Source organism: Terribacillus sp. JSM ZJ617 (genome assembly GCF_044383785.1).
GTDB lineage: Bacteria > Bacillota > Bacilli > Bacillales > Amphibacillaceae > Terribacillus.
The window spans coordinates 980,416-1,038,086 of sequence record NZ_JBISEQ010000001.1; the positions used below are offsets into that span (position 1 = coordinate 980,416).

Genomic DNA, 57,671 nt, shown 5'->3' on the forward strand with positions numbered 1-57,671 from the left:
ACAGGATTGCTTGATCCGGAAATCGATATCCGTCCGATTGAGGGACAGATTGATGATATTATCAGTGAAATTTACAAACGTACCGAAAAGAATGAGCGAGTATTAATCACGACACTCACGAAGAAAATGTCTGAGGATTTAACCGACTATTTGAAGGATATCGGTATTAAAGTCGCTTATTTGCATTCAGAAATCAAAACGCTGGAACGGATTGAAGTCATCCGGGATTTGCGCGTTGGGAAGTATGATGTACTTATCGGAATCAACTTGCTTCGAGAGGGCTTGGATATTCCGGAAGTTTCCCTAGTGGCTATCCTTGATGCGGATAAGGAAGGATTCCTGCGATCAGAGCGTTCGTTAATTCAGACAATGGGCCGGGCAGCTCGTAATGAGAACGGGCATGTCATTATGTATGCAGATAAAATTACTGATAGCATGCAAAAAGCAATGGATGAGACGGCACGACGCCGTGAAATCCAAATCGCTTACAATAAAGAGCATGGCATCACACCGCGGACGATTCAGAAGGAAGTACGGGATGTCATCAAAGCTACAATTAGTTCCGAAGAGTCCGGAACAAATAAGAAAGATACACCGGATTTGACGAAGCTGACGAAGAAAGAAAAAGAACAAGTCATAGCCAAGATGGAAAAAGAAATGAAACAGGCTGCACGCGACCTCAATTTCGAACGCGCTGCCGAGCTTCGTGATCTTGTATTGGAACTTAAAGTGGAAGGGTGAAGAAAGTGGCGAAGAAAAATATTTCTGTCAGAGGCGCCCGCGCCAATAACTTAAAAAATATCGATGTTGATATACCAAAGGATAGTCTAGTCGTATTGACTGGACTGTCAGGTTCAGGAAAATCCTCGCTCGCTTTTGATACCATTTACGCAGAAGGACAGCGTCGTTATGTGGAATCTTTATCTGCATATGCCCGCCAGTTCCTTGGTCAGATGGACAAGCCCGATGTGGATTCAATCGAAGGCTTGTCGCCAGCTATCAGTATCGATCAGAAAACGACAAGTAAGAACCCGCGCTCTACAGTCGGGACCGTTACGGAAATCTATGATTACCTGCGTCTTCTGTATGCCAGAGTAGGACGTCCGACTTGCCCGAGGCATGGTATTGAAATCAGCTCTCAAACAGTGGAACAGATGGCCGATCGTATTTTGGAATTCCCAGAGCGTTCTCGATTGCAGGTACTTGCACCTGTAATTTCCGGCAAGAAAGGTGAGCATGTGAAGGTGCTCGAAAAGCTTAAAGCGGAAGGCTATATCCGTCTTCGTGTTGATGGAGAAATGATGGAGATTCATGATGACATCAAGCTGGAGAAAACAAAGAAACACTCTATTGAGGTTGTTGTCGATCGTATTGTCATAAAAGAAGGTGTTATTGGTCGTTTGACAGATTCCTTGGAAACGGCACTTGCACTAGGAGACGGAAAAGTCATCGTGGACGTGATGGATGTCGAGGAGCTGCTTTTCAGTGAGCATCATGCTTGCCCGATTTGCGGATTCTCTATAGGAGAACTGGAGCCTCGCATGTTTTCTTTCAACAATCCTTTTGGTGCGTGCTCGTCCTGCGACGGACTTGGTACGAAATTAGAGGTCGATCCCGATCTTGTCATCCCGAATAAGGATTTGACACTGCGCGAGGGAGCCATTGCTGCATGGGAACCGACTAGCTCCCAATACTATCCGAAGCTTCTGGAAGCTGCCTGCAGCCATTTTGGCATCGATATGGATGTACCAGTGAACAAACTGCCGGAGGGACAGCTTGATATCCTGATGAACGGTAAGAAAAAGGACAAGATCCACTTCCGCTATGAAAATGATTTTGGCCGTGTCAGAGAAAGCAATATCGAGTTCGAAGGTGTTCTGACTAATATTGCGCGGAGGTATCGGGAAACAACATCGGATTTCATCCGCGAACAGATGGAAAAGTATATGAACAACCGACCGTGTCCGAAATGTAAAGGTCACCGCCTGCGTGAGGAATCGCTTGCGGTTCTTATCAACGGACATCATATCAGCAATGTTACAGCCAAATCCGTCATTGAAGTGAAGCATTTCATGGAGGACCTTGAACTGAACGAGAAGGAAAGGCAGATTGCCTTCATGATCACCAAGGAGATAATAGACAGGATCACATTCCTGAATAATGTCGGCTTGGATTATTTGACGCTTTCCCGTTCGGCGGGCACATTGTCTGGCGGAGAAGCGCAGCGTATCCGTCTTGCTACACAGATTGGATCAGCTTTAACTGGTGTCTTGTATGTACTGGATGAACCTTCCATCGGACTGCATCAGCGTGATAACGACAGACTGATTGAAACGATGAAACGAATGCGTGATCTTGGCAATACGCTTGTCGTAGTTGAGCATGATGAGGACACGATGATGGAAGCGGACTGGCTAATTGATGTCGGACCTGGTGCTGGTGAACATGGCGGGCAAATCACGAGTCAGGGAACACCAGCAAAGGTGATGAAAGATAAAAAATCCCTTACTGGACAATATTTATCTGGGAAGAAATTCATTCCGCTGCCTTTTGAACGACGCAGTCCGGATATGGAGCGTTCCATTGAAATCATCGGAGCAGAAGAAAATAACTTGAAGAAAGCATCTGCCAAGATTCCGCTTGGTTTGTTCACAGCGGTGACAGGTGTTTCTGGATCCGGTAAAAGTACATTCGTCAATGAGATCCTGCACAAAACCCTGGCACAAAAGCTTAACCGGAGCAAAATAAAGCCTGGTAAACACAAAGAAATTAAAGGATTGGAGCATCTGGACAAGGTAATCGATATTGACCAGTCTCCAATCGGGCGGACTCCTCGCTCGAACCCGGCTACGTATACCGGTGCTTTCGACGATATCCGTGATGTGTATGCCAGCACGAATGCTGCAAAGGTTCGCGGCTATAAAAAAGGCCGTTTCAGCTTTAACGTGAAGGGCGGGCGGTGTGAAGCTTGCCGCGGTGATGGAATCATCAAGATTGAGATGCATTTCCTTCCAGATGTTTATGTGCCATGTGAGGTTTGTCACGGTAAACGATATAATCGTGAAACACTTGAAATCAAATATAAAGGTAAAAGTATTGCAGATGTACTGGATATGACGATTGAAGAGGGATTGGAGTTCTTTGCCAACATCCCGAAAATCAAGCGTAAATTACAGACGATATCTGATGTGGGTCTTGGCTATGTAAAACTGGGACAGCCTGCTACGACATTATCCGGCGGTGAGGCGCAGCGCGTGAAGCTTGCCAGTGAATTGCATAAACGCAGTAATGGGAAGACATTCTATATTCTGGATGAGCCGACAACCGGCTTGCATGTAGATGATATTTCCCGATTGCTGAAGGTGCTTGAGCGTATTGTGGAAAATGGGGATACCGTCCTTGTTATCGAACATAACCTCGATGTTATCAAAACAGCTGACTACCTTATCGACTTAGGTCCTGAAGGCGGGGATCGAGGCGGAGAGATTGTAGCGACTGGTACACCGGAAGAAGTGGCAGAGGTGCCTGCATCCTACACAGGGAAGTACTTGAAGCCGATTCTTGAGCGTGACCGCGAACGTACGACTAGCCAGATAGAGTATGCAACGCATGTTGCGGAACGCTAAAAAGATACAGCGTGGCTTTTGCCCGCTGTATCTTTTTACATAGGAAAACGTCAAGATGAGCATTACAGTGGAATTTGTAGTAAAATATTTGTTTAGATATAGCTTTGGAAGGAGCGACTTACGGTGAAGCCGATTGATTTGAATGAAGTGCAAGAACAAATAGATGCATTTGCTGGAAAAAAAGTGTTTATACATCTGGAAACGACAAATGGTGCATATGCTAATCATGTAAACGAAAAAGCGTACAATGTTGGTGCTTTTATCCGGAATGCACAGATGACTTATGAGCATGGCAAGATAAAAGGTGCTGGAACGGCCTATCGCGTTGGATTGAAAACAGACAATGGCTGGGTTTACGCAGAAGGACTGAATGCCTGGGAATTGGATGATAAGAATCGTCTGCTCATGGCTGGTCATGATCGGGAAGGCCGATTGATGGTTTCATTGGAAATAAGCGAGACAGCGTTCTAAGGAGGAGCAATAATCATGGAAAAACACGTAGTAGTCATCTTCCCGCATCCGGACGACGAAGCTTTCGGAGCTGCTGGTACAATTGCTAAGTTCAGACAGGAGGGTGTGCCGGTTACATACTTGTGCGGTACGCTGGGAGAAATGGGACGCAATATGGGTAATCCAACCTTTGCGACTCGTGAGTCTTTACCTGAGATTCGGAAGAAGGAATTGCAAGATGCTTGCAAGGTGATGGATGTGGAACTGCAGATGCTCGGTTACCGGGATAAAGTGCTGGAATTCGAGGATCTTTCGAAAGTCAGTGATCATTTGAAAGAGCTGCTTGAGAAAATCAAACCGACACTTGTAATCACGCATTATCCGGAGTATGCAGTTCACCCGGATCATAATGCACTTGGTGCAGCTGCAATCGATGCTGTGTCACGGATGGAGGAAAGCACCCGTCCGAAAGTTTGGGCGCAGGCGTTTATGCGCGGATACCAGGAGATCTTAGGAAAACCTGACGTCGTACAGGATATCCGTCCTTTTGTAAAAACGAAAGTGAAGACGATTCTTTGCCATAAATCCCAAGCGCAAGGTGTGCTTGGTAATGTTACTGGAGCAGAACTTACAGAAGAGAACATGGAAGCCATCGCACTGGAACATTTCAAAGAGGAAACATTCTATACTTGGAACTTCGAAAACATATAATCCGTATATGTGAAAAGGAGGCTATGTATGAGAACAGAGAGAAAGAGAATTCTGAAACAACTGGAAGAGGGGAAGCTCACAGCCGAGGAAGCAGAACTGCAGCTTGCGGCTCTGGATGAGCGGGCCTTTGGTGCTGTACAGGAGCAGGATACGAACGAAGAGAAGGAACTGGTAGTCCAAGAGCTTGTGACGGCAGGGGAAGAATCTAAAGCACAGCGCACTGGCGGCAAAACAGCTAAGAAAAAGAATGTTGGGCCGAAAGTGCTGCAATATGTGCAGCAGGCTTTCAGTAAGATAAAAAATGCAGACCTTGATCTGAATTTCGGTGATCATTATACAGTGGAGCATATTTTTCAGGCTGATGAGACATTCGCAAAATTGGAGCTGAAAATCTATAATGGCTCCATTACGGTCAAGAGCTGGAATGAGCCTTTGGCACGGCTGGAGACGAAAGCGAAGGTCTATCAGGAGGAAGATGAGCAAGCAGCAAGGAAACGGTTCACTGATAAAGCATATTTCGCTATTGCAGATGGCAAACTGCAGTTTTCCCTGCAGGATAAACGAATCAAACCTGAAATTACATTGTACGTTCCGGAAGCTGTATATGAGGAATGTATCGTAAAGACCTTCAATGGCACGATTCGTGTAGATTCCATTAGCAGCACGAACATATATTGCAAAACGACGAATGGAAGCATCGATCTGCAAGGAGGAGGCGGTTCAATCGTCAGTGCAGAAACCTCCAATGGCAGCATCAAGCTGAAGCAGGTGACAGCAAAGGATCTTCTATGTGAGTCCGTTAACGGCTCGCTTCGACTGGAAGGAAGCTTCCGCAAGCTCGATGCCCAAACGTTCAATGGCAGCATCCATTGCGAGTGGCATAATGAAGATCCTGACAGTGCCTTCTTCAAGGCTGCTAATGGGAGTATCCGCTTGAAATCTTTAGCGGCTATCCCGCTTAACGGAAGGATTACGACAAATATCGGATCCCTGCATTGTGATTTGGATGAATATATCGTCATTGATGAATCGAAGGAAGTTGTCAAAAAGGCTCTCAAATTCGAAACGCATCCAGCTGCAACGGAGAAGCTCCACCTGGAAGCGAACACGAAGACAGGTTCTGTCTGGGTCCTTCCGTAACATGGAGATAGCTTATGCTTAGATGGATTTTGACTCTATTGCTGAACAGCGTGTCACTGGTTATCGTCAGCTATATATTCGATTCTTTTTATCTAGAGGGATTTGGTACCGCCATCCTGGCAAGCTTCATTTTGTCGGTGCTTAATCTCCTAGTGCGGCCAGTGCTGATCGTGTTGACGCTGCCGTTGACTGCATTGACATTTGGATTGTTTTTGTTTGTTATCAATGCAGTAACCTTAATGATCACACAAGGTCTCATTGGAGAGACTTTCATAATCGAGGGATTTGGTACAGCGATCATTGCGGCAATCATTCTTGCATTGCTGAACCTTATCCTGAATTGGCTCATCCGTGATCGGATTACAAACTGAAGGAAGCTCTGCGGCAATAGCTGCAGGGCTTTTTTGTGCCTAGGTATCTATCTTTTCTGGAAGTATGCTAGAATAAACAAGAATTGTTAGGATGGAGGGTTCTTATGGCAAAAGTGGTCATTCAAGATTTATTGGATCGTTTCAATCTGGAATTGCTGACAGGGGATACAGGCGTACAGCGTGAGATTTTCATGAGTGATATTTCCCGTCCTGGTATAGAGTTGACTGGTTATTTTAAATATTATCCGAAGGATCGGCTGCAGCTGTTCGGGAAGACTGAGCTTTCTTTCCTGGAGGAACTGACAAGCGAGCAAAAGCGTGAGCGTTTCGAAAAGATATGCTCTGATGTGACGCCGGGTCTTATCATCACAAGAGGCCAGGAAGTACCGCCTGAAATGAAGGAAGCGGCAGAAGCTGCTGGTGTACCGATATTGCGTTCACCACATAAGACGACGCGCGTCATCAGCCGGATTACGAACTTCCTGGAGGCGAAATTTGCGCCGTTTACCGCAGTGCATGGCGTATTGGTGGATATTTACGGTATAGGTATTCTGATCACTGGACAGAGTGGTGTTGGTAAGAGTGAAACAGCATTGGAGCTTGTCAAACGCGGGCACCGTCTCGTTGCCGATGACAGTGTGGAAATCCGGCAGGAGGATTATGATACCCTTATCGGAAATTCTCCTTCTTTAATCGAGCATTTACTGGAAATTCGGGGGTTAGGCATCATCAACGTGATGACGCTATTTGGCGCGGGTGCAGTGCGCAGCCACAAGAAAATTTCCATCGTCATCAACTTGGAAACATGGGATCAGTCGAAACAATATGATCGAGTCGGTCTGGATGAAGACACGATGAAAATCATGGATGTAAATGTGCCGAAGATGACAGTACCAGTCCGCCCTGGACGCAACTTGGCAGTCATCATCGAAGTAGCTGCGATGAACTTCCGTCTGAAGCGTATGGGCGTGAATGCAGCTGAAGAATTTTCACAGCGTCTTACCAAAATGATTGAAACTGGAAAAGATAATGAGGGAGATATGACGGATGGAAATGTGTGAAGTACAACCGCTTAACCGGGTATTTCTGCAGCTCGGTTCAGTGTCGATTTATTGGTATGGCGTCATTATCGCAGTCGGTGCGGCGCTTGGACTATGGCTTGCTATCCGCGAATCCAAAAAACGCGGATTACATAAAGATACATTCGTCGACTTCCTTGTATTTGCGATACCAGCAGCCATTATTTCAGCACGTATCTATTACGTCGTTTTCGAATGGGAAAGCTATGCGGATGGTCCGTTTTGGAAGGTGTTTGCAATATGGGAAGGCGGCATCGCCATCCATGGTGCCTTGATCGGTTCCATCATCACAGCAATTATTTTCTGCCGTGTGAAAAAGATTTCCTTCTGGAAGTTGGCGGATATAGCGGCTCCTAGTTTAATTCTTGGACAGGCAATCGGACGCTGGGGCAACTTCATGAACCAGGAAGCGCACGGTGGACCTGTTTCAGCAGAAGCATATCAAAACTATATGCAGTATCTCCCGGATTTCATCAATAACCAAATGTGTATTGATGGCGTTCTTTATCACCCAACATTCCTTTATGAATCATTGTGGAATATACTTGGGTTCGTTATTTTGCTCGTCCTTCGCAGAGTGAATCTGAAACGCGGGGAAATGTTCTTGTTCTACCTTGCTTGGTATAGTCTTGGACGCTACTTTATCGAAGGAATGCGGACAGATAGTCTTGTAGCTGAGGGATTGCGTGCAGCGCAAATCGTCTCGATCGTGGCCATCGTCATTGCGATAATTATAGTTATTATCCGCCGGCGTCCTGGTGCGAATACACCTCGTTATAAAGATTAAGAAATAGGGAGGCGAGTGCGAATGGCAATCACGACATTGTTGTTTGACCTTGATGGAACGCTGATAGATTCTAATAGTCTGATTCTAGCTTCATATACTGCTACACTGGAGCAGTATACGGGGCGGACGTATGAGCGGGAAGAACTTCTTCCGTTCATAGGTCCTCCGCTGAAGGATGTGTTCGAAAATATCGATCCTGTAAGAGCGGAAGAAATGATTGCAGCATACCGGGAACACAATCTGAAGCATCATGATGCTTACGTTGAGGCTTACCCGTATGTGGCAGAAACATTGCAGCAGCTCAAGCAGGCTGGCTTCAAGCTAGGTATCGTTACGACGAAGATGCGCGATACTGCTAAGCGAGGGCTGCAGGTATGCGGGCTTGGCGGGTTGTTTGATGTGGTAATCGGGTATGATGATATCAAACAAGCAAAACCTCATCCAGAACCCGTTATGAAAGGTTTGGAGGCGCTCGACAGCTTGCCAGAGGAAGCGATCATGATCGGAGATAATTACCATGACATCGAATCTGGTAAAAATGCCGGCACTAAAACTGCGGGTGTGGCTTGGTCAATCAAAGGCAAGCAATCTTTGCTGGCTTATGGACCGGATTATATGCTTGAGGATATCCGTGACTTATTCGATATCGTAAAGGAAGAAGTACATGCGCAAAACGGAAAGCTATCCCGTTAAAGGGCCGAATTCGCTTTGGCAGCTTTACAAAACAGTTTCCTTTTGGAAGGTAGTAAAGAATTTCATCGTCATCCAAATTGGCCGCTATACGCCTTTTCTTGGTGTGAAAAATTGGCTGTATAAGACATTTCTTAAGATGAATATCGGCAAAGAAACAGCACTGGCTCTCATGGTCGTACCTGACTTCCTCTTTCCGGAGAGGATCAGGATTGGTAAGAATACGATTATCGGCTATAATACGACGATTCTGGCTCATGAGTATTTGACGACAGAATACCGTCTTGGTGACATCACTATCGGGGATAATGTGATGGTAGGAGCAAATACGACGATACTGCCAGGTGTCACAATAGGAGACGGAGCGGTTGTCTCCGCTGCCACGCTCGTCCATCGGGATGTGCCTCCTGGTGCGATGGTCGGCGGTAATCCGATGCAAGTGATTTATACAGCAGAACAACGCAAGAACAAGCAGACAACTTAGTGTGTCTGCTTGTTTTATAAGGAGGAATAGAATGGATTTAGGACAGCGCATTTTGCCTGCAGCTCGTAATGAAAGAGACTTCGACGAATTGCTTCAGCGGGAAGATATGCAGATGATGGTCCTGCTCGAAACAAGGATTGCACAGCTTCCTTCCCAGATCAAATATGCGAAGAAGGCTGGTAAGAAGGTGTTTCTGCATGTCGATTTGATACAGGGATTAAAAACGGATGATGCGGGTATGGACTTTGTCTGTCAGCGTCTGAAACCGGATGGTGTCATATCGACAAGGACGAATGTCATCCATGCAGCTAAAAAATATAAGATAACTGCAGTTCAGCGATTATTTCTAATTGATGGACATGCATTGGATCACAATCTTTCTTTAATCAAGAAAACACAGCCGGACTTTATCGAAGTGTTGCCGGGGTTAATTCCTCATATGATAAAAGAAGTATCCGAGCAAGTAGGCATCCCGGTCATCGCTGGAGGGCTCATTCGGACCCGTGAAGATGTGGATTCTGCATTGGAAGCAGGTGCGACAGCGGTTTCAACTTCTAAAAAAAGTTTGTGGTAAGTTGTTGACACCGCTTTCAAATAGGTGTAAAGTCTACCTATAAGTTAATATTTATGATCGGAGATACGGAGAATCCATTACCTTTTTAGTACACGCCAAAGGGCATACTATGTTATATTAGGTGATGGATTTTTCTTATCCAAAAGACAGCGCTTCCTTGTAATATTTTTAGGATGATCTTAGCTATTTTCTATGATTCTTCTGAAGCGCAGTTATTTTGGACGCTTAATGAAAGCGCTCTCCAAAAAAATCTATCAACAAAGGGGAAAATCGCAATGAGTATCTTCGCAGCCGAAACAATCGGCACAATGGTTCTAATACTCTTCGGGGGAGGAGTAGTAGCAGTAAGCAACTTGAGTAAGTCAAAAGGGGAAGGCACAGGCTGGATCACAATTACAATCGCTTGGGGTCTTGCAGTAGCTATGGGTGCCTATGCAGTAGGTGGCTTCTCGGGAGCTCACTTGAATCCGGCAGTGACACTTGGTTTGGCGATTAACGGAGATATAACTTGGGGTCAAGTACCAACATATCTAGCAGGTGAAATGCTAGGGGCATTCTTGGGTGCTGTACTCGTATTCCTAGTCTATTTGCCGCACTGGGCGAAAACGTCCGATCCGATGGCAAAGCTGTCTGTTTTCTCTACAGATCCTGCAATTGATAGTCCTGTTTCTAACATGCTGACAGAAATCATTGGCACATTCATCCTAATGCTTGGTATTCTATTCATTGGAGGCAACTCTTTAGCAGAAGGATTCAATCCATTATTAGTAGGTTTGCTCGTAGTTGTAATCGGGATGGCGCTTGGAGGTCCGACAGGATATGCTATCAACCCAGCCCGTGACTTAGGTCCGCGTATCGCTCATGCATTGCTGCCTATTCCAGGCAAAGGTTCTTCAAACTGGAAGTATGCGTGGGTTCCAGTTGTTGGTCCGCTGCTTGGTGGCGCATATGGTGCATATTTCTATAACGGATTTTTCAAGGAAGACTTGCAAGTAGGTTTCTGGATTTTATCTGCTGTCATTTTAGTTATCATTGTCGTTGCAGTCCGAGGGGAACTTGCAAAAGCTAATGCTGAAGCAGCAGCGACTAATGGTGTGAAAACAAGGGGGATTAAATAATGGAAAAATTTATCATGGCACTTGACCAAGGTACAACAAGCTCACGCGCAATCTTGTTCAACCACAATGGCGACATTGTGGAAACTGCACAAATGGAGTTCGAACAGTTCTTCCCGCAATCCGGCTGGGTAGAGCATGATGCGAACGAAATTTGGACATCTATCTCTGCATGTATGGCAGAAGTGCTTCGTAAAGCGGATATCGACGCGAAACAGGTTGCGGGTATCGGTATTACGAACCAGCGTGAAACAACGGTCGTATGGGACAAAAACACTGGCCGTCCGATCCACAAAGCAATTGTTTGGCAATCCCGTCAGACAGCGGACATCGTAAATGAATTGATTGAAAAAGGCCATAATGATTTATTCCGTGAGAAAACAGGTTTATTATTGGATGCTTACTTCTCCGGAACAAAAGTGAAATGGATCCTGGATAATGTGGAAGGCGCACGTGAAAAGGCTGAGAACGGCGACTTGCTGTTCGGTACAATCGATACATGGCTTGTTTACAAGCTGTCCGGCGGTAAAGCACATGTAACGGATTATTCCAATGCAGCTCGTACATTGATGTATAACATCCATGAATTGAAGTGGGATGACGAGCTGTTGGAAATCCTTGATGTACCGAAATCAATGCTTCCGGAAGTAAAGCCTTCCTCAGAAGTGTATGCCAACACAATCGATTATCACTTCTTCGGTGAAGAAGTACCTATCGCTGGTATCGCTGGTGACCAGCATGCTGCCCTATTCGGTCAAGCTTGCTATGAGCCAGGTATGGTTAAAAACACTTACGGCACAGGCTGCTTCGTCCTTATGCATACAGGTGAAGAAGCTGTAAAATCCGATCATGGTCTGTTGACAACAATTGCTTGGGGACTTGATGGAAAAGTGGAATATGCGCTGGAAGGAAGTATCTTCGTAGCAGGTTCAGCAGTTCAATGGCTGCGTGACGGCTTGAAGATCATCGAATCTTCTCCGGATAGTGAGCGTCTAGCTACTAGTGTTGCCGATAATGGCGGTGTTTATGTCGTTCCTGCTTTCGTAGGTCTCGGCACACCATATTGGGATAGTGATGCTCGGGGTGCAATGTTTGGTATCACGCGCGGCACAACTGGTGCGCATATCACACGTGCAACATTGGAATCACTTGCTTTCCAATCCAAAGATGTAGTTGACGCAATGATCGAGGATTCCGGTATCGATGTGAAGCAGCTTCGTGTTGATGGCGGTGTCGTGAAAAACGATTTCCTTATGCAGTTCCAAAGTGATATGCTTGATGTAGATGTAGAACGTCCAGTCATTCAGGAAACAACAGCCTTAGGTGCTGCCTACTTGGCTGGTTTAGCAGTCGGCTTCTGGGAAAGCCGCGAAGCGATCGCTAACAAATGGCAGATCGATCGTACGTTCAAACCGAATCGTTCCAAAGAAGAAAAAGATCAGCTCTACGCAGGCTGGAAAAAAGCTGTGGAAGCGACACGTACTTTCAAGTAATATAACTTTTCAAATCGGGAAGAGCATGTTATACTGAAATCACAAGTTAATGATTCGGCCCGAGACTTTGGAGAGACCGCGAATATCTATACATTGTATGGATTATTTGTGGTCTCTTTCTGCTTTCTATACATGACTTCTACACTAATGGGGTATAGAAATAATGGGAGCGCTGAATCTAAAAAGGAGTGTTCATGCATGACTGTTTTCTCTAGTAAAAAACGTAACGATATTTATGCAAATTTAACTGATAAACCTCTAGATGTTCTTGTAATCGGTGGTGGGATCACTGGTTCTGGTATTTCTCTAGATGCAAGAATGCGCGGAATGAACGTAGGTCTTGTTGAAATGCAGGACTTCGCAGCAGGAACTTCTTCTCGTTCAACAAAATTGGTTCACGGTGGTTTGCGCTACTTGAAGCAATTTGAAGTGAAAATGGTTGCTGAAGTTGGTAAAGAACGTGAAATCGTATACGAAAATGGTCCTCACGTAACAACACCAGAATGGATGCTGCTTCCTTTCCACAAAGGTGGAACATTCGGTCCGTTTACAACAAACATCGGATTACGCGTCTATGACTTTCTTGCAGGAGTAAAAAGAGCGGAACGTCGTACAATGTTGAAACGTGATGAAGTATTGGATAGAGAGCCACTAGTTAAATCAGAAGGTTTGCTGGGCGGCGGTCGTTATGTAGAATACAAAACAGACGATGCGCGTTTGACTCTTGAAGTTTTGAAAAAGGCCGTGGAAAAAGGTGTCCACGCAATCAATTACACAAAAGTGATTGAATTCATCTACGATGCTGGCGGTAAAGTGACAGGCGTTGTAGCAGAAGATCTTACAACTGGTGAAAAACACCGTATCTTCGCGAAGAAAATTGTAAATGCCGGCGGTCCATGGGTAGATACACTTCGTGAAAAAGACGGTTCTAAAAAAGGCAAAACGCTGCATCTTACAAAAGGTGTGCACTTGGTATTCGATGGCGAGCGTTTCCCATTGCGCCAAGCGGTATACTTCGATACACCAGATGGCCGTATGGTCTTCGCTATTCCGCGTGAAGGCAAGACGTATGTCGGTACTACAGATACAACTTATAAAGGTGACATCAAGCACCCAGTTATGACAGTTGAAGATCGTGACTATATCATCGATTCCATTAACTACATGTTCCCAACAGTGGAAATCACAAAAGATGATGTGGAATCCAGCTGGGCAGGTCTTCGTCCGCTTATCCAGGAAGAAGGCAAGAAGCCTGGTGAGATTTCCCGTAAGGATGAAATCTTCGTTTCTGACAGCGGTTTGATTTCCATGGCTGGCGGTAAGCTTACTGGCTACCGTAAAATGGCAATCGAAGCTGTTAATCTTGTGGCTGACCAGTTCAAGAAAGAGGAAGGCATCCTTTATTCCCAAGCGGATACGAAGAACCTTCCGATCTCTGGTGGAGAAGTCGGCGGATCCAAAGGCTTCGAACGCTTCAAAGAGCGTAAAGTGGATGAAGGAAAAGCAATTGGTCTTTCTGCTGAAGATGCACTTAAGATGGTAAGCCGTTACGGAGCAAACGTTGATAAAGTATTCGAGCGCTTCGAAACGCTGAAGGATGAAGCAAAAGCTGCTAACATCGATCCGCTTGTATTTGCACAGCTTCGTTATGCAATCGAAGAAGAGCTTGCATTCAAACCAGTCGATTTCTTTGTTCGACGTACAGGTGCTTTGCTATTCAACATCAACTTTGTTCATACAAACAAAGATGCGGTTATCGATTACATGGCTGAGACACTGGGCTATTCTGCAGAACAGAAAGCTGAGTATACTCGCGAGCTAGATGTATTGGCGAAAGAAGCAGTTGTGCCAGTTAAAGAAGACGACTTGCAAACTGTGTAAGCTTCCTCATCAAGAAGAGACTGTTTCCCTAAGGGGGAGCAGTCTTTTTTTCTTCAAGTGTAGGAGCAAATGTGGAAATATGGTATACTTCATGGGATATCTAAAAGCAGTAGGAGGAAACACATGCAAACGCTGGAACCAGCAGAGCAGCAGGCACGACCGTCAAATATCATCCCCTTCATTCCAGAAGGAGATTTCTATTATACAAAAGGCATTGAAGCCTATCGAAGCGGTAAGCTGGACAAAGCTATGAAATGGCTTAATAAAGCGATCGAAAAAGAACCGACGGAAGTGATCTATCACTGCCAGAAGTCGGTTATTTTTACGGAAATGGGATCATTCCATAAAGCAATCTATATACTGGATGACATCATTAAAGAGCATGGAGATGATTACGCGGAATGCTTTTATTTGCTTTCCCATAATTATTCCAAGCTTGGTTACATGCACGATGCAGAGAAGTACGCTAACTTGTACCTGGAAATGGATCCGGAGGGTGACTTCCGGGAACAGGCAGAAGAACTATTGACGTACGTGGAAGCCGAGGAAGAGGACGATGAGCTTTGGACAACAGAGGAAGAAGATGAGCTCATCATGTTCCAGGAGTCGGCGTTTTATTATTTAGAGCGGGAAGAATGGCAGTTTGCTTTGCCTATTCTGGAAGAGATGATGAGTATGTTTCCAGAACATATGCTTGCGAAGCACGAGTATGCTAAAGCACTTTTCTTTTCCGGTAATCAAAAGGAAGCAGTGCGAATGGAAGAAGAGCACTTGCTGAGTGAACAAGTCTCTGTTTACACTCATGTGAATCTTGCTATGTTCTATCATGACATGGATCAACTCGACCAAAGAGACGAACATCTTCGTCTGCTTCGCAATATCTTCCCCATCCATGAAGAGCAGCATTTACGTATCGCATGTGCCTTTTCCATGACAGGATACTATGAAGATGCCGTTGAACGCTTCCTTCATCTGGATAAAAGACGAGTGAAAGGACATGCTTCCTATTATAAGTGGTTCAGCTTGGCGGCGAAGAAGGCTGGTAACGGAGCTTATGCTGAAAAGCTATGGCAAGAAGGCAGCCGCAGATTCAGCCATCTGACAAAAGAAGATTTTTATTGGCTTTCTTAAAAGCTATAGGCAGAAAGATGGACGTTATGCGCAGAATCTTATATGCTAACGAGTAGATAAAACGACTGATAAAGAGGAAAGGGGTTAATTTACATGACTGAAGAAAGAATTTATGACGTGATCATTGCAGGTGCGGGACCGGCTGGTATGACTGCAGCAGTCTACACTTCCCGTGCGAATCTGGATACACTTATGTTAGAAAGAGGTATTCCGGGCGGTCAGATGGCAAATACGGAAGATGTAGAGAACTATCCTGGTTATGATTCCATCCTAGGACCTGATCTTTCCAACAAAATGTTCGAGCATGCGAAGAAATTCGGTGCGGAATATGCGTACGGAGATATTAAGGAAGTGAAGGACGGCAAGGAATATAAGACTATAATCGCCGGAAACAAAGAATATAAAACACGTTCCCTTATCATTACTACAGGTGCTAAGTGGAAAAAGCTTGGTGTACCAGGCGAGGATGAATTGAGCGGACGCGGTGTTTCTTATTGTGCCGTCTGTGATGGTGCGTTCTTTAAAAATCGTGAATTGATCGTAGTCGGCGGAGGAGACTCTGCTGTTGAGGAAGGTGTTTACCTGACTCGTTTTGCTGATAAGGTTACAATCGTTCACCGCCGTGACAAATTACGCGCACAGCCGATTCTGCAGCAGCGTGCTATCGCAAATGAAAAAGTTGAATTTATTTGGGATACAACTGTTGAGGAAATCAATGGTGAAAATAATAAAGTATCCAGCGTAACGCTTTTGAATCAGCGTACTGGAGAAAAATACGAAAAAACTGCTGATGGTGTATTCATCTATGTCGGAATGGTTCCATTGAGCGAACCGTTCCAATCTCTTGGCATCACAAATGATCTTGGCTATATTCATACGAATGAACGCATGGAAACATCTGTACCGGGTGTTTTCGCAGCTGGGGATATACGTGATAAAGAGCTTCGACAAATCGTGACAGCAACAGGAGACGGCAGTATCGCTGCCCAAGCTGCTCAAGGCTATGTGGAAACTCTGAAAGAAGAGCTGAATGCTATCGGCAAGTAATCAGCTAGGCCCTTCCTGTAAATGATTCTTAATGCTGCTGTAACATGGGCGACATAATCATTTGCTATACTGGTTTTAACTAATTGACCCCCTTTTAATAGATAAATTAGTTATTGGCATAGGTGTCTCGGCACCTATGCATTTTTTTTGTTCTTTTAGGGATTAACGGCGATTTTTGGTAAAGACTTAGGAAACATAATACTGTTTGAAGATAAACAGAAATAGTATAATATAGAGTGATGTGTAAAACGAACCGACATGTCCACTTACACAGAGAAAGAGGTGGAAGCATGCAACGTGTTGCAAACTGCATCTTGGCAGTTGATGACAAAGTTCTTTTATTGAAGAAACCGAGTAAGGGATGGTACTCAGCGCCTGGCGGAAAAATGGAACTAGGTGAGTCCGTCAAGGAAACTGCTGTCCGGGAGTTCTGGGAAGAAACAGGATTGACGATACATGAACCCGAGCTTCGAGGTACGTTTACTTTTGTTATAAAGAAAGGCGAGAAAGTTGTGCATGAATGGATGATGTTCACCTTCTTCGCTGAGGAATATACTGGTGATCTGCTTGAAGAAAGCCAGGAAGGCAAGCTGGAATGGATAGATAAAAAGAAAATCAAGGATTTGCCGATGGCAGAGGGAGATCGGGATATATTCGCCCATATGTTCAACACAGATGAGCCATTGTTCGGCACATTCGTCTACACGGAGGATCGCCAGCTGCTGCAGTCCAAGCTGGATCCGACGACACCAGAATAAAACGGGGGATACGCATGGAGAAACAGTTGAATGAAACCAAGCTCGTCATCATTACAGGTATGTCCGGAGCAGGCAAAACGGTTGCCGTTCAAAGCTTCGAGGACTTGGGTTACTATTGTGTGGATAATTTGCCCCCGGCTCTCCTGCCGACATTCCTTGATTTGATGCGTGATGCTGCCAATGATATTAAGAAGGTAGCACTTGTCATGGATTTGCGAGGCAGGGAATTCTTTGATTCTTTGTTTGAAGCATTGGACAAGCTGACACAGGAGAATTGGCTGGAGCCGCAAGTCTTATTCCTCGATTCAAAGGATGAAGTGCTCGTAACCAGATACAAAGAAACACGCAGGACGCATCCGCTTGCTCCGGAAGGTCTTCCTCTGGAAGGTATCCAGCAGGAACGTGCACTGCTTGATCAAATGCGTGGAAGAGCACAATTCATCGTGGATACTTCGACTTTGAAACCGAAGCAGCTCCGCGAGAAAATCATGAAACGCTTCAAGGATACCGATTATGAAGAGTTCACGGTTCAGATGCTGAGTTTTGGTTTCAAGTACGGGCTCCCAATTGATGCGGATCTTGTCTTTGATGTACGTTTCCTTCCGAATCCTTTCTATGTAGAGAATCTCAGACCGCAAACGGGCTTGGATGAACCTGTTTCGTCTTATGTATTCAAGTGGTCTGATACGCATACTTTCCTGCAGAAGCTTGAGGATATGCTCACCTTCATGCTGCCTCAGTACCGCAAGGAAGGCAAAAGTCAGCTTGTGATAGCCATTGGCTGTACTGGCGGGCAGCATCGTTCAGTAGCTATAGCTGAGTACCTAGCAAAAAGGTACAGCGATAATTATGCGACGCATGTCACGCACCGTGATGTAGAAAGGAAAAGCCACTGATGATAAGGAAAAAAATAGTTGCAATCGGGGGCGGAACAGGTATGCCTGTTCTGCTGCGCGGATTAAAACAGCTTCCGGTGGATCTTTCTGCAATTGTCACGGTAGCTGATGATGGCGGCAGCTCAGGTAAACTGCGAACCGAGCTTGCGATGCCGGCACCAGGGGATATCCGTAATGTCATCGCCGCATTGGCCGATGCAGAACCGATGCTGATCGATTTATTCCAGCATCGGTTCAAGGATGGCAATGGATTATCGGGGCATTCGATGGGGAATCTGCTGCTGGCGGCGATGACCTCTATATCCGGGGACTTTTATAATGGAATCAAAGAAATATCACGTGTACTTAAGGTGAAGGGCAATATTTATCCGATTGCCAATCAGAATGTCGTGCTGCATGCAGAGATGACGGATGGAGAGATTGTAACGGGAGAATCAAATATCCCGCTTGCGAATAAACAGATCAAACGAGTATTTGTCAGTCCGCTGCCGGTCAAGCCATTGCCGGATGCGATCGAAGCGATTAAGCAGGCGGATTTGATTGTCATCAGTCCAGGTAGTCTCTACACGAGTGTTATGCCGAACCTGATTGTACCTGAGATTGAGAATGCCTTACGAGACGCACCTGGCAAGGTTGTCTATGTATGTAATGTAATGACGCAATACGGCGAAACGACGGGTTATACAGCAGGAGATCATATTCAAGCAATACATGATCATATCGGAGTCGATATTGTCTCGACAATCGTCGTCAATAATAGTGCGATTGAGCAAGATATTCGTGAAAATTATGCAGAAGAGCATGCCGAACCGGTCGTATATGATATCAGTCGCTTAAAGTCTTTAGGTCTTGAAGTAATTGAAGCCGATATTATCGATCATCACCAGCGCAAGCTTCGGCATGATACACATAAAATAGCTAAGCTGCTTTACGCAATGCTGTAAAAGCGAGGCACGAGAAGGGGGGAGAGCTTCGTGAGCTTTGCATCAGAAATAAAGAAGGAATTGACGACAATTCCAATTGAAATGACGGATGTAAAAAGCGAGCTTGCAGCTTTGATCCGGATGAACGGCTCTGTCTCCTATTCGAGACAGGAATATATGCTGGATGTCCAAACGGAGAATGCGGCCATCGCAAGACGTATCTATACGCTGCTGAAGTCGATTTATCAGCATCCTATCGAATTGCTTGTACGAAAAAAGATGAAGCTGAAGAAAAACAATGTGTATATCGTGCGACTGAATAAGCAAGTGGATGACCTGCTGCGCAATCTGGAAATCCTCGAAGATCAATTCACTTTTGTCCGTACGATCAGCACATCTTTCACAGATACCGCTGAAAAGCGAAGAGCCTACTTGCGTGGCGCATTTTTGGCAGGAGGATCGGTAAATAACCCGGAAACATCCTCCTACCATCTGGAAATATTCAATACGCATAAAGAACATAGTGATGCGCTTTGCGAGCTGATGAACACATTTGATCTGCACGCCCGCAGTACAGAGCGCCGCAAGGGCTTTATTACTTATTTGAAGGAAGCGGAAAAGATCACGGAATTTCTCAATATCGCAGGTGCTCACAGTGCATTGTTTAAATTCGAGGATGTCCGGATTGTCCGGGATATGCGTAACTCAGTTAACAGGCTGGTCAACTGTGAAACAGCGAATCTCAACAAGACAATCGGAGCTGCCTTCCGCCAAGTCGAGAATATCAATTTCATCAAAAACACAGTTGGAATTGAGGCACTTCCTGATAAGCTGCAGGAAATCGCTGAACTTCGTGTCCAGCATCAGGATGTTTCACTCAAAGAACTCGGCGAGCTGGTTTCCACCGGAAAGATCAGTAAATCCGGAATCAACCACCGCCTTCGCAAAATAGATGAATTTGCGGATAGACTTCGTAATGGAACATCTATTAAAAAAGCGTAAGCAGGTATAAAGCCGATATAGCTTGTGGTATACTTAGAAGACACTCAATTGGGTGTTTTCTTTTTCATGATTTTGATAGCGCTTACTTGGAAGATGGGAGGAATCACATGTGATCCAAAAAACCTTGCGTGTCACCCTGGATACTGGTTTGCAAGCCAGACCTGCAGCAAGCTTCGTCCAGCAAGCCAATCGTTTCAGTGCCTCTGTGTTTGTGGAAAAAGGGAACAAATCGGTAAACGCCAAGAGCATCATGGGCTTAATGAGCCTGGCTATAGCCCAAGAAGAATTGATCACCTTGAAAATCGACGGTTCGGATGAGGCGGAAGCAATGGAGGAGCTGACAGCCTTCATTACCGCTCCCTCAGCAGCCAGCTGATTTTCCCGCAGAAAAGTCCTGAATAATTCAGGGCTTTTTTTTGCTAATATGTGGTAAGTGAGGCTATCCTAGTGTAGGCTATGTATTGTATGATTTTTATAAGAAAGAAAGGAGATTACATTTTGAACGCAAAACGTTGGATCGCCATCGGAATCGCAGCGGGCCTGCTCGCTATATCAGTCGGTTTTCAGACTTTGTTCGCTGTGATAAATACCAACTTCACAGACGCGATTGATACAGCAACAGGGAGCTCTTTTCTGAGTGAAGAAATTGTGGAAGATGGAGATATGATGAATCGGATTGCTGTATTGAAAGTGGAAGGCACGATTCAGGATACGGGAGAAGAAGCTTCGCTATTGGGAAGCGGTACATATAATCATGCAGCCTTTTTAGAGCAGTTAGAGCAGGCAGGCATGGATGATACTGTTGGTGGTGTCATCATTGAAGTGAACAGTCCTGGAGGCGGAGTTGTCGAAAGTGCTGAAATTCACGATAAGGTAGTGGAAATTCAAGAGGAATACGGAAAACCTGTCTATGTATCGATGGGGAACACGGCTGCTTCAGGTGGCTATTATTTAGCGGCAAGTGCGAATAAAATTGTTGCACACCCAGCTACACTTACAGGATCAATCGGTGTTATTATGTCTTCACTCAATTATGCGGAGCTTGCTGATAAGATCGGTATCAAAGAGGAAGTTATCAAGAGTGCGGAGCATAAGGACATTATGTCTGGAGCAAGAGACATGACGGATGAAGAGCGTGATATACTGCAGTCCATCATCGACGATATGTATGCTGACTTTGTCCAAGTCATCGTAGACGGACGCGGTATGCCGGAGGATAAAGTACGTGAACTTGGTGACGGACGTGTGTATTCTGGTAAACAAGCAATGGAAAATGGTCTCGTCGATGATTTAGGAGATCTGGAGGATACTATCGCTATGATGAAAGAAGAGCAAGGACTTGAAAACGCGGAAGTATTCGAATATACAGGAGATGGCTTTGGTATGGGCTCCTTCTGGGCAACAGCAGCCGAAGGTCTGTTTGTTTCCGATTCTGATCTGCTTGGTATCAAGCAGCTGATGGGTAAATCGAACTCACCTGAAGCAATGTATCTTTATACGGAATAGGGGGCGTTAGAAGATGGATAAAGAGAAACGTGAGCATCCAGAAGAACTGACGTCATCCGATCAGGATTATTCCAGAACAGATATACCTGAAACAACGGACACGGACGAATATACCGCGTCGGAAAAAGCAGCGGATGCCTATGAAAATACGTTTCAGGGGAAGCAAGCTGCTGAGATAAGGAATGACCAACAAGAAACAGAGATTTCTTTGACACCATTAGCAGATGAACGACGCTATGCAGGATTTTGGATGCGATTTTGGGCATATATCGTTGACCTAATTGTCGTATTCAGCTTGACGGGTCTGATCGTCAAACCATTCACGATGATTGATTCCTTCCGTGAAGCAACGCTTTGGATTTGGAGCGTCAGCGGTTTGCTTGGGGGTTTGGTATTTTTTGCTTACTTTCTTTTCATGACCAAATGGCGCGGGCAGACATTAGGCAAAATGATATTCGGCCTTCGAGTCATTCGGAAGGACGGAGAGAGGCTGTCATGGTCAGATACACTGATCCGGGAAGTAGTCGGCCGTTTCATTCATCGTCTTCTGTTTTTGTTTTTCCTATACGCAGTAGTAGCTTTTACACCAAAAAAGCAAGGCTTGCACGATTTGTTCGCTGACACACTTGTTATCCATGAAAAAAGCCATCCAGCATAAATGCTGGATGGCTTTTTCTTATGTCTTAAACTGGTTTTTTCTCCATTACTTTGTCGATCAAGCCGTAGTTCACTGCTTGTTCAGCTGTAAGGAAGTTATCACGGTCTGTATCGCGCTCGATTACTTCAAGAGGCTGACCGCTGCGTTCTGCCATGATTTCGTTCAGTTTCTTTCTCATTTCGATGATACGACGAGCATGGATTTCGATATCACTTGCTTGTCCTTGTGTACCACCCAGCGGCTGGTGAATCATGACTTCACTGTTTGGAAGTGCATAACGCATGCCTTTTTCACCAGCAGTCAATAGGAATGCACCCATGGATGCAGCCATACCGATGCAGATAGTGGATACTTTCGGCTGGATGAACTGCATTGTATCATAGATAGCCATACCTGCTGTGATGGATCCGCCTGGTGAGTTGATGTATAGGGAAATATCTTTTTCTGGATCCTCTGCTGCTAGGAATAACAGCTGGGAAACAATGCTGTTGGCAACATTATCATCGATCGCACTGCCAAGCATGATGATCCGGTCTTTTAGCAAACGGGAGTAGATATCGTAAGCGCGCTCTCCTCTGTTTGTCTGTTCGATAACTGTAGGGATTAGGTTCATGGTAGATCCTCCTTTGGATATGAGCTCATTATTCTAAGTAATGACTAACCTTATCTTACCTAAAAGGTCAATAAAGGTCAAACAAAATACTTACTTTCTTTCGCCTATTCCATGCTTCCCCACTTGGAAGGCATATAAACGCTTGAAATAGAGTCTCTCGTTAACTTTGACTTTTAAATGGTAAACTCCTGCAAGCTGGTTTATTTTTCATTTAAATTACATCATCAGGAAATGGTTTAGAAATTTTACCAGGTGGAATGTAATCAGCGGAAAGCAAAAAAACCTAGGAGGTAACAAGATGTTCCATCATCAGAAAGTACTTCAGTACCCAGCAAAACCAGACAAGCCAGATGCATTGTTTGCAAAACAGATGCAGGAAATACTCGGTGGTCAGTATGGCGAAATCAGCGTAGCCCTTCAGTATCTCTTCCAAGGTTGGAGCGCACGTGGGGAAGAAAAATATAAAGATTTGATCATGGATACAGCGACGGAGGAAATTGGTCACGTTGAAATGATCGCAACAATGATTGCTCGTCTTCTTGAAGGTGCCCCAGTAAATGAACAGGAGGAAGCAGCGAAAAACCCTGTTATCGGTGCCATTTTAGGCGGTATGAACCCACAGCATGCGATTGTTGCCGGCCTAGGGCCTCGTCCGACAGATAGCAACGGTGTGCCTTGGAATGCAGGTTATATTATCGCAAGCGGCAACATGCTAGCAGATATGCGTGCAAACATTAATGCGGAGTCTCAAGGCCGTTTGCAAGTTGCCCGTCTATATGAAATGACAGAAGATAAAGGTGTTCGCGACATGCTATCCTTCCTGCTTGCACGTGACTCCATGCACCAAAATCAATGGATTGCTGCTGCCCGTGAACTGGAAGAGAAAAACGGTATTATCGTACCTGGTTCCTTCCCGAAAGAACTTGAAGCAGATAACTTCTCTCACAGCCTGATCAACTTCTCAGAAGGTGAAGAGTCCAAAGAAGGTAGCTGGGCTAATGGTACAGCTCCTGATGGTGGTCAATTCAACTATGAAGAAGCTCCAACAGCACACGGTGAAAAGCAAGAGCTAAATCCAGCTCCAGACTTTATGTATCCTAAATAAGCAGAAGCCCCTGTGTGGGGCTTCTTTTCTATTTAAAAATATCTTGCTTATAACTGCTGTTTAAAGTATAATAATCGTTGTCACATTAATTACATATGCGCTCGTAGCTCAGTTGGATAGAGCGGTGGTTTCCGGTACCACGTCTGCCGGGGGTTCGAATCCCTCCGAGCGCGCTTATACATAGAAAAACAGCAAGAGTTTGGCTTTATGCCGCTCTTGCTGTTTTTTTGTTTATAAGCACTTCGCAAACATATTGCAAAACTTCGGGTTTCGAAATAAATTTAATCTCTTTTTTTATTGAAAAGCTGACTCAACATATCAGCAGCTGCTGATTGCATACCTGGAATTAAATGAGAGTAGGTATCTATGGTTATTAGTATGCTGGCATGCCCCAGTAGTTCTTGCACAACTTTAGCGTGAACGCCCATCTTTGTAGAAGGGTTGTATGAGTGTGGTGCAACGAGTGAAATGATATCCGTTTTACACCTGAATTCTCTATAGTCCGCCAAATCACCTTATTTAAATTTGGAGGAGTAATATAGTTTGATTAAAGGAGAAAAAGAGGGTAAAAAGAAGCTTTGTATAATCTATCAATTAAGTACAAAATATTATTCAAGGAGTTTTCAATGGTGAATTTTTTTGTTTACAATTGGCAGGTAAGAAATGAATGGTTCCTCTGGAGCCAGCAATTAACTCTTCAAGAACTTGTACAACAGCGTACAGGGGGAGTGGGAAGTATCTTACACACTCTTTTTCATATAGTGGAAGTTGAGTATAGCTGGATTAGAGCAATACAAGGAGAAGAGGATATTCTTTATGATTTTAGTGATTACAAAACTCTTAATAAGGTAAGTGAACTATCGACCATCTAAGAATGGAAATTATTCAATGCATAGAGGAATGCTTAAAGGGGTCTGTAGAAAAATTGGTGAATGTCCCATGGGATGATAAGAATTTTACAATAATTGATATTCTGCATCATTTGGTAGCGCATGAAATATATCACATTGGTCAACTATCCATATGGTCAAGAGAAATGGGGATGGAACCTGTACCGGCCAATTATATTGGGAGGAAATTGGTTAAAGATTGATGGTCTAGATTCTTTCAGGGAAGCGATGGAAGATAGGTCTAATGACTTACTGAAGGCTGAGATGGAGCTTTGGCTGGAAGGCGGGGGTTTTGAGTTCTTGGATATTATCAAGATGAAATCATAAGGATTAATACAGTCGATACTCGCCGCTTGCTAAATTCCTTTAATAAAGGAGATCGTGAGAATTCCTGGCAGATTTCAGATAATGGAATGACGCTGGTGGAGGAATTGAAAACTTTGATTCCGAAACAGATTTTCAAATTCAACTTGCGGTGCAAAATCTGCAAACTTCCATGTATTATAAGAAACAAAAATAAGCGGCACTGACTGAGCTAGGCTTTATTGATTCCAGCAAAGATGCATAAAATCTAAAAGACAGCTCTTTCCTATCACAAATGGCTTGGGGGATTATGGATGCTCTATGTGAAATCTATGGAAAGAAACCGACAGACCCTGGCTCTGATGCTGACCAAGGTGTTATCGGTAAACTTGTTGTGGTGAAAAACAACTCAGATGGCTGGCTATGGACTTACAACAGTGCCAACTGGAATGACAAAGCAATCAAAGTAAAAACTGGCGAAGCATTCACAATTACAAAAGAATTGACTGTGAGCGGCTCCAAGATGTATCAAATTAAATCCGGTCTGTTATATTACTGCTTCCACTAAGTATGTAGAAGTCCGATAGTAAGAAGCCTGTTCCTATTCAGGGGTTGGGCTTTTTTTTTACTGAGTGAAGCTTTATTATTCTGACTGCTTACAACAGCCTTATCTTTTCTGAATAGGTACTCAAAGGTGAATACTTTATTTGGTGTAAGACCCTTACGCTTTATTTCTATGCATTTTCAACAAGATGAGAGTATAAATATATATAGTTAATTCAATATTTCAACTCGTATATAAAAACATATTAAGAAACATGCACTAGAAAAAAATAAATCATATATGGGATATCCAGTTTAAATGGTTGAGGAGGATATGATGAAGCCTATGCTACCTACAGAAAGATATTTCGGTAAGTTAGAACTGGTATATGCATTTTATGGCGCTATGCCTACTGGTGTTAGTGTTTCAGAAACCGGTCGTATTTTTGTTTGTTTTCCGAAATGGGGAGACGATGTTAAATTTACAGTGGCAGAAATCATTAGGGATAATCTAGTGCCGTACCCTGATTTACAAACCAATTCGGTTAACCCCGAGAATATCACAATGACTTTCATTAGTGTCCAAAGTGTAGTTGCGGATGGTTTGGGCACACTTTGGGTGTTAGATACAGGGGCACCGAATTTTTCTGAACCAATTAAAGGTGGGGCAAAATTAGTCGCAGTTGATTTAAAAACCAATACAATCAGAAGGGTATATACCTTCAGAGAAGATGTCGTCCTGCCAACAACTTACCTGAATGATGTACGATTCGATTTTCGGGTTGGCAACGCAGGCTATGCTTATATAACGGATTCTTCTTCTAGGGGTCCAGGAGCGATTATCGTCGTAGACTTAGAGACTGGGACTGCGTTTAGACGTTTAAATGGAGCAAATTCGACTTCACCCGATCCCTATTTTATACCGAAAGTAGAAGGCCAAATTTTAATGAATCGATACAAAGACGGTTCAACTTCTCCATTTAGATTGGCATCAGATAGTCTGGCGATTTCCCCAGATGGAAAGATATTATATTTTGCTCCCTTAACCAGTCGTCAATTGTTCTCTATCTCTACAGAAGCCCTGAGAAACAGAACGATACCGGACATGGATTTACTTTATCATGTGGAGTATTGGGGAGAAAAAGGTGCGTCTGATGGCATGATCACCGATGCAAAGGGAACTGTTTATGCTGGAGATTATGAAAACAACAGTATACGTAAAATATTGCCAAATGGCATAATGGAAACTATCGCACATGATCCGAGAATTTTATGGCCAGATACTTTTTCAATTGGTCCGGATCAATATTTGTATGTCATTGTGAACCAATTACATCGGCAGGAAAGATTCCATTATGGAAAAGACCTAAGACAAAAACCTTATGGTTTACTTCGTATGAAAATTGATGAGTTTCCTGCTCCTACCATTTAAAGTAGGGGAGTGGAAGGGAGCGTGATTTAACAGCCATAAGGTATAAATAGGAACAGTTTTGTTAACCTGTTCCTATCTTGTTTTTACAGAGTGGGTAATTTCAATGCTGTATCGATATTATTTAAATCTATATTGATTTGTTCGTTTGTATCCCAAGCATGATACCACCCTTTTTCCTCCATGTATGCTGAAATACTTTCATGCATATCTATAGCTTCTATTAGATGGCGAGTTAGTATCTCTTTAATTTCAGGCGTTCCTGATTCAGTAACTGCCATGGCATAATTTCTAACACCACTTTTAGCTGCAATCAATAAATCCATTGCAACCACCTGATCTGATAGTGCATCCATGCCAGTTAAATTTTCAATGATTGGATTCATTCTCATTCACCTCCTGGTTTACTGCTTAGCGTTGGAAAGTATAGAAGCATATTCTTGTAATTGTTTCGTAGATACATCAATGTCTTGCTGCATAATACTCTTTAATTTCTGATCGGTAACTAATGCTTTCATTGTTTTCGACTTAGTTAGACAATTTGTCTTAAATGCAGCCATCTCATGGACCTCAAGAACTTCATGCAAGGCGTAATTCATTTTTTTACCTCCTTCTTTAAGGTTTCAACACAACTTTAATACAATTATCCATTTTTGTGTCAAAGAGCTCATAGCCACGCTTTGCTTCACTAAGTGGAAGTACATGACTCACAACATCTCCTGGATCAATTTTTCCAGTCGAAACTAATTCAAACATATATGGCATATAGTGAATTACGGGTGCTTGTCCCGAACGAATATTGACATTTCGGTTCATAATGTCTCCCATAGGGAATCCATTATATCTACCTCCGTAAACGCCTGTAACCTGGATTGTCCCACCTTTACGCACTGCTTGAGTTGCCGCGATAAACGCACCGAATGCTCCGCCTTGAAGCTTCATTCCACTCGCCAGGAACTCTAAATCCGTCATTTTACCATCCATACCAACTGCATCAATGACAACATCAGCGCCGCCCTTTGTTATTTCTTTCAAATGCATTCCCACATTTTCAAAGTGTTCAAAATTTACCGTTTCAACTTTATTAGTACGTTTAGCGTGTTGCAAACGATAGTCTACATAATCTACGGCAATGACACGCTTTGCTCCTTTTAGCCAACAGAATTTCTGAGCAAAAAGACCGACTGGCCCACAGCCAAAAATAATAACTGTATCTCCAGGCTTGACTCCTGCATTGTCAACACTCCAAAAACCAGTAGTCATTGCATCTGCTATAACTGTTAACTTTTCATCGGGTTCTTCACAAGTCTCTGGAATTTTAAAATGAGTAAAGTTGGCAAATGGCACTCTTAAATATTCGGCTTGCCCACCAGGATATCCACCCGTTGTACCAGAATATCCGAAGTAAGCACCCATATCACCATTGTCATTAGAATTATCACATTGGCTTTCTAAATGGTTTTTACAGTATGTGCATTCACCACATGCTATATTAAAGGGGATAATAACACGATCACCCTTTTTTACTTTAGTCACCTCTGGCCCGACTTCTTCGACAATTCCCATTGGTTCATGCCCGATAACGTAATTTTCTTGCAAGTTAGGAATCATCCCATGGATTAAATGTAAATCAGATCCACAAATTGCCGTACTAGTCACCTTGATGATCATATCATCTGGTTTTTCAATTTTTGGAGCTGGAACATCTTTGACTACTACATTTTTGATACCTTGATATGTTACTGCCTTCATGAGATATAGCCTCCAGTGTTAGTGTTCATCAGGTGTCCGATCAAACATACCTTTTCTATTGGTCTCAGCTGGGAATAGATTCATTTTTCCAATCTTCAGTGTGTTATTGGCTGAGAGTTGATCTAGCTGATATTGTTCACTTAATTCGTGTGGATGGAACCATTTTTTACTGATCATTAGATCTGTGATTTCCTGGTGCATGGCAATCCCTTGTATTAACTGTTTGCGTAAGAGGGCCCTAACATCAGGTGATGCGGACTCTGTTAAAGCGACAGCAATATTACGAACACCTTCTTTGGAACGTAGAAGAAAATCCATCGCAAATGTAGTATCTGCTAGCTCAGGTACGTGCAGCGCGTTTATAGGGTCTAAATAGTCATTGTTCACTGAATTCGCCTCCTTTTCAATCAATTATTGGTGTTGGTCTATTTTGAGGAACTGGAGCTTCAAAAGGTGCACGTTTGTAAACTGCCTGAAATTCTCCGAGCGCTTGCATGGATTGTTCAACATCTTTTTGCATTAAAGCTCTTAAGTCCTGATCAAATACTAGTCCTTGCATTATTTTTGATTTTGCTAAGCAAAGGGTTTTAAAATTAATTACTTCATGTAAATCCAAAGATTCATGAGCGGCTAATTTTTGATTATCCATTTCTAATTAACCTCCTTATTCGTTAATACAATCAATTGTATTGTTCCAAAAATAGGGGGGGATATTCTTATTTTCTTTTATGGTTGTAATATTCATATAGGGAGTTATGATGGCTGAGGATGAGGTCTTTTCTTCTAATAACTAAAAAAGTGTGCAATCAGAAATAACTAGTTGAAATAATACGAAAGGAATAAAATTCGTATCTTTTGTTGAAGGACCGTCTTATAACAGATATTGAAAATCCATCCTATTGTTTATTTTTATGTAGGTGGTTATACTTTAGACATTTTTAAAAAAGCATTGGTATAGAGATATAGACCATAATATAGACCTCATATAAGAGCTCATTCTAATGCTGTCGTACAGGACATGAACCAGGGTAAGGTTGGGTTCAGTGGCTCATTATTGGAGAAGAAATATCATAGACATACTGTGACAGTAACTGGATTCTTCTAACCTTTTTTCTAACGTAGTGAGCCTATATAGAAATAGAAGTCATAAAGCTATTGAAAAAGGAGCAGGTGAAATCCGCATAATAATGTAATTTAGATATCTCTAGTCACGTCCATATAAAAAGAAATTGGTTTCCGGTACCACGTCTGCCGGGGGTTCGAATCCCTCCGAGCGCGCTTATACATAGAAAAACAGCAAGAGTTTGGCTTTATGCCGCTCTTGCTGTTTTTTTGCTCAAAAGCAGTTTGCAAACATTTTGCAAACCTTCAGGTTCCGAAATAATTTCAATCCTTTTATTATTGAAAAGCTGGTCCAACATTTAGCAGCTGCTGATTGCATACCTGGAATTAAATGAGAGTAGGTATCTAAGGTTATTTGTATGCTGGCATGCCCTAGTCGTTCTTGCACAAACATAGGATGAACGCCCATCTTTAATAGAAGGGTTGCGGACGGGTTTATGCTCAACTTTGACGACTTCCACACCGGGATTGATGGTTCATCAATCATGTTGTCCCGGTCCTGCGCGAACGCGGTCTTTTCCACGATGGCTACGAGGGGAAAACCCTCCGCAATCACCTAGGACTGCCAGCAGTACTGACTAGGTCCTTGCATCGAGACAGGCTCGACAGGAACAACCTGTTGACAGACTATAAGATCATTCCCTGTATGGCGCTCATCGGAGAGGATGGGGTACTGACCGTAGGTCGACCCCGTGCAATTACGCGAGGCAAACGTCCGCCACGCACAGTTCAGGAATGGCACGAAGCGGGTGTCAGGGATACAACAGGAATATCCAACAGGTTTAAAGAATTTCGTGGATTTAATTGTTCCAATCTTGCAGGATAGAGGCATTTCCCATACAGAATATAAATCAGATATTTAAAGGTATAATTTGGGCTTGTCTTATTCAGAAAATAAATATTCATTACGAATTGGGTTTTATTTTGATTAATTAGAAAAGACATTCACTATGCTTTCTCAATCTTTTCGTTAAGAAGAAGGCATGTAAATCCCTGTTCAATTACGAACGTAATAAGAGTTAATTCAAGTATATATCATGACCTTGAATACAGAGGATGTTCTGAAGTCATAGATGATTGAAATCCTCAAGCTATTGACTTAGGAAGAAGTTATGAAGAGAAAGTCGACTACTTCCGGTGAGATTAAGAAATCGTATAAAATTGAAACTTAAATCTAGAACATATTTCAGACAAAAAAGGTACCAAATTGGGTACCTTTTTTTGTTTGTGAAAATTATAAGATTTTCTCAGAGCCTAAAAGCCCTCGGAGAGAAGCGCCTTACCCGTATCAAGACGTACTCGCCTGATTTTGCACGACTGTGAAGGATGCCTGGTTAACGAGGGAGCATCTGGAGTTGGGAGCGCGCGGCCAGCTTGACTTGTCATCGATTATTCGGTTAGTTACGATTAATTCGGTCGGGGATTGAATTGAAATACCATTCTGAAGAAAGATTTACATCTAAATCCGGGATGTAAATTGTACCCACTCTCAATAATCTTTCAGTCAATAACTCCGCCTCTATTAACCTTAATTTTAAAAAATATACCCTGAGTCTACCATAAGTAATATATTTTGAGACATGTAATAATAATAGCTCCTTAGCCGGAGGGATTTACTCCAAAAATTTAAAGTAGCGTGGTCCATCTAAAAGCCCCTTTCCTTAATTGGAGAGGGGCTTATTGTATTTAACGATTTGATTGACTACTAAATGATAGTGTTAATGTATTTGCTTTTATGCACATTACAAGGCCTAAGGCCATTAAAGTAATTACTAGAGCACTTCCGCCATAACTAATAAGTGGCAAGCCTATTCCAGTAACAGGCATTAATCCAACGCTCATTCCTGCGTTTTGAAAGACTTGAAAGGTTAAGAAACCTGCTATTCCGACGCCAATATATGTTCCAAAATCATCATGGTATCTTTGTGAAATAGAAATGATCTTATATATCATCAAAAAGTATAAAAATATAACAATGCTAGTGCCTACGAATCCATATACTCCGCCGATTATGGCAAATATTAAGTCAGAATACGCATAAGGGATTGATGGTAATTTTTCATAGCCGATTAATCCTCCAGCACCAATGGACATTATAGATTGATTCAGTTGATATCCTGATATAGTGTACGTTTCAGGATCAAGCCAACCATAGAATCTGCTTGCCTGGTAACCGGGTAATAAACCTAATATCTTATCTAAAAAGAAATCAGGAGCTATAAAGTATGTTAAAGCAAGGGTACCTATAATCAATAAAGGAAGTGCGAATATAGCAGCTAGTACCTTAACGCGAATATTAGAGACTATAAGCATAATTGCTAAGATTGCAAGAAATACCATTGCATTACCATAGTCAGGGAACCTCATTACAACTAACGTGGGAAGAGCAGTAGTTAAGATTAGTTTCAATATTAGGATAAACTCATTCGAAACACTTTGTGTATTTTCATTACTTCTGCTAATAATGCTAGCTAGCTGAATAATTAGACCTACTTTCATTAATTCAGCTGGTTGAAAAGAGAAACCTCCTACTGAATACCATCCTAGAGCTTTATTGATTTCCGTGCTTATACTACTAGGAGCAACAAGTATACCGAATAATAATATGAAACATAATATATAGATATATAAAGAAACTCTTTTTAGTATATCAATATCTACAGCATACGTTATTAAGAAAAACATAATAAAACCTATAATGTAAAATGCGGTCTGTTTGGGAACGAAATTCTCATTTTGCAATTCATTTACATGGTAGAGACTTATCAAACTTACAAGTGCAAAAGCAACTATTATAGCCAGATAAGTATAATCTATATTCTTAAGAAAATATCTAAATTTATCCATAATTTGATATTATCCATTCGATTAACATAGTTAAAAAAAGCAGAAAGAAAGTAACATAAACAATTATTGCTAGGATTTTAATTCTACTACGAGTAGAAAACAGTTTTTTTTCACTCATCTTATAATTCTCCTGTACCTTATTATTACCCAAGACATTATTATAGCAAAATTAATAAAATCTAGCAAAAACTACTAGTAGAGGAATGAAATATAAAAATATTTAGAGGGAGTAATTAACATAGTATATTAATTATGTTAATTTTTCTTGAGAAAATTATTGTAAATTTAACAATAAACATATATTATTGGAAAATGGAGGGAAGTAAGGTGAGATTTGCAAAAAAAGGAGAATTGTTTTGAAGAATAAATTTTTGAAGACACTAGGCATTTTACTTGTTACACTAATAATGGTAGCACCAATTGCTGTGGATGCAGCATCTAAGAGCTTTTCGTTTGAGATTAAACACCAAATAGCCATTGGTCGTTATAAATCTACTAAAGAGAGTGTTAAAGCTACAGTTAATATGAGCAGTTGGGGCGGAGATAACTATTTCACTATTCATATTTACGAAAAGGGTTCTTTTAGCTCCACTTTAATTGATAAACTTGAATTCTCTAAATCTAAAAAAGGTTCTCCGTATGAAGTAGAAACTACTAAAGTTAAAAAAGGTCATACATACGGATATGAAATTTGGAAAAATGCAAATGGTGCTAAGATTAAAGGTTCCGGTACACTAAGTTATTAATATGGAGTGAGTGGTATTATGATTAATGGTAATGTTCCAGTTATATTAATTAGTACAATATTCATTATTGTATTTGGTATAAAATTTCTTAGGAATAGAAACAAAGAAAGTCTTTTGAGATCCTTTTACTATATCTTATTTGGTATATATCTATCGTTTGTTGTATCTTACACTTTATTCCCCCTCCCGTATCAAAAAGAATTAAAAGAACTCATGATAGACGAAAATCTGGGCGTTCCTAATAATCTGATACCATTTGCTGGCATTATGGAAAGTGTACAGACTGGGTATTACCAGGATTTAGTTCTCATAGCATTGAATATACTATTATTTATTCCGTTTGGTTTTGCTCTTTCAGTTCTATTCGAAAGACTTAAAAAGTCTAGTGTAGTGTTATTGGGATTTATTACAAGTCTAATTATCGAGAGTCTTCAATTTACTTATAGTCAATACCTAGGGTATAATTATCGGTCATTTGATGTTAATGACCTAATTATGAATACTCTAGGTACTATAATTGGAGTATTAATATTCTCATTACTGAGGAGATACTTGAAAGAACAGAATCTATTATTAAGTCGGGATTAAAATAATGTATAGTTTAAAAAAAACCTATTCTCTAAAGAGAATAGGTTTTTTTATTAGAAAGTAGCAATACCTTGGCAATGTACTATCATCTAGCCTAAATAAACCCTCAAAATTAAAAAACTCGCGGTGTGTAAACTTTCTAAGCATCGGATGCTTTGGAGTTAATTCCGGAAATGGAATATCATCCTCTTCAGATAATACCCATACCCACTCAATCAAGTGATCCTTTTGCGATCTCAATTCTTGCTTTTACATGCTCTCCATATATTTCAAATCTAATTAGTGTTGGCATTTCATCTCCTTCTTTTACTCATATAATCGCACTCGAGTAGAAAAAAGTGTGATAAATATATAAAAATCCCCCACAATCATGGGGGCGATTACGAGTATGTAGGGTTACGATTTCACTATGTATAATGTGAAAAACATTGTTATATAAATATCGTTGTGTTTACGATGTAAACAAAACGATATTATAATTAATATATAGTAAGGAGGAGATAAGATGGATGTTGAAAATGTATTAATGATAACTGCGATAGTAAAGTATTGCACTGCTAAACTTGACTACCTCAGTCGTTAAAAAACACATAAAGCTAATAAGAAAAAATCCAAAGCTAAAGGCAAGAAGTAAGAGAAGGGAGCGGCAACTCCCCTTACTCACTATAATTATAACAGCTCCTGGATAAAATAAAAAACCGACGAAAGTCAGGAGGGTGACTTATGTTAACATTGACAATGATTACAACTGCTATTGCATTTATTACTGCAGTTGCTTCGCTAGTTTTATCCATTAAGAATAGAAAAGGTGCATAAGCATGAAAAAAGAATTGCCAAAGCTATATTCAAAGGCGGATCTGGCACGACGATGGGGCGCGACCAGACAAGTGGTTAACAACTGGGAAAAGCGGCACAATGATTTTCCGGATCCCGTCATGCATGTTCATGACGGATCCCTTCCTCTCTATCTCCATGAAGATATTATTAAATATGAAAAGAAACGTGAGCTGGAAGTGTATAAAGAAGAATAAGTCTTTCAATAGCCTAGCAACAATGTACTATTCAAAATTAAGTTTTTATCTTAATTTATAGACAAGTAACGAATAGGAGGTAAATAAAAATGTTAAATGAAATCTTTCATATTGCAGTACCAACTGCTTTTTATGATGATGAGACCTTAAATGTTGAAGGAACAATTCATCATATAGAGAACTTATATCAGAAAGGTGTTCGTTCTGTATTTGTCTGTGGAACCACCGGTGAACAGCATAGTCTTAGTCTTAGTGAAAAATTAGAATTGGTAGAAGCTATTGATACGAATAACGAGTTGACCAATAATATGGAAATCATTTTTGGTGTTGCTTCTGTTAGACAAAAGGAAGCAGAAGAACTGGCTAAGTATATAAGTAAAACAAATATTACAGCTATCATGATAGGGTATCCTCCATATATAAAACCATCTCAGGAAGAAGCCTTCAATTATACAAAGAGTCTAGTTTCTATATCAGGAAAGGATGTAATCTTATATAACAATCCTGCAAGGACAGGTTTTGACTTAGAAGTTGATACTATAAACAAACTACTTTCGATGAAGAATATTATCGGTATCAAAGAGGCTGGTGAGAAGACTAAGATCCAGAAATTGAAAATTGAAAGTGACAAACAATTCTACATTTATGCTGGAGGAGAACAGGGATTAGAGGATAGTGTAAGACACGGTTTTAATCGTTTATCCTCCATAGCAGGTAATCTGGCGCCAGCTGAAATTAAAACTTGGTTTGAGACATTGTTAAAAAATGAGGAGCTCAAGGGAGAAGAGATTTATAAAGTAGAGAATGCACTTAAAAAAGTATATTCTGGTACGCCGCTAGTTAACTTAAAAAAAGAATTAAACAGTCAAGGTGAAGACTTAGGTGTTTGCAGAAGCCCTCTTGGTAAATAAGTAAAAGTCACTGCGGTCGACCAACCGACCGACCAAACCGACCAATAACTTCACCAATTTATCGTAAAGTAGCCTACTCAATGCTATATAAAGCCCGTTATGACAACATTCATCCGAATACTTCCTAATACTGCCGTACAGGACATGAACCATGGTAAGGTTGGGGTCAAAGGGATACACTGATAAAGAGTATTTGAAAGCTGGTATGCAAACCTGATTGCAAACCAAAAGGCTAACATACTGAGCCAACATAAGTATTAAGCAATGTAAACTAATAATATATACGTGCGTTAAATCAAGAAAAAGCATAGTGATTAAACCTTATGTCATCTTCTCATAATTAAAAATTGGTTTCCGGTACCACGTCTGCCGGGGGTTCGAATCCCTCTGAGCACGCTTATACATACGAAAGACAGCAAGAGTTTGGCTTTATGCGGCTCTTGCTGTTTTTTATTTGAAAATAAAACGACCAGGCAATATATCTCAACAACGAGCATACAGTGTAAGCATGAAGTGCAACCACTTGTATACTAGTATCATTTCTGATTTATACAAACCAGAGGATAAAGAGTTGATAAGAATGAATAAGTTTACTGTCCAGCGTAAGACATTGGCTTATGAAGTTTATAAACACTTATACAACAAGATTATCACGTTAGATTACAAACCAGGGCAGATGATTTATGAGAACACGATAGCTGAAGAACTAGGATTAAGCAGAACGCCTGTAAGGGAAGCCATTCAAATACTTGCTTCAGAGGAGTTCCTGCAGATCATCCCGCAAAAAGGGATTCGGGTGAAGTATATTTCAAAGAGAAAGGTACAGGAAGCGATACAGGTTAGAAAAAGTCTGGAAGCAGTTGCGTTTCAGGAAGCAGCTGCCAGGTGGGAAGAATCCAATTTACAGGTAAGTGACTATAGGGCGGATTTACAGCATATTATGAACCAACAAAGAGATGCAGCTAAAAAGCATGACGTTATTACTTTCTACCACTATGATGAAGTGTTCCACGATAAGATCCTTGAAATATGCGGCAATCATACTTTAAGAGCTGTCGTACGTCAGGTCAGGGGCCATGTGAATCGGATCCGTTATTTGGAATTTTTCGAGACAAGGGAAATGGATCGTGTCATACATGACCATGACGAGTTGATTGCGTTGATCCAGAATAATGACAGGGAAGGGGTTGCACGAAGGCTGAATCAGCATCTCGACACAGCTGCCAGGCACTATGGCGACATAATGGAAAAGTATGCCGATTATTTTGAAGCTCAATCCCAGTAGATGAGCTTTGTGCCGTCCATAACTTGTATACTAGTATGCAAAAAGGAGGAATGGAGTTGGAGATTGCGGTACTCGGTTTGAATCATGGCTTTACATTGGCTCAACAAGCGAAAAAGATGACTGGAATTACATTGGCGGCAGTTGCCGGAAATAATGCGAGTGCAAAAGAACGGGCAAAGGAGCTGGATGTGCCTTTGTACGCGGATTATAAAAAACTGATCGATGACTGCTCGCTGGATGGGGTGATTATCACATTACCAAATCACTTACACAAAGAAGCTGTGAAGTACTGTGCGGATAAAGGTTTACATTGTCTCGTGGAAAAACCTATCGCAGACACAACTGTGGCCGCTCAGGAGATGATAGATTATTGCCGGGAAAAACAGGTACAGCTTTTAGTTGGTCATCATCGCCGGTATTCAGCAAAGATCAATCATTTGAAGCACCTATTGGATAGTAAGGTCATCGGGGACTTAATCGGTGTGAATATGATATGGGCCCTTGCCAAAGATCATGACTATTACAAAGAAGCGTGGCGTGTAAAGGCAGGCGGAGGCCCGCTGTTGATCAATGGCATTCATGATTTGGATAACTTACTCTATGTTACCGGTTTAAAAATTGAAAGCGTTTACGCAGTTGGTAAGAAAAAGATACGGTCTGCAGAAGTGGAGGATACGGTCACGGCTATCCTGGAGGCTGAAGATGGGACGGTTATTCACTATTTCCTTACCGACGGTGTTCCATCTCCTTGGTCTTATGAATTCAATCTGAAGGAAAATCCGATCTATCATTCTTATGAGGAAGATTGCTATTACTTTTTCGGAACAAAAGGGAGTTTGGCTTTCCCAAGCTTTCGTTGTTATCAATATAGTGAGGAAGCATATGGCTGGAAGCACCCTTTGATTGAGAGGCGATACTTGCCTGAAGATACTGTGGATCCAATTGCTACAGAATTAGCACACTTTGAAGAAGTATTGAAGGGGAGAATTGGTCCGCGTGTACCTGGAGAAGCAGGCTTAAGAACGTTAGAAGTACTAGAGGCAATAAAACTTTCCATTCGTGAGAAAAGAAGTGTGGCACTTCAAGAGGTTATCAGTAAATGAACACAATCGTTCCATTCAGGAGAAAGTAGGGGTTGGATGAAACAATTGTTCTTGTTTTTATCGTTGATCAGCATGTTGTTATTTGTAAGCGCTTGCAATAATGGTCCTTTAGCTGAACAAGAACTGAAAGTCATGCGTCTTGCAAACGCTACACCTGATGATCGTTCTTTAAGTAAGGCACTGTATCTATTTGAAGAGAAGCTGGAAGAAGAAACGGATGGCTCCATCGATGTGGAAGTATATACGAATAGCGTTATTGGAGGAGACAGGGAAATATTTGAAGGGATGCAGTTGAACACGATCCAGGGAGCTTCCATGTCGACAGGACCAATCGCCCAGTTTGCTGATACATTCAATGTATTCGAGCTTCCGTTTTTATTTGCAGATGAGGAGGAAGCTTATCAGGTATTGGATGGTGAAGTTGGAGAGCGTCTCTTGGCTGAACTGGATGATCAGAATGTTGTTGGTTTGAATTATTGGGAAAATGGGTTTAGGATGCTCAGTAACAATGTGAGGGAAATCAAGACGGTAGACGATGTCAAGGGAATCGATATCCGGACATTGGAAAATGAATGGCATATGGAACTTTGGAGTGAACTGGGTGCCAATCCAACCCCGATGAACTACGGTGAATTGTATATAGGACTGGAGCAAGGTACCGTCGATGCGCAGGAAAACCCGGTGGGTAATGTAGTGAACAGTCACTTCTATGAGGTACAGGATCATCTTACAGTCACGAATCATATTTACAATGCGAGTCCGTTCATGGTGAGTAAATCATTTTGGGAGTCGTTGACGGCAGAGGAGCAAAAAGCTGTTAAGAAAGTTGCTGATGATGTGCAGCAGGAGCAAAGAAAGATGAATCAACAGGAAGTGGAGGACAGCTTTGCTTTTGTAGAAGCGAAAGGGATGAAGATTACGGAGTTAACCGAGGAAGAGCTGGAGCGTTTTCGGGAAGCAACAAGGCCGGTCCGTGAAAGGTTTATCGAAAAATATGGAGATAAGTGGTTAAGTCAGATCGAGGCAGAAACAGATTGATGGAATGAGGGAGGTACGTATGAAATCTATTCGATGGTTTAATCGATACGCTGAGGAATGCATAATGGTATTTTTACTGTCTGTTATGGTCGTTGTCATTTCTGCCCAAATCATGATGCGTTTTATCTTGGGATCATCTATTGGCTGGTCGGAAGAATTAGCTCGTTACTGCTTTATATGGCTTGTTTTTATCGGAATTAGCTATGGAGTGAAAAAGCAGCGGCATATAAGTATTGATGCAATTTACAGATTGTTGAAGGGTAAGCAGCGAATCATACTCCGGATGATTGTAAATATGCTGTTTTTATCATTTGCTGTCATTCTTTTGATTTATGGCGGTAAAATCAGTACCCAGATTTATATGTGGGGGCAAAATTCCCCGGCATTACAACTTAATATGGGGTTGGTGTATTTAGCGGCTCCTGTCAGTATGCTGCTGACATCCTGGCGTATAATCCAGCAGCTGCTACAGCAATTTCAAACACTCCGTAACGGGGAAATGCTTTCCGATGAAGAACAACCTTCTGCATTCTAATACTGGAAATATGATATTGGGAGAGTGAGAAATGTCTGCAATCATCATGTTTGGCAGTTTTGGCCTCTTGCTGTTATTAAGCGTCCCGATTGGTATTGCTCTAGCATTGTCATCCATCGCTACACTGTTATACGCGCAAGATATGCCACTTGAATTTTTAGCTCAAGGATTAGTCACTTCTGTAGACTCCTTCCCGATCATGGCAATTCCATTCTTTATTTTAGCCGGGGAGATCATGGGAAAGGGAGGGCTTTCAAAACGATTGATCAAGGTAGCGGAATCGATCGTTGGGAATATCGCAGGCGGATTCGCGATGACGACGATTATTACGTGTTTTTTCTTTGCTGCTATATCAGGATCTGGACCAGCTACTGTAGCGGCTATCGGTGGAATCATGATTCCTGCAATGGTTCAGTTAGGTTATAGCAAGCAGTTCGCCGCTGGTATAGTTGCGGCTGCAGGAACTTTGGGAGTGATCGTGCCTCCGAGTATTCCAATGATTGTATACGGTGTAGCAAGCGGGACTTCTGTTGGTGATCTTTTTATCGCTGGTGTGCTGCCAGGTATTCTGATTGCTGTTTTAATGCTGATTTATGTATATTTTTATGCCAGAAAGAAAGGATTCAGCGGAACCGGGGAAGCTTTTTCTTTCAAACGCTTGATACGTACTGTCTGGGATGCCAAATGGGCGTTAATAGTACCTGTGATCATTTTAGGCGGGATATATGGTGGTTTCTTTACACCGACAGAAGCGGCGGTTGTCGCAGTTGTGTACGGTTTGATAGCTGGTGTGCTGCTGTATAAAGAATTACGGCTTAAAGACTTGTATGATATATGTCGGAATGCAGCATTGATGACAGCAACTATCATGCTGATCATCGGGGCGGCTACAGCATTTGGAAAAATCATGATCATCGAACAAATGCCTGCTAAAATTGCCGGCGGTATGCTGTCGATTTCCGACAATCCTATTATTTTGATTGCTCTGATTGTAATCCTGCTGCTTTTCGTCGGAATGGTAATGGATACAACGGCAGCAATCATTATTTTCACACCGCTGTTGCTCCCGATTGGAATGGAGCTGGGATTCGATCCGGTACATTATGGGATGATCATCATTCTAACACTGGTGATCGGATTCATCACACCACCCATCGGAGTCAATTTATTTGTTGCCAGCGAAATTTCCGGCTTGTCGATCATGAAAATCTCAAAAGCTATCGTCCCTTATATTGCAATCATGCTATTAGCACTGATCCTTATCATTCTCATTCCTGAAATTGCGCTGCTCTTATTGGGTAGATAGTCACAAATAGAAACAAAATGGCGGATTTTGCTCAGAAGAAAGAATACAGAAAGGTTGATCACTTTGAAGGATCAATTTTCTTTAGCGCATCTGACAGCATTGGCATGTCCACCCCCAACACTAACTTATATTGCAGCCAGGGCAGGCTTTGATTTTGTAAGCATCAGACCAATTTGTATGGGACTGAAAAATGAACCGGATTATAACTTGGCTAGCAACCGAAAGATGCTGAGACAAACAAAAACAGCACTTCGTGAAACTGGTATCCAAGTGTTGGATATAGAGCTAGCCAAAATAGTGGATGGTATGGATCCGAAACAGTATGAACCAGCTTTTGAAGTCGGAGCAGAGCTTGGAGCCCGGCATGTGCTTTGCAGCGTTTGGACTGATGATCTGGTATTTGCAACCGAGCGTTTTATCCAATTATGTGAATTAGCAAAACCCTATCAATTGACGGTAGAGTTGGAATTTGTGCCAGTTGCATCCGTGGCTACATTATCGCAGGCTGTCAGCATGCTCACAGCTGCTGCTCAGGATAATGCAGGGCTGATGATCGATAGTCATCATTTTCATCGTTCAAAGGAAAATGTTAACGATATCAAAGAAATACCTGCTGAGTGGTTTCGTATGTTTCATTTATGTGATGCAAGCAAAGAAATTCCAACATCAAGAGAACAAATGATCCAGATAATGAGAGAGGAACGCCTTTATATTGGAGAAGGCGGTATTCCTATCAAAGAAATTCTACAGGAGATTCCGAAAATCCCATATTCATTGGAAATTCCTCACTTGCAGCGAACAAAGGAATTGGGGTTCGAGGAATATGCGAGAAGATGCTTACAATCGGCGAAGGAATATATCAGTCTGAATCTGGATGACGTAAACATATACTAGTGTACAAGATCGAGATTTTGCGAGGTGAGCGAATGAGTGGACGAAGTGCATTGGAGCATTACAAAAACGGCGGAGCTTGGTGGGAAACAGAAATTAGCGACATAAAGAAAAATCAAATCGTTCTTCGCGGTAAACGAATTGAGGATCTCATTGGGAATGTATCTTACAGCCAAATGCTGTTTTTCCTGCTGGTCGGCAAGGAACTAACCGACCAGCAAGCTAAATTATTCGAAAGTGTGCTTGTAGCCGGTGCAGATCACGGTCCGCGCGCGCCTTCGATAGCGGCAGCAAGAATGGCAGCCACTTGTGGTGTCAGTTTTAATTCGGCTGTTGCTACAGGAATCAATATGCTGGGAGACATACATGGCGGTGCTGTAGAAGGTGCAATGGAATTGTTATATATAACGAAGACAGAACTGGCTTCTAATAAAAATGCTGTGGCAGATACCTTGCAGCGGTTCCTTTCTGAAGGCGAGAAGCTTCCTGGTTTCGGTCATCAGCTGCATGATCAGGATCCGCGTGTCGATAGATTGTATGAGTTGGCGCGGAAAGTAATTGACAGTGGAGAAATCACCGGAGACTATCTTGCGATTCTGGAAGATTACAGAAAGACGATGTCGGCTGCAAAGAAACGTACGTTTACGATTAATGTGGATGGTATTAGTGCAGCTATCCAGTGTGAACTTGGTATCCCGGCAGAAGCCGCCAAAGGGATCTTCTCCCTCTCTCGGGGGATGGGAATCGTTGCGCATGCCTATGAAGAATTAATGCAAGGCACATTGATCAAAGGCCCGTGTCCTAATGAAGAGAAGCTAGTTAAATATACAGGTAATATACCAGAAGATATGCACAAGGAGTGATAGGGAATGCGAAAGGCCAGACCTTTTGTAAATGGTGTATGGATTGACGATGACCGTGAACATATTCCGGTGCTGGGTCCTTATAAAAATGAACAAGTTGGCTTTCAATTAACAGCAAATAAAACAGAGGTCGAGCTGGCATTGGCATCAGCTGAAAGCAATAAAAAGCAAATTGCGGCTCTTACACAGGCCTTTCGGGCTAAGGTACTGTACCGGGCTGCAGCTTTGTTGGAAGAGCGGAAAGAAGAATTTGCGAATTTAATTGCCAAAGAAGTAGGGAAGGCGCTGAAAAATACGCGAGATGAAGTGGCGCGTTCGATAGAAACATTACAGCTGTCAGCAGAGGAAGCAAAACGGCTTTTCGGCGAGACAATTCCTGGAGGAGCTTCAGAGCGAGGAGCATCCTCCATGGCTTTGACGTTTCGTGTCCCGGTAGGAGTAGTGGCAGCTATAACACCGTTTAACGCGCCGCTCAATTTGATTTGTCATAAAATTGGACCAAGTTTTGCCGCTGGTAATGTCACTGTTCTAAAGCCAGCTCCGCAAGCGCCTTTGATTGCGACTGCACTAGTGGAATTGCTGCTGGAGGCAGGTATGCCTGTGCAGGCAATCCACATGATCTTAGGCGGAAAAGAGATAGGAGAGCAGCTCGTCCAGGATGATCGAGTCAATCTCGTTTCGTTCACAGGAGGGGTTCCAGGTGGCAGGCAAATCAGCAAAACGGCTGGCATGAAAAAGGTACTGCTAGAACTTGGGGGGAATGCGGGAACCATTGTCCATAAAGATGCCAATGTTGAGCGGGCCGCTGCCATTTGTGCAAAAACAGCTTTCAGTAATTCCGGGCAAAGCTGTATTTCCGTCCAGCGTATTTATGTGCATGAACAAATCTTGAACGCATTTGTTGCAGAGCTGGAGCAGCGGACAGCAGAGCTTATTGTTGGGAATCCGGAAGATGAAAACACAGATGTTGGGTGTGTCGTGAATAGACAGACAGCAGAGCGGATCAGTGAATGGATCGACGACGCTGTTGCGGAAGGGGCGGAGCTAATCCATGGCGGGAAGGTGAATGGCGCTTCCATAGTGCCGGCAATTCTGCTTCGTCCGAAAAAGCAAAGTAAAGTTGTCTGCCAGGAAGTGTTCGGACCAGTAGTAAGTGTGCTGCCCTATAACGATTTGGACGACGCAATCAAAGAAGTGAATGATTCGGATTTTGGTCTGCAAAGTGGCATTTTTTCTAATTCACTGGAAGTGATCCGTAAAGCGGTTAAAGAACTGGAGGTCGGCGGTGTCATCGTCAATGGATCATCAAATTTCCGCTTGGATCATTGGCCATATGGCGGTATTAAAAACAGCGGTATCGGCAGGGAAGGTCCTCGATTCGCTGCAGAAGAGATGACAGAAATGAAGATGGTCGTACTTCAGGATTTGCTGTAAGCAAACACGAAGAGCTAGGAGGATACCTTATCATGAAAAAGTTAGTTTCGGAGCAGTTAGTCAAATACCTGGAATCTCGTGGTGTGAAACATATTTTCGGACTATGCGGTCACACCAACATCGCCGTGTTGGCGGAATTAGAAAAAAGCACTATTAAGTTCATTAATGTACGCCATGAGCAAATTGCGTCACACGCAGCAGACGGATATGCACGAGTGACAAAGAAGGCTGCAGTAGTGCTGAGTCACTTAGGGCCAGGTTTAACGAATGCAGCAACTGGAGTTGCCAATGCTGCTTTAGATTCTACTCCGATGGTCGTAATCGCAGGCGATGTGCCAAGTTATTATTATGGAAAACATCCGCACCAGGAAGTGAATATGCATGCTGACGGCGCACAATATGAAATCTATCGTCCGTTTGTAAAGCGAGCATGGCGTGTTGATCAGGCGGAGCTGTTTCCGGAAATCCTTCAAAAGGCATTCCAGCTGGCGGAAAGCGGACGCCCCGGCCCTGTTCTTATATCCGTCCCGATGGATATATTCTCGAAGAAAATAGACGAAGACAGCTTCAAGCTGCTACAGCACCATACCCGGGTAGTGGAAAAACCATCAATAGATGAAGAAACAGCAGCACGCATTGTAGGGAAATTAGCTGATGCGAAGCGCCCGGTACTGTATGCCGGAGGCGGTGTGGTGCTGGCCGATGCAGCGGAGGAGCTGCGGGAATTTGTGGAGCATATGAACATACCGGTAGCCCATTCGCTGATGGGAAAAGGGGTTCTGCCTGACGATCATGAACTGACGCTTGGCATGACTGGCTTCTGGGGAACAAGCTTCATTAACGAGCAAACAAAAAATGCCGATTATATTTTCGGGGCAGGCACTCGTTTTTCAGAAGCAGATTCAAGCAGCTGGTATGATGAAGTAACCTTCCACTTTCCAAAAACCAAATTGATTCACATCGATATTGATTCGAATGAGATCGGTCGTAACTATCCGGTTGAGATTGGGGCGGTTGCTGATCTGAAAAAGGCGTTCATTGCACTGAATAGGGTAGCACGTCGTTTATATCCAGACGGCATAGACCGTAATCAGCAACTAAAAGAAGAAATCATAGCCTATCGCAAATCATTACGCGAGCGCATTTCCAAAAATGTGCACAGCACATCCTTCCCGATGAAACCAGAGCGTATATTGGCTGAGGTTCGTGATGTTCTGCCGCGGGATGCCTATCTTACAACAGACGTTGGCTGGAATAAAAACGGTGTAGGACAGCAGTTTCCTATATACACACCAGGTTCCATTTTGACACCTGGCGGCTTTGCAACGATGGGGTTCGGCAGTTCAGCAGCTCTCGGAGCAAAGATAGCTGCTCCCGAAAAGGTAGTCGTTTCATTGATAGGCGATGGTGGATTCGGACAAAATCCTTCTGTCTTGGCCACAGCAAAAGAAGAAAACATCCCGGTTGTTTGGGTTGTCATGAATAATAGCGCCTTTGGTACAATTGCGGGATTGGAAATGGCGCATTATGACACTACTTACGGAACGAGATTCCAGATAGGTGGTACTAGTTACTCGCCTGACTTCGCTGCAATTGCGAATGGATATGGCATAAAGGGCATCAAAATTGAAAATGCGGAACAATTCAAAGGGGCATTAAAAGAAGCGATTGCAGCAAATGAACCTGTTGTCATTGATGTAGCAATGAAAAACGAACCGGTGCCTACTGATGGAAAATGGAATATAAATGATATTTATTCACCTGATCAAGCTAAATCACATGTAAGCATTCCTTGAGAAAGGAGGGAAGAAATATGCCAACACCTTTGGAAGGTATAAAAGTACTGGATGTTTCCACAATGATTGCAGCACCGTTCGGAACGGCATTGCTGGGAGATTTTGGTGCGGAAGTTACCAAGGTCGAAATCCCAGGGCGAGGAGATACATCAAGAAGTGTTGGACCTTTTAAAGGAGATGAGCCGCTGCGGTGGCCCGGTCTGTCACGTAATAAAAAATCGCTGACGCTTGATCTGCATAAAACAGCGGGCGTGGAAATCATGAAAAAGCTTGCAGCGAAACATGATATCTTAGTGGAAAATTTTCGCCCTGGAACATTGGAAAAATGGGGTGTAGGATATGATGTGCTAAAAGAAATCAATCCAAATTTAATCATGATTCGTGTGTCAGGTTATGGCCAAACAGGACCATTCCGCGAAAAAGCCGGCTTTGGCACTCCTGCGACAGCGTTCAGCGGTTATACGTATCTACAGGGGTTCACCGATCGTCATCCGGTAAGTCCGCCATTTTCGCTGACGGATTATATATGCGGGATTTATGTCGCCTTTGCGGCTGTGACTGCTATCTATCACCGAGATACAAATGAAGCGGGCACGGGACAGATGATAGACGTTGCGCTTTATGAATCAGTCTTTCGGATGATGGAATTTCTCATAGCTGAATATGATCAGCTCGGTAAAATACGGGAACGTTCGCCTGGGTTAGCTGGACATTCCTCTCCCTCAGGGACCTTTAAAACGAAGGATGACCATTGGGTCGTGCTTGTTACGAGCACTGATACGACCTTCAATCGACTGGCAGCAGCCATGGATCGTACAGATTTGCTGTCCGACACGCGTTATCATACCAATGCATGCCGGCTGGAAAACAATGATAGTATGAATCAAATTGTCGCAGAATGGATTGGTAAGCATCCACGTGAAGTGTTATTGAAGAAGCTGGATGACCACGGGGTGCCAATCAGCCCGGTTCTGAGCATCGCTGATATCTTTGAAAATGAACACTATCAAGCTCGCGAAAACATTGTCGAAGTGAAGCATCCGAGACTGGGGAAAATCAAAATACCTGGGATTGTTCCTAAATTTGAAAAGACACCAGGCAGCATTCGATCAGTTGCACCTGATTTGGGCGAGAATAATGAAGAGATATTACAGAGCTTAGGTTATTCCCATGAAGAAATAAAAGCACTGAAGCAAAACGAAGTTATTTAAAGCAGCAAGGTTCAGGCATTTTGCCAGCCTTGCTTTTTTCCTGTCCGGAATCTGCAAGGAGCTGCTTTACAAAGTAAAGGAAACAATTATAATGAGGATAGATTAATTAACTTAACTTAACTTTTTGGTTCTTGTACAGTATTGCAGCAAAAGGAGAATGATTATTTGAAGAAGCCAATAAAAGAACAAAAATCCGTATTAATTATATTATTAAGCAATTTATTCATCGCTTTTTTAGGGATGGGACTTATCATTCCTGTGATGCCGTCATTCATGGAGATTATGCACTTATCAGGCAAGACGATGGGTTATCTTGTTGCTGCATTCGCAGGGGCGCAATTGATCATGTCGCCATTTGCAGGCCGCTGGGTGGACCGATACGGCAGAAAGAAACTCATTACAGCAGGTTTGTTTCTTTTCGCTGTTTCTGAGTTGATTTTTGGCTTGGCGACACATGTCTCTTTACTCTATCTATCAAGGATATTAGGCGGCATCAGTGCTTCCTTTATTATGCCTGGTGTCACAGCATATGTAGCTGACATCACGACGAATAAAGAACGGCCGAAAGCGATGGGATACATATCGGCTGCAATTAGTACAGGATTCATAATTGGGCCTGGACTTGGCGGATATATTGCCGAATATGGCATTCGAACGCCTTTCTACGTTGCTGCGATTATAGCATTCCTAGCATGCTTTTTATCTATTTTCATATTGAAAGAGCCTCTGACGAAGGAGCAGCTTGCTGAGATTGCTGACAGTAAAAAGGGAACTAGTTTCCTGGGTGACTTGAGAAGATCATTGAACCCGGTTTACTTTATTGCGTTTTTCATTGTATTTGTGCTCGCATTTGGTTTGTCAGCTTATGAAACTGTATTCAGTTTGTTTTCAGACCATAAGTTCGGCTTCGATCCAAAAGACATCGCATTAATTATTACGGTGAGTTCTATCTTCGGCGTGATCGTGCAGGTCCTGCTGTTTGGGAAGATGGTAGATGTCATGGGTGAGAAGAAGCTGATACAGCTATGCTTGATAATCGGTGGTGTTTTAGCTGTTGTATCTACGGTAATATCCAGTTTCTTATTAGTACTCGCTGTAACTTGCTTTATCTTTCTTGCCTTCGATTTGCTGCGACCAGCTCTGACAACGTTTTTATCCCGAACAGCTGGCAAGGAGCAAGGTTTTGTTGCTGGAATGAATTCAACATATACAAGTCTGGGTAATATCGTCGGGCCTGCACTAGGCGGAATATTATTTGATATAAACATCCACTATCCTTATCTATTTTCAGCAGTGATTTTGATTATCGGTTTGGCTATTACATTCTTTTGGAAAGGCAATAACCAGCAGGAATCCATATCGGAAAATTAATGGTAGAGTATACAGCGGGTTTATACATACTTTCGTCCAAACACTCATATAATCCTGTGTTGGATAAAAACGAAAGAGGTGGGCAGCGCATGTTTTATCACATCAAAGAATTGCAATATCACGCGAAACCATCAAAGCCGGATCCGGTTTTTGCCAGGCAGCTGCAGGAAGTATTAGGCGGACAATTCGGTGAAATTAGTGTTATGATGCAGTATCTCACTCAGGGCTGGAACACGAGGGCGGATGACAAATATCGAGATTTGCTATTTGACACTGGAACGGAAGAGATAGCACATGTTGAAATGCTTGCCACTATGATTGCCAGGCTCCTTGACGATGCACCTTTTGAGGACCAAAAAAATGCGTATGACCAAGATCCTGTTATAGCTGCTGTCATGGGTGGTACAAATCCGCAGCATGCAATTGTGTCAGGTCTAGGGGCATTGCCAGCGGATGCGGCTGGTTACCCATGGAACGCTAAATATATTATTGCGAGCGGAAATTTACTAGCAGATTTCCGGGCAAATCTTAATGCTGAATCTCAAGGGCGGCTTCAAGTAACACGTCTGTACGGAATGACGGATGATCCAGGAGTTCGCGATATGCTGTCCTTCCTTATTGCCCGCGATACCATGCATCAAAATCAATGGGTTGCTGCTATTAAGGAATTGGAAGAAAGAGAAGGGGACATTGTTGTTCCTACTACTTTCCCTAGGCGTTTGGAAAAAGAAGAAGTGGCGTATACCTTATTTAACTTCTCCAGAGGGGATGCAAGCTCCAAAGGGCGTTGGGCAAGCGGACCTAGTATGGACGGCAGAGGTCAGTTTAATTATGTGGCAGAGCCGCAGCCGTTTGCCGGAGCTCCGAAGCTGAAACCAGCACCGTTCCTCTATCATGATACGATGCCACCGAAATCTTTGATGTAGTAAAATGTTAGACGTACAGGCGGAGCTTGTACGTCTTTATTTATTAGGTTAATATCAAATGCACGTTTCTTCTTGTCCGCATAGTATGCAGTACAAGAGGGAGGTGTGACATATGGAACCGATTCAAAACGAAATAATGTATCAAGTGCTTGTATTTGCGACGATCCTCACTCCGATTGTGACTGCATTGATGGAACTGCTGAAGAGGAGCCTTCCCCGAATGAAACCCTATCATGCACTTCTAAGTCTCATTGTCGGTGCTTTGTTAGGTGCTGCAGCATATCCATTTACAGACTTTGAACTCACAGCCAGGCTTTGGGCAGGCGGTATTGCCGGCCTGGCAAGTGCTGGTTTGTATAATACGTTCTCTTCCAGAAAACATCCACCAGACAAATAGTTTAAACAAGGAACAAATAGGCTAAGGAATAGTAAAAGTTGTAATGGAGGTTTTACTCATGAAAAAACTATTCTTAGCACTTCCTCTTTTGTTAATATTCCTAACTGCCTGTGGATCGCAGTATGATCCCGAAATCGAACAGGTAATCGAATTAGAGAACGAACATCTAGCCGATCTAGGAGATGATGTGAATCTGACTCGTGATACTTCTGATCTTTATATATATGCTGACGGCGGGTATGTGGAAATTCGTTATGATAATGCTGCTGGAGATGAGCAGCAAGCAGTATATGAAGAAACAGGTACAGATACGTATGAGCGGCACGATGGAATGCCTGAAGAAGCAGAGAACCTGACGAGGGAATATGAAGAAGAAAATAGATAAAGAGTTCGGCGGGCTTCAGCAGAAGCCCGTCATTTTTGTGCAGAATGGATAAAAACGAGATGGTCTGTCCATTGCCCATTTTCAAAAATAAAGCCTTTGCGGATACATTCAAAATGCATGCCGACGCTTTTGGCAAGAGCTATCGATTGCGGATTATCCAGATTGATATGTGCCTCGACCCGTTGATAGTGAAGCTGACAGACAGCAACATCAAGTGCCAAACGAACTGCTGTTTTACCATAGCCTTTACCCCAGTATTGATTATGGATTGTATAGCCGATTCTTCCCCATTGAAAATCATCACGCGCTAATGTAGAGAAATCGATCATACCAAGATGTGCGCCATCTGTTTCTCGGAATACAGCAAAAACATACACTTTGTCTTCTGCGGCGAGCTGCTGATGCTTGTCTACTAAATCGGAAAACCAAGAGTCGGTACAATCTGTCATGTCGAGCAGTCCCGGATCGTGGGTATGCTGAGACAGCTTACGTCTGCTGAATCCACTGAACCATTTGGTATAATCTTCCTTACATAACGGCCGCACTATAATCCCATCTGCATGCGTATGATAATCGAAATTCATCGGGGACACCCCTTCCTTTTCCTCTACTATATCACCAAATTCCATGTTTGCCCCTGAACAGTTTGACCATACATAAACGGTTCAAGCTGCATAGTTTATAACTGTAAGCTGATTACAAACTTAAAGGAGGAATCACTAATGGGTGATAGATGGGAAAAAAAGAACAAATATGAAGGGAGCAACCAAGAGATGAGCTACCACAAACATGACAGAGAACATGATGAAGAAGAATTCGACGTAGAATCCGAAAGCGCAGCTAAAAACAAATCCAAAAACCACAATGAAGCAAAAGTTGTTAAAAGCGGTAACTCCTACGTTTGGGTTAAAACAAAAGCAGACGCAGAAGTTGAAGAGGACATTGAAGTAGATTTTGAAGATGATGATGACGATGATAACGGCCATGGTCATCATGGCGGCAAAGGCAAGAAAAGACGTAGACATAAAAGAAGACCTTGCTAATTAATCGTTAAGAAAGGAGAAGAACAATGAGTAATCTAAGAAAATATCAAAACCCGTTTTCAACCAGCAGAAACGATAACAATTATCTTTCAACTAGTAGAAACGATAACAATTCCCAAGTTGCCCATAGCGGTAACTCAGATGTTGATGTTATTGTAGAAGTGAATACAATGCCGATTGCTTATGCTATGCTTTGTTCCCTTTACGCAACAAAACAGTTATCTTTAAATGAATTCGAAGATGCTATCAAGAATTTGAAAAGCCTTGTAGATGAAGATCGCAGCAACAATGGTAATGACCCGAATACAGCTAAAATCTATCAAATAGAATAGTGCTATAGAGTAGCTCTCCTGCTTGCCTCAAGCAGGATTGCTATTACAGATTTCTGCTTATAATATGTTCACAGATGTCCTAATGGTAATTGTCAGCTCATGTTCTTCTCATGGCCAGCCTGATGAAGGCTGGCTTTTTTACATAGAGAAAAGCGCCCCCAAAAAGGGAGCGCCGATTATTACAAGGCAGCCGGACCTTGTTTTCCTGTATTGATATCAATTGTTTGCTGGATTGGATAGACGAATATCTTTCCGTCACCTGCTTTACCAGTATGGAGTGCGCTTTTGGCGGCTTTGATAACGTCATCGACTGGAACTGCACTGACGACGATTTCCACTTTTAGTCGATCAAATACATTCTGTACTTTCTTGACGCCCCGGTATAACTCCGTATAGCCTTCTTCCAAACCGCAGCCTTGCACATGGGAGAAAGTCATGCCAGATACTCCGATTTCAGCCATTTTCATTTTGAAAGCTTCAAGATCCGCTGAATTCCTAGTGATAATCTCAACCTTGAACATGTCACTCATATACCGTTCCTCCTTTTAATTAGTCCTGGTAAGCACGCTCGCCATGCATCGTGAGATCCAAGCCTTTTGCTTCTTCTTCGTCAGTAGCACGTGCTTTGAAGATAAGGTTGACGATTGTGATCAGGATGAATGTCACCACGCCGACAAAGGCAAATGTCGCGATGATGGCAACCACCTGTCTCCATAATAGATCAATACCGCCACCATAGAAAAGACCGTTGTGCTCCACTATTGCGTTAATGGAGTCGCTAGCGAACAAACCAGTTGCGATGCCGCCCCACGTACCGCCTACTGCATGCAGGCCGAAAGCATCCAGTGCGTCATCATAACCAAGCTTCTGTTTCAGCCAGCCGACACCCCAGAAGCAGACAAGGCCGCCGATGAAGCCTATCGGAATACTGGCAATCGGGGAAACGAAACCAGCAGCCGGAGTAATAGCTACAAGACCAGCAATTGCACCGGATACAGCTCCCAGCAGTGTCGGCTTTTTGTTGACGACCCATTCAATGATCATCCAGCCTAGTACACCAGCGGCAGCAGCAGTATTTGTATTGATGAAAGCATACATGGCTACATCATCGAAAGCAAGCTCACTGCCGACGTTGAAGCCAAACCAGCCAAACCAGAGCAAAGCGCCGCCGATCAAGGTGAAAATCAGGTTATGCGGTGCAGTTGAACCAGCATTTTTCCGTTTGCCGATGACGATGGCAACAACCAAGCCTGCAAGACCGGAGGAAATGTGGACAACGTTTCCGCCTGCGAAATCGAGTGCGCCCATTTCAGCGATCCAGCCGCCGCCCCATACCCAGTGTGCAAGCGGGGAGTACACGAAGAGTACCCATAGAACTGTAAAAAGAATGAATGCTGGGAAACGAATACGTTCTGCATAAGCTCCAGACACAATTGCAGTTGTCAGAATCGCGAATGTCATTTGGAACATCATGAATAAGTTGAATGGAATGGTGTGTCCTTCAGCTGGTTCGAAACCAACATTATTCAATCCGAAGAAGTCTAATCCTCCAATAATTCCGTTACCTGGTGAGAATGCCAGGGAAAAGCCGATGATAATCCAGATAATCGATACGATTGCCATAGTTGTGAAACTGTGCATTGCTGTGCTCAGCACGTTCTTGCTTCTTACCAACCCGCCGTAGAAGAGTGCGAGTGCTGGTGTCATCAACCATACTAAGACAGTTGCGACAAACATGAATACCGTATTAGCCATATCCATTTTCTCTACCCCCTGTGTGTATCTGTATTGTTTGAAAATTTAAATCTTTTCTCATTATAAGTGCCAGACAAAAAAATGTAACAAACTTGTGAGGTTATCTTACGTGAATATTTCTGACCAAAACGTGTAAGTGTTTTCAGTACTTTTGTCATAAAGCGTTACTTAAAATAGGACTGCATCTAAGAAAGATGGGAAATTTAGGGTGGTTTGTGCAGGTTGCTAGCGGGAATAGATAGTCAGCTGCGGAGAAGTGCTACATCGGGAGTTTGACAATAATTGTAAAGCATGATAAGATAGTTAACGTCTTCGATGTTTAAGTAACTTTATCGAAGATCATTGGCATTCTGCTATAGTTTTAATCAGAAGTACTTATTCAGACTGGAGCGGCCTAGGAGCCGTGAGGATGCAATAGAGGTAGGGATTGCATCGTTTAAGTGTAAACTACCATGTGGAACAAGTACCGCGGCAGGAGGATGTATTAGGTATCCTCTACTTACAATAGAAAAGTTACATTTTAGCCCCGCATTGGCATTAGCTGATGCGGGGCGTCCAAATTTCCAGGGATATTTATAGCGTAAATGGAAATTTCAGAATTTATAGTTGACTCATAAAATAACACATGCTACAATCCTGTTAACAAATAAATAGCAAGCTCTTATCAAGAGAGGCGGAGGGACTGGCCCGACGATGCCCGGCAACCTGCAAGCAGCAATGCTTATAAGGTGCTAATTCCTGAAAGTGCGTATGCACTTTAGAGATGAGAGAGACAAGTCGGTACATATTGCCACCCTGTCCTCTCAGGGTGGCTTTTTTATTTGAGGGGAGGAAGCGTACGGAACATGGAGTCACAACAGTCATACCAAACCGGCAAACTTCTCATCGGGGATTTTGAGCTTGAATCTGGTCATATCCTTTCAAAGGTAGAGGTTGCTTATGAAAAAAGCGGTCCTGAATCGGGAGAAACGGTGCTGGTCTGCCATGCTCTGACAGGAGATCAGTTTGCGGCCGGCACTAGTGCAGATCCAGGCTGGTGGAGCGGATTGCTGCAGCCCGGAGGTTTTATCGACACCGACCGGTATCAGATAATAACATTCAATGTGCTTGGCGGATGCAACGGTACAACAAGTGCCTTATCAATAGATCCAAATTCGGGAGAGAGGTACGCATCGGCATTTCCAGCTATCACGATTCGTGACATGGTTTCGGTTCAGCGCATTGCGTTGGGGAAGCTAGGAATCTCTCATTTGAGGGCTGTGATCGGCGGATCATTAGGAGGGATGCAAGTGCTGGAGTGGGGCGTCATGTACCCGGATTTTATGGATGTACTAATCCCCCTTGCAGCAACTCCTTTTGTGAGTGACTATGCGATTGCCTATAATCACTTGGCCAAGACAGCTATCACATCTGATCCGAATTGGAACAATGGTAATTACACAGCAGACAAATTACCTGCAGCAGGTCTTGGACTTGCACGGATGGTAGGAATGCTTACTTACCGTTCTGATCATCAATATAATGAGCGCTTCCGACGCGCTGCATCCCAAAGGGACGATGCAGCATACGAGGTGGAATCATACTTGAACTACCAAGGAGAGAAGCTCGTCAATCGCTTTGATGCCAACTGTTACATGACATTACTGGAGGCTATGAACAGCCATGATATCGGAAGGGGAAGAGGTGGCTGGCAGTCTGCTGCCCAAAGAATAAAAGCGATTGTACTGTCGTTCGGCTTCTCGAGGGATCTGCTGTTCCCTCCGGAAGAGATTAGCCGCTTTGCGGCGGAAGTTCCGGGTGCGCGCCATGTAGATGTAACAACAATCTATGGACATGATGGCTTTCTGCTTGAATTTGAGAAGTGGGGACATCATATCCGCCAGTTGCTTCAGCAACCTATAAAAATTTCATAATAGCTTATCAAGAGAGGCGGAGGGACTGGTCCGATGATGCCCGGCAACCTGCAAGCAGCAATGCTTGGAAGGTGCTACTTCCAGCAAACAAAGAGTTTGAGAGATAAGAAGTTCCATGCTTATGCAGCAGCTTCTTACCAGAAGCTGCTTTTTTCATCTATATATAATTGGAGGAATGACAAAATGACAGATCAAGTTTATAAAGCAGAGACATTAGCATTACACGGCGGGCAAGCACCAGATCCGACAACAGGTTCAAGAGCGGTGCCGCTTTATCAAACAACTTCTTACCTTTTCCATGATACAGATCATGCAGAGCGCCTATTCGCCTTGGATGAGCCTGGTAACATATATTCCCGTATTGGTAATCCGACGGTTGACGTATTGGAAAAACGGATAGCATTGCTGGAAGACGGCGTTGCAGCAGTCGGTGTCGCGTCTGGTATGGCAGCAATCAGCTACAGCATTCTCAATTTGGCAGGCGCTGGAGACGAAATCGTAGCAGCGACCAATCTCTATGGCGGAACGTACAATCTTTTCCAGACGACACTGCCACGCTACGGAATCAATGTTAAATTCGTCGATCCGACTGATCCGGAAGCTTTCCGCGCAGCAATTACAGACAAAACGAAGGCTGTTTTTGCTGAAATCATCGGGAATCCGAGTCTGCATGTACTAGACGTGGAAGCAGTAGCGGCAGTGGCTCACGATGCTGGTATTCCTTTAATCGTCGACAGTACATTTGCTACACCGATTTTGAGCAAACCGATTACGCTTGGTGCTGATATTGTTGTCCATAGTGCGACAAAGTGGATTGGCGGTCATGGTACTTCTATAGGAGGGTTGATTGTAGATGGAGGCAGGTTTGATTGGAATTCACCGAAATTTCCGACATTTACAGAACCTGATCCAAGCTACAACGGCATCCGCTATGCATTTGATTTTGGCACACTCGCTTTCAGCACGAAATTGCGTGTGCAATTGCTCCGCGATTTAGGTGCTGCGCTAAGCCCGTTTAATGCATGGCAGCTTATTCAGGGGCTGGAAACGTTGCACCTGCGCGTTGAACGCCATGTCCAAAATGCAGAAAAGCTTGCGACCTACCTGGAACAGCATCCGGCAATTGATTGGGTTGCTTACCCTGGGCTCAGCAGCCATCCATCGTATGAAATAGGTAAGAGAGTGCTTCCGAACGGTACTGGTTCGATTGTCAACTTTGGTATCAAAGGCGGCAGAAAAGCTGGTGCTACTTTGATCAACAATGTTGCGCTATGGTCACACGTTGCCAATGTCGGGGATGCCAAATCATTGATTATTCATCCTGCGTCAACAACACATCTACAGCTGGATGCGGAAGGACTCGCTGCTACAGGAGTAAAAGAAGAATTGGTACGTCTATCTGTTGGAATCGAGTCAGTAGATGATCTAATCCACGATTTAGACCGTGCCTTGGAAAAAGCGACGGGAATCCGTTCTGAGTCAAGGAAAATCGTCATCAATGATGAAGCCGTCATCCGGGAAGCACTCGGCAGTGCGACAGATGCGACAGGACGTCAGAAAACTATTGCAGTAGTGGGCTTGAGCAGTAAGGAACAGCGTCCAAGTAATCGTTTGGCACGGAAGATGCAGCGACTCGGATACAAAATCATCCCTGTTAATCCTGCCGAAACGAGTGTATTGGGAGAAAAAGCTTATCCTGATTTGACAAGTGTACCGGAGAAAATCGATATCGCTCAGATTTTCCGCAGTCCTGAAGCAGCTGTAGAACTCGCTAAAGAAGCGGCGGAAGTTCGTCCGGAAATCTTCTGGCTCCAAGAAGGTGTCGTTTCGCAGGAAGCCGCAGCTATTGCAAGAGAAGCAGGATTGGAAGTCGTTCACAATCGCT

Annotated in this window: 59 protein-coding genes, 1 tRNA gene, 2 pseudogenes and 2 riboswitches (2 of these 64 only partly in view); of the genes and pseudogenes, 51 read left to right on the top strand and 11 right to left on the bottom strand. The window is 43.0% G+C overall.

The window, feature by feature from the left end; genetic code table 11:
• From uvrB to ACH6C1_RS04830, 23 genes are all read left to right on the top strand, one after another.
• Window positions 1-741, top strand: partial view of an excinuclease ABC subunit UvrB gene (uvrB, locus tag ACH6C1_RS04720; RefSeq protein ID WP_374075049.1) — the final stretch only. It extends 1,248 nt beyond the left edge of the window; the window shows 741 of its 1,989 coding nt (coding positions 1,249-1,989); its start codon lies beyond the left edge, outside the window; the stop codon is at window positions 739-741.
• A 5-nt stretch (window positions 742-746) separates the two neighbouring features.
• On the top strand, window positions 747-3,626 hold the full coding sequence (gene uvrA, locus ACH6C1_RS04725; protein WP_374075051.1) for an excinuclease ABC subunit UvrA: 2,880 nt from the start codon (window positions 747-749) through the stop codon (window positions 3,624-3,626).
• A 123-nt stretch (window positions 3,627-3,749) separates the two neighbouring features.
• Complete coding sequence (locus ACH6C1_RS04730) at window positions 3,750-4,097, top strand: YojF family protein (protein ID WP_095224118.1); 348 nt, start codon at window positions 3,750-3,752, stop codon at window positions 4,095-4,097.
• 15 nt (window positions 4,098-4,112) lie between these two features.
• Window positions 4,113-4,787: a bacillithiol biosynthesis deacetylase BshB2 gene (bshB2, locus tag ACH6C1_RS04735; protein WP_366247585.1), complete on the top strand. Its 675-nt coding sequence runs from the start codon at window positions 4,113-4,115 to the stop codon at window positions 4,785-4,787.
• 27 nt (window positions 4,788-4,814) lie between these two features.
• Window positions 4,815-5,927 (top strand): DUF4097 family beta strand repeat-containing protein, encoded by a 1,113-nt coding sequence (locus ACH6C1_RS04740; RefSeq protein WP_374075054.1) that lies wholly within the window; start codon window positions 4,815-4,817, stop codon window positions 5,925-5,927.
• 14 nt (window positions 5,928-5,941) lie between these two features.
• Entirely contained in the window at window positions 5,942-6,298 is a 357-nt protein-coding gene (locus tag ACH6C1_RS04745) for a phage holin family protein (RefSeq protein WP_374075056.1), read from the top strand.
• A 104-nt stretch (window positions 6,299-6,402) separates the two neighbouring features.
• On the top strand, window positions 6,403-7,359 hold the full coding sequence (gene hprK, locus ACH6C1_RS04750; protein ID WP_095224114.1) for an HPr(Ser) kinase/phosphatase: 957 nt from the start codon (window positions 6,403-6,405) through the stop codon (window positions 7,357-7,359).
• Window positions 7,346-8,164, top strand: a complete 819-nt coding sequence (gene lgt, locus ACH6C1_RS04755; RefSeq protein ID WP_374075058.1) for a prolipoprotein diacylglyceryl transferase — start codon at window positions 7,346-7,348, stop codon at window positions 8,162-8,164. Before hprK ends, lgt begins: the two co-directional genes overlap by 14 nt.
• Before the next feature lie 21 nt (window positions 8,165-8,185).
• A complete protein-coding gene (gene ppaX / locus ACH6C1_RS04760) occupies window positions 8,186-8,857 on the top strand; it encodes a pyrophosphatase PpaX (protein WP_374075060.1) in 672 nt (223 codons plus the stop codon).
• Window positions 8,829-9,338 (top strand): acyltransferase, encoded by a 510-nt coding sequence (locus tag ACH6C1_RS04765; protein WP_374075062.1) that lies wholly within the window; start codon window positions 8,829-8,831, stop codon window positions 9,336-9,338. The genes ppaX and ACH6C1_RS04765 overlap by 29 nt, the downstream gene beginning before the upstream one ends.
• Window positions 9,339-9,369: 31 nt before the next feature.
• Window positions 9,370-9,912 (top strand): glycerol-3-phosphate responsive antiterminator, encoded by a 543-nt coding sequence (locus ACH6C1_RS04770; protein WP_095224110.1) that lies wholly within the window; start codon window positions 9,370-9,372, stop codon window positions 9,910-9,912.
• Between the two features lie 275 nt (window positions 9,913-10,187).
• Window positions 10,188-11,030 (top strand): MIP/aquaporin family protein, encoded by an 843-nt coding sequence (locus ACH6C1_RS04775; protein ID WP_374075065.1) that lies wholly within the window; start codon window positions 10,188-10,190, stop codon window positions 11,028-11,030.
• Entirely contained in the window at window positions 11,030-12,520 is a 1,491-nt protein-coding gene (gene glpK, locus ACH6C1_RS04780; RefSeq protein WP_374075068.1) for a glycerol kinase GlpK, read from the top strand. The genes ACH6C1_RS04775 and glpK overlap by 1 nt, the downstream gene beginning before the upstream one ends.
• Before the next feature lie 198 nt (window positions 12,521-12,718).
• Entirely contained in the window at window positions 12,719-14,401 is a 1,683-nt protein-coding gene (locus tag ACH6C1_RS04785) for a glycerol-3-phosphate dehydrogenase/oxidase (protein WP_095224107.1), read from the top strand.
• A gap of 123 nt (window positions 14,402-14,524) precedes the next feature.
• Entirely contained in the window at window positions 14,525-15,532 is a 1,008-nt protein-coding gene (locus ACH6C1_RS04790; protein ID WP_374075072.1) for a tetratricopeptide repeat protein, read from the top strand.
• A gap of 93 nt (window positions 15,533-15,625) precedes the next feature.
• Entirely contained in the window at window positions 15,626-16,579 is a 954-nt protein-coding gene (trxB, locus tag ACH6C1_RS04795) for a thioredoxin-disulfide reductase (RefSeq protein WP_095224105.1), read from the top strand.
• A 290-nt stretch (window positions 16,580-16,869) separates the two neighbouring features.
• The gene (locus tag ACH6C1_RS04800; RefSeq protein ID WP_093880390.1) at window positions 16,870-17,337 is read left to right on the top strand and encodes an NUDIX hydrolase; all 468 of its coding nucleotides are present in this window, start codon (window positions 16,870-16,872) and stop codon (window positions 17,335-17,337) included.
• Between the two features lie 14 nt (window positions 17,338-17,351).
• Window positions 17,352-18,233: an RNase adapter RapZ gene (rapZ, locus tag ACH6C1_RS04805; protein ID WP_095224104.1), complete on the top strand. Its 882-nt coding sequence runs from the start codon at window positions 17,352-17,354 to the stop codon at window positions 18,231-18,233.
• The gene (locus tag ACH6C1_RS04810; RefSeq protein ID WP_095224103.1) at window positions 18,233-19,177 is read left to right on the top strand and encodes a gluconeogenesis factor YvcK family protein; all 945 of its coding nucleotides are present in this window, start codon (window positions 18,233-18,235) and stop codon (window positions 19,175-19,177) included. Before rapZ ends, ACH6C1_RS04810 begins: the two co-directional genes overlap by 1 nt.
• Before the next feature lie 30 nt (window positions 19,178-19,207).
• A complete protein-coding gene (gene whiA, locus ACH6C1_RS04815; RefSeq protein ID WP_374075076.1) occupies window positions 19,208-20,158 on the top strand; it encodes a DNA-binding protein WhiA in 951 nt (316 codons plus the stop codon).
• A gap of 109 nt (window positions 20,159-20,267) precedes the next feature.
• Window positions 20,268-20,534, top strand: coding sequence for an HPr family phosphocarrier protein (locus ACH6C1_RS04820; RefSeq protein ID WP_374075078.1), 267 nt, complete (start codon window positions 20,268-20,270; stop codon window positions 20,532-20,534).
• A gap of 122 nt (window positions 20,535-20,656) precedes the next feature.
• Complete coding sequence (gene sppA / locus ACH6C1_RS04825) at window positions 20,657-21,664, top strand: signal peptide peptidase SppA (RefSeq protein ID WP_374075080.1); 1,008 nt, start codon at window positions 20,657-20,659, stop codon at window positions 21,662-21,664.
• A gap of 13 nt (window positions 21,665-21,677) precedes the next feature.
• Entirely contained in the window at window positions 21,678-22,322 is a 645-nt protein-coding gene (locus ACH6C1_RS04830; RefSeq protein WP_374075082.1) for an RDD family protein, read from the top strand.
• A 25-nt stretch (window positions 22,323-22,347) separates the two neighbouring features.
• Here the strand turns inward: ACH6C1_RS04830 and clpP are convergent, their stop codons facing one another.
• Window positions 22,348-22,935 (bottom strand): ATP-dependent Clp endopeptidase proteolytic subunit ClpP, encoded by a 588-nt coding sequence (gene clpP / locus ACH6C1_RS04835; protein ID WP_038564644.1) that lies wholly within the window; start codon window positions 22,933-22,935, stop codon window positions 22,348-22,350.
• 298 nt (window positions 22,936-23,233) lie between these two features.
• Between clpP and ACH6C1_RS04840 the strand changes: the two genes are divergently transcribed.
• The 6 genes and pseudogenes from ACH6C1_RS04840 (at window position 23,234) to ACH6C1_RS04865 (ending at window position 27,208) form a co-directional block, all read left to right on the top strand.
• Window positions 23,234-24,040: a manganese catalase gene (locus ACH6C1_RS04840; protein ID WP_093880388.1), complete on the top strand. Its 807-nt coding sequence runs from the start codon at window positions 23,234-23,236 to the stop codon at window positions 24,038-24,040.
• Between the two features lie 97 nt (window positions 24,041-24,137).
• A tRNA-Arg gene (locus ACH6C1_RS04845) sits at window positions 24,138-24,213 on the top strand.
• A gap of 453 nt (window positions 24,214-24,666) precedes the next feature.
• A pseudogene (locus ACH6C1_RS04850) lies at window positions 24,667-25,133 on the top strand (DinB family protein).
• The gene (locus tag ACH6C1_RS04855) at window positions 25,033-25,257 is read left to right on the top strand and encodes a hypothetical protein (protein WP_374075609.1); all 225 of its coding nucleotides are present in this window, start codon (window positions 25,033-25,035) and stop codon (window positions 25,255-25,257) included. The pseudogene ACH6C1_RS04850 and the gene ACH6C1_RS04855 overlap by 101 nt, the downstream one beginning before the upstream one ends.
• 286 nt (window positions 25,258-25,543) lie before the next feature.
• Window positions 25,544-25,801, top strand: a complete 258-nt coding sequence (locus ACH6C1_RS04860) for a hypothetical protein (RefSeq protein ID WP_374075085.1) — start codon at window positions 25,544-25,546, stop codon at window positions 25,799-25,801.
• A 312-nt stretch (window positions 25,802-26,113) separates the two neighbouring features.
• On the top strand, window positions 26,114-27,208 hold the full coding sequence (locus ACH6C1_RS04865) for an L-dopachrome tautomerase-related protein (protein WP_374075569.1): 1,095 nt from the start codon (window positions 26,114-26,116) through the stop codon (window positions 27,206-27,208).
• A gap of 83 nt (window positions 27,209-27,291) precedes the next feature.
• Here the strand turns inward: ACH6C1_RS04865 and ACH6C1_RS04870 are convergent, their stop codons facing one another.
• The 7 genes and pseudogenes from ACH6C1_RS04870 to ACH6C1_RS04900 all read right to left on the bottom strand — a co-directional run bounded on the left by ACH6C1_RS04870 (window position 27,292) and on the right by ACH6C1_RS04900 (window position 32,926).
• Entirely contained in the window at window positions 27,292-27,591 is a 300-nt protein-coding gene (locus ACH6C1_RS04870) for a spore coat protein (RefSeq protein WP_095223838.1), read from the bottom strand.
• 18 nt (window positions 27,592-27,609) lie between these two features.
• Window positions 27,610-27,804, bottom strand: coding sequence for a hypothetical protein (locus tag ACH6C1_RS04875; RefSeq protein ID WP_374075088.1), 195 nt, complete (start codon window positions 27,802-27,804; stop codon window positions 27,610-27,612).
• A gap of 16 nt (window positions 27,805-27,820) precedes the next feature.
• The gene (locus ACH6C1_RS04880; protein WP_374075090.1) at window positions 27,821-28,957 is read right to left on the bottom strand and encodes a zinc-dependent alcohol dehydrogenase; all 1,137 of its coding nucleotides are present in this window, start codon (window positions 28,955-28,957) and stop codon (window positions 27,821-27,823) included.
• 18 nt (window positions 28,958-28,975) lie between these two features.
• The gene (locus ACH6C1_RS04885) at window positions 28,976-29,344 is read right to left on the bottom strand and encodes a spore coat protein (RefSeq protein WP_374075092.1); all 369 of its coding nucleotides are present in this window, start codon (window positions 29,342-29,344) and stop codon (window positions 28,976-28,978) included.
• 16 nt (window positions 29,345-29,360) lie between these two features.
• Entirely contained in the window at window positions 29,361-29,606 is a 246-nt protein-coding gene (locus tag ACH6C1_RS04890) for a spore gernimation protein GerQ (protein ID WP_374075094.1), read from the bottom strand.
• Window positions 29,607-30,293: 687 nt separating this feature from the next.
• Window positions 30,294-30,506, bottom strand: a pseudogene (locus ACH6C1_RS04895) (hypothetical protein); the annotation flags it as partial.
• 1,259 nt (window positions 30,507-31,765) lie between these two features.
• Window positions 31,766-32,926, bottom strand: a complete 1,161-nt coding sequence (locus ACH6C1_RS04900; protein WP_374075096.1) for an FtsW/RodA/SpoVE family cell cycle protein — start codon at window positions 32,924-32,926, stop codon at window positions 31,766-31,768.
• Window positions 32,927-33,282: 356 nt separating this feature from the next.
• Here ACH6C1_RS04900 and ACH6C1_RS04905 point away from each other — a divergent pair, with 356 nt between their 5' ends.
• The 18 genes from ACH6C1_RS04905 to ACH6C1_RS04990 all read left to right on the top strand — a co-directional run bounded on the left by ACH6C1_RS04905 (window position 33,283) and on the right by ACH6C1_RS04990 (window position 50,743).
• Window positions 33,283-33,672: a hypothetical protein gene (locus ACH6C1_RS04905; protein ID WP_374075098.1), complete on the top strand. Its 390-nt coding sequence runs from the start codon at window positions 33,283-33,285 to the stop codon at window positions 33,670-33,672.
• A gap of 18 nt (window positions 33,673-33,690) precedes the next feature.
• Window positions 33,691-34,260, top strand: coding sequence for a VanZ family protein (locus tag ACH6C1_RS04910; protein ID WP_374075100.1), 570 nt, complete (start codon window positions 33,691-33,693; stop codon window positions 34,258-34,260).
• Between the two features lie 818 nt (window positions 34,261-35,078).
• The gene (locus tag ACH6C1_RS04915) at window positions 35,079-35,291 is read left to right on the top strand and encodes a hypothetical protein (RefSeq protein WP_374075102.1); all 213 of its coding nucleotides are present in this window, start codon (window positions 35,079-35,081) and stop codon (window positions 35,289-35,291) included.
• A gap of 89 nt (window positions 35,292-35,380) precedes the next feature.
• Window positions 35,381-36,202, top strand: a complete 822-nt coding sequence (locus ACH6C1_RS04920) for a dihydrodipicolinate synthase family protein (RefSeq protein WP_374075104.1) — start codon at window positions 35,381-35,383, stop codon at window positions 36,200-36,202.
• 580 nt (window positions 36,203-36,782) lie between these two features.
• On the top strand, window positions 36,783-37,487 hold the full coding sequence (locus tag ACH6C1_RS04925; RefSeq protein WP_374075106.1) for a GntR family transcriptional regulator: 705 nt from the start codon (window positions 36,783-36,785) through the stop codon (window positions 37,485-37,487).
• A gap of 56 nt (window positions 37,488-37,543) precedes the next feature.
• A complete protein-coding gene (locus tag ACH6C1_RS04930) occupies window positions 37,544-38,590 on the top strand; it encodes a Gfo/Idh/MocA family protein (RefSeq protein WP_374075108.1) in 1,047 nt (348 codons plus the stop codon).
• Window positions 38,591-38,626: 36 nt separating this feature from the next.
• The gene (locus tag ACH6C1_RS04935; protein WP_374075110.1) at window positions 38,627-39,628 is read left to right on the top strand and encodes a TRAP transporter substrate-binding protein; all 1,002 of its coding nucleotides are present in this window, start codon (window positions 38,627-38,629) and stop codon (window positions 39,626-39,628) included.
• 19 nt (window positions 39,629-39,647) lie between these two features.
• Window positions 39,648-40,163 (top strand): TRAP transporter small permease, encoded by a 516-nt coding sequence (locus ACH6C1_RS04940; RefSeq protein WP_374075112.1) that lies wholly within the window; start codon window positions 39,648-39,650, stop codon window positions 40,161-40,163.
• Between the two features lie 31 nt (window positions 40,164-40,194).
• The gene (locus ACH6C1_RS04945) at window positions 40,195-41,469 is read left to right on the top strand and encodes a TRAP transporter large permease (protein WP_374075115.1); all 1,275 of its coding nucleotides are present in this window, start codon (window positions 40,195-40,197) and stop codon (window positions 41,467-41,469) included.
• 63 nt (window positions 41,470-41,532) lie between these two features.
• Window positions 41,533-42,363 (top strand): sugar phosphate isomerase/epimerase family protein, encoded by an 831-nt coding sequence (locus ACH6C1_RS04950; RefSeq protein WP_374075117.1) that lies wholly within the window; start codon window positions 41,533-41,535, stop codon window positions 42,361-42,363.
• Window positions 42,364-42,395: 32 nt separating this feature from the next.
• Window positions 42,396-43,223 carry a citryl-CoA lyase gene (locus tag ACH6C1_RS04955; RefSeq protein ID WP_374075119.1) on the top strand — a complete coding sequence of 276 codons (828 nt, stop codon included), beginning with the start codon at window positions 42,396-42,398 and terminating at the stop codon, window positions 43,221-43,223.
• A gap of 6 nt (window positions 43,224-43,229) precedes the next feature.
• Window positions 43,230-44,657 carry an aldehyde dehydrogenase family protein gene (locus ACH6C1_RS04960; protein WP_374075121.1) on the top strand — a complete coding sequence of 476 codons (1,428 nt, stop codon included), beginning with the start codon at window positions 43,230-43,232 and terminating at the stop codon, window positions 44,655-44,657.
• A gap of 32 nt (window positions 44,658-44,689) precedes the next feature.
• The gene (locus ACH6C1_RS04965; protein WP_374075123.1) at window positions 44,690-46,453 is read left to right on the top strand and encodes a thiamine pyrophosphate-binding protein; all 1,764 of its coding nucleotides are present in this window, start codon (window positions 44,690-44,692) and stop codon (window positions 46,451-46,453) included.
• Window positions 46,454-46,470: 17 nt separating this feature from the next.
• Window positions 46,471-47,664 carry a CaiB/BaiF CoA transferase family protein gene (locus ACH6C1_RS04970; protein ID WP_374075125.1) on the top strand — a complete coding sequence of 398 codons (1,194 nt, stop codon included), beginning with the start codon at window positions 46,471-46,473 and terminating at the stop codon, window positions 47,662-47,664.
• Between the two features lie 165 nt (window positions 47,665-47,829).
• Complete coding sequence (locus tag ACH6C1_RS04975; protein WP_374075127.1) at window positions 47,830-49,035, top strand: MFS transporter; 1,206 nt, start codon at window positions 47,830-47,832, stop codon at window positions 49,033-49,035.
• An 89-nt stretch (window positions 49,036-49,124) separates the two neighbouring features.
• Window positions 49,125-49,961 carry a manganese catalase gene (locus ACH6C1_RS04980; RefSeq protein ID WP_374075129.1) on the top strand — a complete coding sequence of 279 codons (837 nt, stop codon included), beginning with the start codon at window positions 49,125-49,127 and terminating at the stop codon, window positions 49,959-49,961.
• Between the two features lie 112 nt (window positions 49,962-50,073).
• Window positions 50,074-50,358, top strand: a complete 285-nt coding sequence (locus ACH6C1_RS04985) for a holin (protein WP_374075131.1) — start codon at window positions 50,074-50,076, stop codon at window positions 50,356-50,358.
• Between the two features lie 58 nt (window positions 50,359-50,416).
• Window positions 50,417-50,743, top strand: coding sequence for a hypothetical protein (locus ACH6C1_RS04990; RefSeq protein ID WP_374075133.1), 327 nt, complete (start codon window positions 50,417-50,419; stop codon window positions 50,741-50,743).
• Window positions 50,744-50,772: 29 nt separating this feature from the next.
• Here the strand turns inward: ACH6C1_RS04990 and ACH6C1_RS04995 are convergent, their stop codons facing one another.
• Window positions 50,773-51,327, bottom strand: a complete 555-nt coding sequence (locus ACH6C1_RS04995; protein WP_374075135.1) for a GNAT family N-acetyltransferase — start codon at window positions 51,325-51,327, stop codon at window positions 50,773-50,775.
• Window positions 51,328-51,465: 138 nt separating this feature from the next.
• Between ACH6C1_RS04995 and ACH6C1_RS05000 the strand changes: the two genes are divergently transcribed.
• Entirely contained in the window at window positions 51,466-51,786 is a 321-nt protein-coding gene (locus ACH6C1_RS05000) for a hypothetical protein (protein WP_374075137.1), read from the top strand.
• A 26-nt stretch (window positions 51,787-51,812) separates the two neighbouring features.
• Window positions 51,813-52,118 carry a hypothetical protein gene (locus tag ACH6C1_RS05005; RefSeq protein ID WP_374075139.1) on the top strand — a complete coding sequence of 102 codons (306 nt, stop codon included), beginning with the start codon at window positions 51,813-51,815 and terminating at the stop codon, window positions 52,116-52,118.
• 179 nt (window positions 52,119-52,297) lie between these two features.
• Here the strand turns inward: ACH6C1_RS05005 and ACH6C1_RS05010 are convergent, their stop codons facing one another.
• Both ACH6C1_RS05010 and ACH6C1_RS05015 read right to left on the bottom strand, forming a co-directional pair.
• Entirely contained in the window at window positions 52,298-52,648 is a 351-nt protein-coding gene (locus tag ACH6C1_RS05010; protein WP_095224419.1) for a P-II family nitrogen regulator, read from the bottom strand.
• A gap of 19 nt (window positions 52,649-52,667) precedes the next feature.
• A complete protein-coding gene (locus tag ACH6C1_RS05015; protein ID WP_374075142.1) occupies window positions 52,668-53,879 on the bottom strand; it encodes an ammonium transporter in 1,212 nt (403 codons plus the stop codon).
• A gap of 652 nt (window positions 53,880-54,531) precedes the next feature.
• Window positions 54,532-54,643, top strand: a riboswitch (SAM riboswitch).
• A gap of 75 nt (window positions 54,644-54,718) precedes the next feature.
• On the opposite strand from ACH6C1_RS05015, the gene metX reads away from it, so the two are divergent.
• Entirely contained in the window at window positions 54,719-55,786 is a 1,068-nt protein-coding gene (gene metX / locus ACH6C1_RS05020) for a homoserine O-acetyltransferase MetX (protein ID WP_374075144.1), read from the top strand.
• 1 nt (window position 55,787) lies between these two features.
• Window positions 55,788-55,896, top strand: a riboswitch (SAM riboswitch).
• A 73-nt stretch (window positions 55,897-55,969) separates the two neighbouring features.
• Window positions 55,970-57,671 carry the 5' portion of a PLP-dependent aspartate aminotransferase family protein gene (locus ACH6C1_RS05025; protein ID WP_374075146.1) on the top strand. Its footprint extends 89 nt past the window's final position, so the window shows 1,702 of its 1,791 coding nt (coding positions 1-1,702); the start codon lies at window positions 55,970-55,972; its stop codon lies beyond the right edge, outside the window.

Excerpts from the sequence above, each read along its gene's own strand:
- lgt (WP_374075058.1), top strand. The coding sequence starts at position 7,346 with ATGGAAATGTGTGAAGTACAACCGCTTAACCGGGTATTTCTGCAGCTC.
- ACH6C1_RS04970 (WP_374075125.1), top strand. The coding sequence starts at position 46,471 with ATGCCAACACCTTTGGAAGGTATAAAAGTACTGGATGTTTCCACAATG.
- rapZ (WP_095224104.1), top strand. The coding sequence starts at position 17,352 with ATGGAGAAACAGTTGAATGAAACCAAGCTCGTCATCATTACAGGTATG.
- ACH6C1_RS04790 (WP_374075072.1), top strand. The coding sequence starts at position 14,525 with ATGCAAACGCTGGAACCAGCAGAGCAGCAGGCACGACCGTCAAATATC.
- ACH6C1_RS04840 (WP_093880388.1), top strand. The coding sequence starts at position 23,234 with ATGTTCCATCATCAGAAAGTACTTCAGTACCCAGCAAAACCAGACAAG.
- ACH6C1_RS04800 (WP_093880390.1), top strand. The coding sequence starts at position 16,870 with ATGCAACGTGTTGCAAACTGCATCTTGGCAGTTGATGACAAAGTTCTT.
- ACH6C1_RS04940 (WP_374075112.1), top strand. The coding sequence starts at position 39,648 with ATGAAATCTATTCGATGGTTTAATCGATACGCTGAGGAATGCATAATG.
- ACH6C1_RS05010 (WP_095224419.1), bottom strand. The coding sequence starts at position 52,648 with ATGAGTGACATGTTCAAGGTTGAGATTATCACTAGGAATTCAGCGGAT.
- ACH6C1_RS04855 (WP_374075609.1), top strand. The coding sequence starts at position 25,033 with ATGAAATATATCACATTGGTCAACTATCCATATGGTCAAGAGAAATGG.
- clpP (WP_038564644.1), bottom strand. The coding sequence starts at position 22,935 with ATGAACCTAATCCCTACAGTTATCGAACAGACAAACAGAGGAGAGCGC.
- bshB2 (WP_366247585.1), top strand. The coding sequence starts at position 4,113 with ATGGAAAAACACGTAGTAGTCATCTTCCCGCATCCGGACGACGAAGCT.
- ACH6C1_RS04900 (WP_374075096.1), bottom strand. The coding sequence starts at position 32,926 with ATGGATAAATTTAGATATTTTCTTAAGAATATAGATTATACTTATCTG.
- ACH6C1_RS04875 (WP_374075088.1), bottom strand. The coding sequence starts at position 27,804 with ATGAATTACGCCTTGCATGAAGTTCTTGAGGTCCATGAGATGGCTGCA.
- ACH6C1_RS04925 (WP_374075106.1), top strand. The coding sequence starts at position 36,783 with ATGAATAAGTTTACTGTCCAGCGTAAGACATTGGCTTATGAAGTTTAT.
- ACH6C1_RS04980 (WP_374075129.1), top strand. The coding sequence starts at position 49,125 with ATGTTTTATCACATCAAAGAATTGCAATATCACGCGAAACCATCAAAG.
- ACH6C1_RS05000 (WP_374075137.1), top strand. The coding sequence starts at position 51,466 with ATGGGTGATAGATGGGAAAAAAAGAACAAATATGAAGGGAGCAACCAA.
- ACH6C1_RS04765 (WP_374075062.1), top strand. The coding sequence starts at position 8,829 with ATGCGCAAAACGGAAAGCTATCCCGTTAAAGGGCCGAATTCGCTTTGG.
- ACH6C1_RS04920 (WP_374075104.1), top strand. The coding sequence starts at position 35,381 with ATGTTAAATGAAATCTTTCATATTGCAGTACCAACTGCTTTTTATGAT.
- ACH6C1_RS04990 (WP_374075133.1), top strand. The coding sequence starts at position 50,417 with ATGAAAAAACTATTCTTAGCACTTCCTCTTTTGTTAATATTCCTAACT.
- ACH6C1_RS04865 (WP_374075569.1), top strand. The coding sequence starts at position 26,114 with ATGAAGCCTATGCTACCTACAGAAAGATATTTCGGTAAGTTAGAACTG.
- ACH6C1_RS04955 (WP_374075119.1), top strand. The coding sequence starts at position 42,396 with ATGAGTGGACGAAGTGCATTGGAGCATTACAAAAACGGCGGAGCTTGG.
- ACH6C1_RS04740 (WP_374075054.1), top strand. The coding sequence starts at position 4,815 with ATGAGAACAGAGAGAAAGAGAATTCTGAAACAACTGGAAGAGGGGAAG.
- ACH6C1_RS04785 (WP_095224107.1), top strand. The coding sequence starts at position 12,719 with ATGACTGTTTTCTCTAGTAAAAAACGTAACGATATTTATGCAAATTTA.
- ACH6C1_RS04810 (WP_095224103.1), top strand. The coding sequence starts at position 18,233 with ATGATAAGGAAAAAAATAGTTGCAATCGGGGGCGGAACAGGTATGCCT.
- trxB (WP_095224105.1), top strand. The coding sequence starts at position 15,626 with ATGACTGAAGAAAGAATTTATGACGTGATCATTGCAGGTGCGGGACCG.
- ACH6C1_RS04915 (WP_374075102.1), top strand. The coding sequence starts at position 35,079 with ATGAAAAAAGAATTGCCAAAGCTATATTCAAAGGCGGATCTGGCACGA.
- ACH6C1_RS04910 (WP_374075100.1), top strand. The coding sequence starts at position 33,691 with ATGATTAATGGTAATGTTCCAGTTATATTAATTAGTACAATATTCATT.
- ACH6C1_RS05005 (WP_374075139.1), top strand. The coding sequence starts at position 51,813 with ATGAGTAATCTAAGAAAATATCAAAACCCGTTTTCAACCAGCAGAAAC.
- ACH6C1_RS05015 (WP_374075142.1), bottom strand. The coding sequence starts at position 53,879 with ATGGATATGGCTAATACGGTATTCATGTTTGTCGCAACTGTCTTAGTA.
- ACH6C1_RS04945 (WP_374075115.1), top strand. The coding sequence starts at position 40,195 with ATGTCTGCAATCATCATGTTTGGCAGTTTTGGCCTCTTGCTGTTATTA.
- ACH6C1_RS04860 (WP_374075085.1), top strand. The coding sequence starts at position 25,544 with ATGGATGCTCTATGTGAAATCTATGGAAAGAAACCGACAGACCCTGGC.
- glpK (WP_374075068.1), top strand. The coding sequence starts at position 11,030 with ATGGAAAAATTTATCATGGCACTTGACCAAGGTACAACAAGCTCACGC.
- ACH6C1_RS04995 (WP_374075135.1), bottom strand. The coding sequence starts at position 51,327 with ATGAATTTCGATTATCATACGCATGCAGATGGGATTATAGTGCGGCCG.
- ACH6C1_RS04830 (WP_374075082.1), top strand. The coding sequence starts at position 21,678 with ATGGATAAAGAGAAACGTGAGCATCCAGAAGAACTGACGTCATCCGAT.
- hprK (WP_095224114.1), top strand. The coding sequence starts at position 6,403 with ATGGCAAAAGTGGTCATTCAAGATTTATTGGATCGTTTCAATCTGGAA.
- ACH6C1_RS04890 (WP_374075094.1), bottom strand. The coding sequence starts at position 29,606 with ATGGATAATCAAAAATTAGCCGCTCATGAATCTTTGGATTTACATGAA.
- ACH6C1_RS04870 (WP_095223838.1), bottom strand. The coding sequence starts at position 27,591 with ATGAATCCAATCATTGAAAATTTAACTGGCATGGATGCACTATCAGAT.
- ACH6C1_RS04770 (WP_095224110.1), top strand. The coding sequence starts at position 9,370 with ATGGATTTAGGACAGCGCATTTTGCCTGCAGCTCGTAATGAAAGAGAC.
- ACH6C1_RS04965 (WP_374075123.1), top strand. The coding sequence starts at position 44,690 with ATGAAAAAGTTAGTTTCGGAGCAGTTAGTCAAATACCTGGAATCTCGT.
- ACH6C1_RS04880 (WP_374075090.1), bottom strand. The coding sequence starts at position 28,957 with ATGAAGGCAGTAACATATCAAGGTATCAAAAATGTAGTAGTCAAAGAT.
- ACH6C1_RS04745 (WP_374075056.1), top strand. The coding sequence starts at position 5,942 with ATGCTTAGATGGATTTTGACTCTATTGCTGAACAGCGTGTCACTGGTT.
- ACH6C1_RS04775 (WP_374075065.1), top strand. The coding sequence starts at position 10,188 with ATGAGTATCTTCGCAGCCGAAACAATCGGCACAATGGTTCTAATACTC.
- ACH6C1_RS04935 (WP_374075110.1), top strand. The coding sequence starts at position 38,627 with ATGAAACAATTGTTCTTGTTTTTATCGTTGATCAGCATGTTGTTATTT.
- ACH6C1_RS04985 (WP_374075131.1), top strand. The coding sequence starts at position 50,074 with ATGGAACCGATTCAAAACGAAATAATGTATCAAGTGCTTGTATTTGCG.
- metX (WP_374075144.1), top strand. The coding sequence starts at position 54,719 with ATGGAGTCACAACAGTCATACCAAACCGGCAAACTTCTCATCGGGGAT.
- ppaX (WP_374075060.1), top strand. The coding sequence starts at position 8,186 with ATGGCAATCACGACATTGTTGTTTGACCTTGATGGAACGCTGATAGAT.
- ACH6C1_RS04960 (WP_374075121.1), top strand. The coding sequence starts at position 43,230 with ATGCGAAAGGCCAGACCTTTTGTAAATGGTGTATGGATTGACGATGAC.